Origin of the sequence: Pseudomonas sp. NPDC089407 (genome assembly GCF_044900445.1) — a bacterium.
Lineage (GTDB): Bacteria > Pseudomonadota > Gammaproteobacteria > Pseudomonadales > Pseudomonadaceae > Aquipseudomonas.
Genome location: NZ_JBJDNB010000035.1, coordinates 1 through 57,671 on the forward strand (window position 1 = coordinate 1; position 57,671 = coordinate 57,671).

General features: G+C 64.1%; 44 protein-coding genes and 3 pseudogenes (1 of these 47 running past the window's edge). 15 read left to right on the forward strand and 32 right to left on the reverse strand.

Annotated features, from left to right (window positions below):
* Nucleotides 1-174: 174 nt before the first annotated feature.
* The 8 genes from ppa to ACI2KG_RS23100 form a co-directional block, all read right to left on the reverse strand.
* The gene (ppa, locus tag ACI2KG_RS23065) at nt 175-702 is read right to left on the reverse strand and encodes an inorganic diphosphatase (RefSeq protein WP_016484715.1); all 528 of its coding nucleotides are present in this window, start codon (nt 700-702) and stop codon (nt 175-177) included.
* 93 nt (nt 703-795) lie between these two features.
* Nucleotides 796-1,611: a zinc-dependent peptidase gene (locus ACI2KG_RS23070; RefSeq protein WP_404663414.1), complete on the reverse strand. Its 816-nt coding sequence runs from the start codon at nt 1,609-1,611 to the stop codon at nt 796-798.
* An 8-nt stretch (nt 1,612-1,619) separates the two neighbouring features.
* The gene (locus ACI2KG_RS23075) at nt 1,620-2,267 is read right to left on the reverse strand and encodes a DedA family protein (protein ID WP_019472362.1); all 648 of its coding nucleotides are present in this window, start codon (nt 2,265-2,267) and stop codon (nt 1,620-1,622) included.
* A 231-nt stretch (nt 2,268-2,498) separates the two neighbouring features.
* Nucleotides 2,499-2,957 (reverse strand): GNAT family N-acetyltransferase, encoded by a 459-nt coding sequence (locus tag ACI2KG_RS23080; protein ID WP_404663415.1) that lies wholly within the window; start codon nt 2,955-2,957, stop codon nt 2,499-2,501.
* Nucleotides 2,958-3,066: 109 nt separating this feature from the next.
* Nucleotides 3,067-3,885 carry an ethanolamine ammonia-lyase subunit EutC gene (gene eutC, locus ACI2KG_RS23085; protein WP_404663416.1) on the reverse strand — a complete coding sequence of 273 codons (819 nt, stop codon included), beginning with the start codon at nt 3,883-3,885 and terminating at the stop codon, nt 3,067-3,069.
* 7 nt (nt 3,886-3,892) lie between these two features.
* On the reverse strand, nt 3,893-5,287 hold the full coding sequence (locus tag ACI2KG_RS23090) for an ethanolamine ammonia-lyase subunit EutB (RefSeq protein ID WP_404663417.1): 1,395 nt from the start codon (nt 5,285-5,287) through the stop codon (nt 3,893-3,895).
* A 46-nt stretch (nt 5,288-5,333) separates the two neighbouring features.
* Nucleotides 5,334-6,782, reverse strand: coding sequence for an ethanolamine permease (eat, locus tag ACI2KG_RS23095; protein WP_404663418.1), 1,449 nt, complete (start codon nt 6,780-6,782; stop codon nt 5,334-5,336).
* A 198-nt stretch (nt 6,783-6,980) separates the two neighbouring features.
* Nucleotides 6,981-8,501 carry an aldehyde dehydrogenase family protein gene (locus tag ACI2KG_RS23100; protein WP_400619533.1) on the reverse strand — a complete coding sequence of 507 codons (1,521 nt, stop codon included), beginning with the start codon at nt 8,499-8,501 and terminating at the stop codon, nt 6,981-6,983.
* Nucleotides 8,502-8,756: 255 nt separating this feature from the next.
* On the opposite strand from ACI2KG_RS23100, the gene ACI2KG_RS23105 reads away from it, so the two are divergent.
* The 4 genes from ACI2KG_RS23105 (at nt 8,757) to ACI2KG_RS23120 (ending at nt 13,077) form a co-directional block, all read left to right on the forward strand.
* Nucleotides 8,757-10,751, forward strand: coding sequence for a sigma-54-dependent Fis family transcriptional regulator (locus ACI2KG_RS23105; protein ID WP_404663419.1), 1,995 nt, complete (start codon nt 8,757-8,759; stop codon nt 10,749-10,751).
* Between the two features lie 66 nt (nt 10,752-10,817).
* Nucleotides 10,818-12,167 carry a UDP-N-acetylmuramate:L-alanyl-gamma-D-glutamyl-meso-diaminopimelate ligase gene (mpl, locus tag ACI2KG_RS23110; RefSeq protein WP_404663420.1) on the forward strand — a complete coding sequence of 450 codons (1,350 nt, stop codon included), beginning with the start codon at nt 10,818-10,820 and terminating at the stop codon, nt 12,165-12,167.
* On the forward strand, nt 12,164-12,793 hold the full coding sequence (gene ubiX / locus ACI2KG_RS23115) for a flavin prenyltransferase UbiX (RefSeq protein ID WP_013970698.1): 630 nt from the start codon (nt 12,164-12,166) through the stop codon (nt 12,791-12,793). Before mpl ends, ubiX begins: the two co-directional genes overlap by 4 nt.
* Entirely contained in the window at nt 12,790-13,077 is a 288-nt protein-coding gene (locus tag ACI2KG_RS23120; RefSeq protein WP_201207872.1) for a YceK/YidQ family lipoprotein, read from the forward strand. The genes ubiX and ACI2KG_RS23120 overlap by 4 nt, the downstream gene beginning before the upstream one ends.
* 151 nt (nt 13,078-13,228) lie before the next feature.
* Here ACI2KG_RS23120 and ACI2KG_RS23125 read toward each other — a convergent pair whose 3' ends face one another.
* From ACI2KG_RS23125 to ACI2KG_RS23150, 6 genes are all read right to left on the reverse strand, one after another.
* Nucleotides 13,229-13,876 carry an oxidoreductase gene (locus ACI2KG_RS23125; RefSeq protein WP_400619518.1) on the reverse strand — a complete coding sequence of 216 codons (648 nt, stop codon included), beginning with the start codon at nt 13,874-13,876 and terminating at the stop codon, nt 13,229-13,231.
* 27 nt (nt 13,877-13,903) lie between these two features.
* Entirely contained in the window at nt 13,904-15,637 is a 1,734-nt protein-coding gene (locus ACI2KG_RS23130; protein ID WP_404663421.1) for a C13 family peptidase, read from the reverse strand.
* Nucleotides 15,638-16,325: 688 nt separating this feature from the next.
* Nucleotides 16,326-17,432, reverse strand: a complete 1,107-nt coding sequence (locus ACI2KG_RS23135; RefSeq protein WP_404663422.1) for an acetoin dehydrogenase dihydrolipoyllysine-residue acetyltransferase subunit — start codon at nt 17,430-17,432, stop codon at nt 16,326-16,328.
* Nucleotides 17,429-18,451, reverse strand: a complete 1,023-nt coding sequence (locus ACI2KG_RS23140; RefSeq protein ID WP_404663423.1) for an alpha-ketoacid dehydrogenase subunit beta — start codon at nt 18,449-18,451, stop codon at nt 17,429-17,431. The genes ACI2KG_RS23135 and ACI2KG_RS23140 overlap by 4 nt, the downstream gene beginning before the upstream one ends.
* Nucleotides 18,452-18,484: 33 nt before the next feature.
* Nucleotides 18,485-19,462, reverse strand: a complete 978-nt coding sequence (locus tag ACI2KG_RS23145) for a thiamine pyrophosphate-dependent dehydrogenase E1 component subunit alpha (RefSeq protein ID WP_400619507.1) — start codon at nt 19,460-19,462, stop codon at nt 18,485-18,487.
* 22 nt (nt 19,463-19,484) lie between these two features.
* Nucleotides 19,485-20,540 carry an ATP-NAD kinase family protein gene (locus tag ACI2KG_RS23150; protein ID WP_404663424.1) on the reverse strand — a complete coding sequence of 352 codons (1,056 nt, stop codon included), beginning with the start codon at nt 20,538-20,540 and terminating at the stop codon, nt 19,485-19,487.
* Nucleotides 20,541-20,823: 283 nt separating this feature from the next.
* Here ACI2KG_RS23150 and ACI2KG_RS23155 point away from each other — a divergent pair, with 283 nt between their 5' ends.
* Entirely contained in the window at nt 20,824-22,677 is a 1,854-nt protein-coding gene (locus ACI2KG_RS23155) for a sigma-54-dependent Fis family transcriptional regulator (RefSeq protein ID WP_404663425.1), read from the forward strand.
* A gap of 207 nt (nt 22,678-22,884) precedes the next feature.
* Here ACI2KG_RS23155 and accC read toward each other — a convergent pair whose 3' ends face one another.
* The 6 genes from accC to ACI2KG_RS23185 all read right to left on the reverse strand — a co-directional run bounded on the left by accC (nt 22,885) and on the right by ACI2KG_RS23185 (nt 31,115).
* The gene (gene accC, locus ACI2KG_RS23160; protein WP_404663426.1) at nt 22,885-24,240 is read right to left on the reverse strand and encodes an acetyl-CoA carboxylase biotin carboxylase subunit; all 1,356 of its coding nucleotides are present in this window, start codon (nt 24,238-24,240) and stop codon (nt 22,885-22,887) included.
* Nucleotides 24,241-24,257: 17 nt separating this feature from the next.
* Nucleotides 24,258-24,719, reverse strand: a complete 462-nt coding sequence (accB, locus tag ACI2KG_RS23165; RefSeq protein ID WP_404663427.1) for an acetyl-CoA carboxylase biotin carboxyl carrier protein — start codon at nt 24,717-24,719, stop codon at nt 24,258-24,260.
* 100 nt (nt 24,720-24,819) lie between these two features.
* On the reverse strand, nt 24,820-25,275 hold the full coding sequence (aroQ, locus tag ACI2KG_RS23170) for a type II 3-dehydroquinate dehydratase (RefSeq protein ID WP_003255330.1): 456 nt from the start codon (nt 25,273-25,275) through the stop codon (nt 24,820-24,822).
* A gap of 179 nt (nt 25,276-25,454) precedes the next feature.
* Nucleotides 25,455-27,227, reverse strand: coding sequence for a protein-disulfide reductase DsbD (locus ACI2KG_RS23175; RefSeq protein WP_404663428.1), 1,773 nt, complete (start codon nt 27,225-27,227; stop codon nt 25,455-25,457).
* 412 nt (nt 27,228-27,639) lie between these two features.
* Nucleotides 27,640-29,601, reverse strand: a complete 1,962-nt coding sequence (locus ACI2KG_RS23180; RefSeq protein WP_404663429.1) for a methyl-accepting chemotaxis protein — start codon at nt 29,599-29,601, stop codon at nt 27,640-27,642.
* A 158-nt stretch (nt 29,602-29,759) separates the two neighbouring features.
* Complete coding sequence (locus tag ACI2KG_RS23185; RefSeq protein ID WP_400619493.1) at nt 29,760-31,115, reverse strand: diguanylate cyclase; 1,356 nt, start codon at nt 31,113-31,115, stop codon at nt 29,760-29,762.
* A gap of 248 nt (nt 31,116-31,363) precedes the next feature.
* Here ACI2KG_RS23185 and ACI2KG_RS23190 point away from each other — a divergent pair, with 248 nt between their 5' ends.
* The 5 genes and pseudogenes from ACI2KG_RS23190 to ACI2KG_RS23210 all read left to right on the forward strand — a co-directional run bounded on the left by ACI2KG_RS23190 (nt 31,364) and on the right by ACI2KG_RS23210 (nt 36,392).
* Nucleotides 31,364-32,431 carry a DUF2333 family protein gene (locus ACI2KG_RS23190; protein ID WP_400619490.1) on the forward strand — a complete coding sequence of 356 codons (1,068 nt, stop codon included), beginning with the start codon at nt 31,364-31,366 and terminating at the stop codon, nt 32,429-32,431.
* A gap of 2 nt (nt 32,432-32,433) precedes the next feature.
* Nucleotides 32,434-32,970, forward strand: coding sequence for an NUDIX hydrolase (locus tag ACI2KG_RS23195; protein WP_404663430.1), 537 nt, complete (start codon nt 32,434-32,436; stop codon nt 32,968-32,970).
* A 317-nt stretch (nt 32,971-33,287) separates the two neighbouring features.
* A complete protein-coding gene (locus tag ACI2KG_RS23200; protein WP_404663431.1) occupies nt 33,288-33,659 on the forward strand; it encodes a translation initiation factor Sui1 in 372 nt (123 codons plus the stop codon).
* Between the two features lie 153 nt (nt 33,660-33,812).
* Nucleotides 33,813-35,726: an arginine decarboxylase gene (gene speA, locus ACI2KG_RS23205; protein WP_201201814.1), complete on the forward strand. Its 1,914-nt coding sequence runs from the start codon at nt 33,813-33,815 to the stop codon at nt 35,724-35,726.
* Nucleotides 35,727-35,936: 210 nt separating this feature from the next.
* Nucleotides 35,937-36,392, forward strand: a pseudogene (locus ACI2KG_RS23210) (REP-associated tyrosine transposase).
* Between the two features lie 119 nt (nt 36,393-36,511).
* On the opposite strand, the gene ACI2KG_RS23215 reads toward ACI2KG_RS23210, so the two are convergent.
* Complete coding sequence (locus tag ACI2KG_RS23215; protein WP_404663432.1) at nt 36,512-37,849, reverse strand: MATE family efflux transporter; 1,338 nt, start codon at nt 37,847-37,849, stop codon at nt 36,512-36,514.
* Nucleotides 37,850-38,099: 250 nt separating this feature from the next.
* On the opposite strand from ACI2KG_RS23215, the gene ACI2KG_RS23220 reads away from it, so the two are divergent.
* Complete coding sequence (locus tag ACI2KG_RS23220; protein WP_404663433.1) at nt 38,100-43,001, forward strand: alpha-2-macroglobulin family protein; 4,902 nt, start codon at nt 38,100-38,102, stop codon at nt 42,999-43,001.
* A gap of 157 nt (nt 43,002-43,158) precedes the next feature.
* Here the strand turns inward: ACI2KG_RS23220 and ACI2KG_RS23225 are convergent, their stop codons facing one another.
* Entirely contained in the window at nt 43,159-43,452 is a 294-nt protein-coding gene (locus ACI2KG_RS23225) for a hypothetical protein (RefSeq protein WP_201207759.1), read from the reverse strand.
* A 77-nt stretch (nt 43,453-43,529) separates the two neighbouring features.
* Between ACI2KG_RS23225 and pbpC the strand changes: the two genes are divergently transcribed.
* Both pbpC and ACI2KG_RS23235 read left to right on the forward strand, forming a co-directional pair.
* Nucleotides 43,530-45,884: a peptidoglycan glycosyltransferase PbpC gene (pbpC, locus tag ACI2KG_RS23230; RefSeq protein ID WP_404663434.1), complete on the forward strand. Its 2,355-nt coding sequence runs from the start codon at nt 43,530-43,532 to the stop codon at nt 45,882-45,884.
* A gap of 92 nt (nt 45,885-45,976) precedes the next feature.
* Nucleotides 45,977-47,623 carry a ShlB/FhaC/HecB family hemolysin secretion/activation protein gene (locus ACI2KG_RS23235; protein WP_404663435.1) on the forward strand — a complete coding sequence of 549 codons (1,647 nt, stop codon included), beginning with the start codon at nt 45,977-45,979 and terminating at the stop codon, nt 47,621-47,623.
* Between the two features lie 120 nt (nt 47,624-47,743).
* Here ACI2KG_RS23235 and ACI2KG_RS23240 read toward each other — a convergent pair whose 3' ends face one another.
* From ACI2KG_RS23240 to ACI2KG_RS23275, 8 genes are all read right to left on the reverse strand, one after another.
* The gene (locus tag ACI2KG_RS23240; RefSeq protein ID WP_404663436.1) at nt 47,744-48,520 is read right to left on the reverse strand and encodes a response regulator transcription factor; all 777 of its coding nucleotides are present in this window, start codon (nt 48,518-48,520) and stop codon (nt 47,744-47,746) included.
* A 120-nt stretch (nt 48,521-48,640) separates the two neighbouring features.
* A complete protein-coding gene (locus ACI2KG_RS23245; protein WP_404663437.1) occupies nt 48,641-49,111 on the reverse strand; it encodes an A24 family peptidase in 471 nt (156 codons plus the stop codon).
* A 291-nt stretch (nt 49,112-49,402) separates the two neighbouring features.
* A complete protein-coding gene (locus tag ACI2KG_RS23250) occupies nt 49,403-49,972 on the reverse strand; it encodes a DUF4136 domain-containing protein (RefSeq protein WP_341797476.1) in 570 nt (189 codons plus the stop codon).
* Nucleotides 49,973-49,991: 19 nt separating this feature from the next.
* Entirely contained in the window at nt 49,992-50,627 is a 636-nt protein-coding gene (locus ACI2KG_RS23255) for a DUF4136 domain-containing protein (protein WP_404663438.1), read from the reverse strand.
* A 21-nt stretch (nt 50,628-50,648) separates the two neighbouring features.
* Nucleotides 50,649-51,398: a methyltransferase domain-containing protein gene (locus ACI2KG_RS23260; protein ID WP_404663439.1), complete on the reverse strand. Its 750-nt coding sequence runs from the start codon at nt 51,396-51,398 to the stop codon at nt 50,649-50,651.
* Nucleotides 51,395-51,700 carry a MazG-like family protein gene (locus tag ACI2KG_RS23265; RefSeq protein ID WP_404663440.1) on the reverse strand — a complete coding sequence of 102 codons (306 nt, stop codon included), beginning with the start codon at nt 51,698-51,700 and terminating at the stop codon, nt 51,395-51,397. The genes ACI2KG_RS23260 and ACI2KG_RS23265 overlap by 4 nt, the downstream gene beginning before the upstream one ends.
* A 138-nt stretch (nt 51,701-51,838) precedes the next feature.
* On the reverse strand, nt 51,839-52,690 hold the full coding sequence (locus ACI2KG_RS23270; protein ID WP_404663441.1) for a MaoC family dehydratase: 852 nt from the start codon (nt 52,688-52,690) through the stop codon (nt 51,839-51,841).
* A gap of 2 nt (nt 52,691-52,692) precedes the next feature.
* Entirely contained in the window at nt 52,693-54,045 is a 1,353-nt protein-coding gene (locus tag ACI2KG_RS23275) for a 3-oxoacyl-ACP reductase (protein ID WP_404663442.1), read from the reverse strand.
* Between the two features lie 118 nt (nt 54,046-54,163).
* Between ACI2KG_RS23275 and ACI2KG_RS23280 the strand changes: the two are divergent.
* Both ACI2KG_RS23280 and ACI2KG_RS23285 read left to right on the forward strand, forming a co-directional pair.
* Nucleotides 54,164-55,436, forward strand: a pseudogene (locus ACI2KG_RS23280) (acetyl-CoA C-acetyltransferase).
* A 180-nt stretch (nt 55,437-55,616) separates the two neighbouring features.
* On the forward strand, nt 55,617-56,396 hold the full coding sequence (locus tag ACI2KG_RS23285; RefSeq protein ID WP_404663443.1) for an AraC family transcriptional regulator: 780 nt from the start codon (nt 55,617-55,619) through the stop codon (nt 56,394-56,396).
* A gap of 112 nt (nt 56,397-56,508) precedes the next feature.
* Here ACI2KG_RS23285 and ACI2KG_RS23290 read toward each other — a convergent pair whose 3' ends face one another.
* Together ACI2KG_RS23290 and ACI2KG_RS23295 are read right to left on the reverse strand one after the other, a co-directional pair.
* Nucleotides 56,509-57,276, reverse strand: coding sequence for a methyl-accepting chemotaxis protein (locus ACI2KG_RS23290; protein WP_404663456.1), 768 nt, complete (start codon nt 57,274-57,276; stop codon nt 56,509-56,511).
* Between the two features lie 90 nt (nt 57,277-57,366).
* Nucleotides 57,367-57,671, reverse strand: a pseudogene (locus ACI2KG_RS23295) (sensor histidine kinase) (its annotated part continues 781 nt past the right edge of the window); the annotation flags it as partial.

A 57,671-nucleotide genomic window follows, 5' to 3' on the forward strand; every position in this document is an offset into this window, starting at 1 on the left:
CCGGGTTGCCTTCTTCGCGGGACAAGCCCGCTCCCACAATGGCCATTGTTCTCTGCGAGACAGCGCAGCCCGGAAGGGCTGGGTGATCTCCCACAAGCGCAGTCCGGAGGACGGCAGGTCTTTTGCTCAGGCATAAAAAAACCCCGCAGAGCGGGGTTTTTTCTGCAACCGGTATCAGCCTTTGTAGGCAGCAACCGATTTGGTGATCGCGGCACGGGCGGCGTCAGCGCCATCCCAGCCTTCGATCTTGACCCACTTGCCCTTCTCGAGATCTTTGTAGTTGGCAAAGAAGTGCTCGATCTGCTGGATCAGCAGGGCTGGCAGGTCGGTGTATTCCTTCACATCGACGTACAGCTGCGACAGCTTGTCGTGAGGAACAGCGATGACCTTGGCGTCGCCGCCGCCGTCGTCGGTCATGTTCAGTACGCCAACCGGACGGGCGCGGATAACCGAGCCTGGGGCTACCGGGTATGGGGTAACGACCAGCACGTCCAGCGGATCACCGTCGTCAGCCAGGGTGTTCGGGATGAAGCCGTAGTTGGCTGGGTAGAACATTGGGGTAGCCATGAAACGGTCGACGAACAGGGTGTCGCTGTCCTTGTCGATCTCGTATTTGATCGGCGCGTGGTTGGCCGGGATCTCGATGGCGACGTAGATGTCGTTCGGCAGGTCTTTGCCCGCCGGAATCTTGCTGTAGCTCATTGGGCAGTGCCCCCGTGTTTGACCAAAAAAGTGGCGGCGATTATAGGCACATTCTGCCGGGGCATGCCACGCCTGGCCTGATGTGCGGCCCCGTCAGGCGTGGCTTTCGCGGTACTCGGGCTGTTCGGCCTGTAGCCGGCACAGGCGCGCCAGCGGGTCTTGCCGGTAGAACAGCGACAACTGGCGGTAGACTAACGGATAAGCCTGTTGCAGCAGGTCGGGGGCACTAAAGAAGTATTCGCTGGTAACCGCAAAGAACTCTGCCGGGTTTTCTGCAGCATACGGGTCGATGGCGGTTTCGGCGTCGGGGTTGGCGTCCAGCTGGCGGTTGAGGTCGTCGTAGGCCTGCTGCATGGCGGTTGCCCATTCGTCCACCGGCATGCCGCTGTGCAGCGGTGGCAGGCCGTTGGCATCGCCATTGAGCATGTCGAGCTTGTGCGCCAGCTCATGGATGACCAGGTTGTAGGCTTCCCAGCCGCCACTGGCCAGCACGCCATTCCAGGCCAGGATGATCGGCCCTTGCTGCCAGGCTTCACCACTGTGTTCACCGTCCCACACGTGCTCCACGCCACTGGCATCGCGGTGGCGCTGCGGGCTCTTGAAGTCGTCGGGGTACAAGATGATTTCGTGGAAACCCTGGTACCAGTTCAGCGCACCCAAATGCAGCAGGGGTAGCTGCGCCTGGGCAGCGAGCAACAGCCGCTGCTCGTCGTCCGGTTCGACGCCGGGCAGGCAGGTGAGGTGCTTGTCGAGCAAAAAAAGGATGCAGGCTTCGCGCAGCCAGTGGTCTTCTTCGTCACTGATGCCGTCCAGCATTGGCAGGCGCTCGCGTACGGCCTGCCATTGCTGTGGCGTGATCGGATAACGCGCCAGGGTGCGCTTGCGCCGCCAGGCGCTGAATGACCACATGGAGGCGGTCAGTGAGCCTTGGCCGCACGGCCCAGGCGGCCACGCAGCAGGCCGAGGATCATCGGTACCAGCGACAGCACGATGATACCCACCACCATCAGCGACAGGTGCTGCTTGATGAAGGGCACGTTGCCGAAGAAGTAACCAAGGGTGACCAGGCCACCGACCCACAGCAGGGAACCGGCGACGCTGAAGCCGAGAAAGCGCGGGTAATGCATATGCGCGATACCGGCGACGAACGGCGCGAAGGTACGCAGGATGGGCAGGAATCGCGCCAGGGTCACGGTCTTGCCGCCGTGGCGTTCATAGAATTCGTGGGTGCGTTGCAGGTAGTCGCGGCGGAAGATTTTCGAATTGGGGTTGTTGAACAGGCGCTCGCCGGCCGTTCGCCCGATCACGTAATTGGTGCTGTCGCCCAGGATAGCGGCCGCCATCAGCAGGCCAGCCAGCAAGACCGGGTCCATGCCACCGCCAGCAGCCACGGCACCGGCGATGAACAGCAGCGAATCGCCCGGCAGGAACGGCATCACCACCAGCCCGGTTTCACAGAAGATCACGGTGAACAGGATGGCGTAGATCCAGGGACCGTAATTGGTGACCAGCAGATCGAGGTAGGCATCGAGATGCAGGATAAGGTCCAGCGGGTTGAAATCCATGTACAGCACCTGTGTTCTGGGGCGTAGGCTCGGTTACCGGGGGATGGGTAAATTTTCACACATGACAGGAGGGGCATTATACGGCTAAGTGAAGAACATGCCCGGGGAGTTTGTAGCGGGGGGTTACGATGCAGGTGTATGCCTGTGCCGGCCTCTTCGCGGGCACGCCCGCTCCCAGAGATCTCTCTAGCCCTGTGGGAGCGGGTGTGCCCGCGAAGAGGCCGGTACAGGTCAGTCCTGGCTGATTGGCAGGATGTAGCTCTTGAACTCGGTATCTTCACGAAACCCAATGGATTCGTAGGTCATGTGCGCAACCTCATTGTCCGCACTGGTCGAAACCCGCATGCGCACGGCGTTGGTTTCCTTGGCCATTTTCTTCGCTTCGCGCATCAGGTGGTCGGCTACCAGCATGCGCCGCGAGTCTTCGGCCACATAGATATCGTTGAGGATCCATACCCGCTTCAGCGACAGCGACGAATAGCTCGGGTACAGCTGGCAGAAGCCCATCAACTTGGAATCGTCATCATCCGGCAGTGCCAGGTAGATCACCGATTCATCCCGTTTCAGGCGCTTTTCCAGAAAGCTGCGTGAACTGTCGGGGTAGGGCAGCTGCCCATAGAACTCACGGTATTTGACGAACAACGGCGTGAGCAGGTCGAGGTGTTCCAGGGTTGCCTTGATGATGCGCATGTGCGGCCCTCAGAGTCCATTTGGGGAAACAGCGGAATGCCAGCAGCTTTCAAGGGCATGCTGCCCCAATGCACGGAGCAAGTGCAATCCGCCTTCCGTGACATGTTCTTTAACCTTTGCCGAGCAGAAAGTTACCTTTCTGGCTGGCGCTGCCTTCATTCTCCAAGCTATGGACCTCGGCTTCGTCCTTCAGATTCACCCCGGACAGCTGGCGCCTGCAGGCTTCGCGCATCAAGTACAGCAGCCGGTGCGCCGCCATGCCGTAGCTCAAGCCCTCCAGGCGGATGTTGGAAATACAGTTGCGATAGGCATCGGTCAGGCCGACCTTGGGTGCGTAGGTGAAATACAGGCCCAGGCTGTCTGGCGAGCTGAGGCCGGGGCGTTCGCCGATCAGCATCACGGTCATGCGGGCGCCCAGCAGTTCGCCAACTTCGTCGGCCACTGCCACGCGGCCTTGCTGCACCAGCACGACCGGGGCGCTGGTCCAGCCGTCGGCGGCAGCCTGTTCTTCGAAACGGTTCAGGAATGGCAGGGTGTGGCGGTGCACGGCCAGTGCCGACAGGCCGTCGGCAACGACGATGGCCAAATCGACGCCGCCGGGGTTGGCCTGGGCGTGCTCGCGCAAGGTGGCGATCGAGTCTTCGTTCAGGCGCCGCCCCAGGTCTGGCCGTTGCAGGTACTGGTGGCGGTCGCTGGCGGCGCTGTGCAGCACCAGGCTTTCGCGCCCGCGGTCACTCAGTTGGGTAGCCAGGCCAGCGTGGTCGAAGGCCAGGTGCACGGCGTCACGGGCCTGGGCATGGGCGAACTGAAAGTCCAGTTGCGCTCCGGTCGGCAGGCTGGTGCCGGTGCGGCCCAGGGCGATGCGCGCCGGGGTCAGGTTGCGCAGGGCCAGCCAAGGGTTGTCGGGGGTAGGCGTGCGATGGTCCATGGTCATCCTATGCAAGCTGTGCCAAGGCCTGGCGGAAGGCCGGCGGCAGGTTGTCACCGAAGCGCACCCGGCCATCGGCCTGGGTGAAGATGCCGGTGTGGGCCAGCCATGCCTCGAACTCCGGCCCGGGCTTCAGGCCCAGGGTCTGGCGCGCGTACAGCGCGTCATGGAACGAGGTGGTCTGGTAGTTGAGCATGATGTCGTCGGAGCCGGGGATGCCCATGATGAAGTTGATCCCGGCCACCCCCAGCAGGGTCAGCAGGGTGTCCATGTCGTCCTGGTCGGCTTCGGCGTGGTTGGTGTAGCAGATGTCGCAGCCCATCGGCACGCCCAGCAGTTTGCCGCAGAAGTGGTCTTCGAGGCCGGCGCGGATGATCTGCTTGCCGTTGTACAGGTATTCCGGGCCAATGAAACCGACCACGGTGTTGACCAGGAATGGCTTGAAATGGCGGGCCACGGCATAGGCGCGGGTTTCGCAGGTCTGCTGGTCGACACCATGGTGGGCGTTGGCCGACAGCGCGCTGCCCTGGCCGGTTTCGAAGTACATCAGGTTTTGCCCAAGGGTGCCGCGCTTGAGCGACAGGCCGGCTTCGTAGCCTTCCTGCAGTACGTTCAGGTTGATGCCGAAGCCGGCGTTGGCCGCCTCGGTGCCGGCGATGGACTGGAACACCAGGTCCAGCGGCACGCCACGGTTGATCGCCTCGATCGAGGTGGTGACGTGGGTCAGCACGCAGGACTGGGTGGGGATGTCGTAGCGCTGGATGATCGCGTCGAGCATTTCCAGCAGGGCGCAGATCGAGGCGATGCTGTCGGTGGCCGGGTTGATGCCGATCATGGCGTCGCCGTTGCCATACAACAGGCCGTCGAGAATGCTGGCGGCAATGCCGGCCGGCTCATCGGTCGGGTGGTTGGGCTGCAACCGGGTCGACAGGCGCCCGCGCAGGCCCATGGTGCCGCGAAAGCGCGTGACCACGCGGATTTTCTGCGCCACCAGCACCAGGTCCTGCACGCGCATGATCTTCGATACCGCCGCTGCCATTTCCGGCGTCAGCCCGGGCGCCAGGGCGCGCAGGCTGTCTTCATCGGCTTGCTCGCTGAGCAGCCAGTCGCGCAGGCCGCCGACGGTCAGGTGGCTGACCGGGGCGAAGGCCTGAGCATCATGGGTGTCGATGATCAGCCGGGTCACTTCATCGGTTTCGTAGGGGATCAGGGCTTCGCTGAGAAAATGCGTCAGCGGGATATTGGCCAACGCCATTTGCGCGGCGACCCGTTCGCCGTCGTTGCTGGCCGCAACGCCTGCCAGGTAGTCACCCGAACGCGCCGGGCTGGCCTTGGCCATCACGTCCTTGAGGCTGTCGAAGCGGTAGACCAGGTGGCCGACCGTGTGTACGAAACTTGCCATACAGAATCTCCAGAGCCGCGGGTTACCCCGCGGCGGGTGTCGGCGATCAGTGCAGGGCCTCTTCGGCCTTCTGGATCGCGGCGAATTCCTCTTCCGGTGTGCCCGCGACCAGGTGGTGGCGGCTGTAGAAAGCAAAGTAGGCAATTAATACCGCATAGATCACTGCGGCGCCAATCACCACGCGCGGGTCGACCAGGAAACCGGCGACCACGGCGATGCAAGCCAGCACCAGGGCCAGGCCGGAAGTGAAGATGCCGCCAGGGGTGCGATACGGGCGCTCCATCTTCGGCCGGCGGATGCGCAGGGTGATGTGCGCGGCCATCATCAGCACGTACGACAGGGTGGCGCCGAACACCGCTACCAGAATCAGCAGGTCGCCCTGGCCGGTCAGCGACAGGGCAAAGCCGATGATGCCGGGGATGACCAGGGCCAGCACCGGGGCCTTGCTCTTGTTGGTTTCCGACAGCTTGCGTGGCAAGTAGCCGGCACGGGACAGGGCGAAGATCTGCCGGGAATAGGCGTAGATGATCGAGAAGAAGCTGGCGATCAGCCCGGCCAGACCGACCAGGTTGACGAAGCCGCCCATCCAGGTAGAGCCGCCGTAGGCCTTGGCCAGTGCTTCGACCAGCGGGTTGCCGGAGGCTTTCAGCGCTTCCGAGCCGGCGCCGCCGGGGCCGACCACCAAAATCAGCAGGGCGAATGCCACCAGCACCAGCATGGCGCCGATCAGGCCGCGTGGCAGGTCACGCTTGGGGTTCTTGGTTTCTTCGGCGGCCAGCGGCACGCCTTCGACCGCCAGGAAGAACCAGATGGCATAGGGGATGGCCGCCCATACGCCGACATAGCCGAATGGCAGGAAGCTGCTGGCGCCGGCGGCGTCCGTTTTGGCGATGTCGAACAGGTTGGCTGCATCAAAATGGGGCACCATTGCCACCAGGAACACGCCCAGGGCAATGGCGGCGATGGCGGTGATGATGAACATCAGCTTCAGTGCTTCACCCACGCCGAAAATGTGGATGCCGATGAACACCACGTAGAACGCCAGGTAGATCATCCAGCCACCGATGCCGAACAACGACTGGCAGTAGGCGCCGATGAAGGTGGCGATGGCCGCGGGGGCGATGGCATATTCGATGAGGATTGCCGTGCCTGTCAGGAAGCCGCCCCACGGGCCGAAGGCGCTGCGGGCAAAGCCGTAGCCGCCGCCCGCGGTAGGGATCATCGACGACAGTTCGGCCAGCGAGAAGCACATGCACAGGTACATGGTGGCCATCAGCAAGGTGGCAAGGAACATGCCGCCCCAGCCACCCTGGGCCAGGCCGAAGTTCCAGCCGGCGTAATCGCCGGAGATGACATAGGCCACCCCCAGGCCGACCAGCAGCACCCAGCCGGCGGCGCCTTTTTTCAGTTCACGTTGCTGGAAATAGTCCGAGCCGACCTTTTCGAAGTCGACGGAAGAGCCTGCCGGCGAGCCGGCGGAATGATCGCTTGGCATAGTTTCACCTGTTGTTTTTCTTGGTGGCCGGAGGGTTCCGGGCCGATGGTGATGGGTACTGCAGGAAGCGAGCCAGAGCGGCTGCAAGCTGCAAGCTTCAAGCTTCAAGCTTCAAGCTTCAAGCTTCAAGAGAAAAGCCAGTCGGTGCATGCCCCGCTTTTTCTTGCAGCTTGCAGCTTGCAGCTTGCAGCTACTTGCTTAGAAGAAGCCCAACGGATTGATGTCGTAGCTCACCAGCAGGTTCTTGGTCTGCTGATAATGGTCGAGCATCATCTTGTGCGTCTCACGCCCAACCCCGGACTTCTTGTAGCCACCGAATGCGGCATGTGCCGGGTACAGGTGGTAGCAGTTGGTCCACACGCGGCCAGCCTTGATCCCGCGGCCCATGCGGTAGGCCCGGTTGATGTCGCGGGTCCACACGCCGGCACCCAGGCCGAACTCGGTGTCGTTGGCAATCGCCAGCGCTTCGGCTTCATCTTTGAAGGTGGTTACGCTTACCACCGGGCCAAAGATTTCTTCCTGGAACACGCGCATGCGGTTGTTGCCTTTGAGCAGGGTTGGCTGGATGTAGTAACCGGTGGCCAGCGAACCTTCCAGTTTCTCCACCTTGCCGCCGGTCAGCAGCTCGGCGCCTTCCTCCTGGGCGATGTCGAGGTACGACAGGATCTTCTCGAACTGCTGCTGCGAGGCCTGGGCGCCGACCATGGTGTCGGTGTCCAGCGGGTCGCCGCGCTTGATCTGCAGCACCTTCTTCATCACCACTTCCATGAACTGCGGGTAGATCGACTCCTGTACCAGCGCCCGTGACGGGCAGGTGCACACTTCGCCCTGGTTGAAGAACGCCAGCACCATGCCTTCGGCGGCCTTCTCGATGAAGCTCGGCTCGGCCTGCATGATGTCTTCGAAGTACACGTTCGGCGACTTGCCGCCCAGTTCGACGGTGGACGGGATGATGTTTTCGGCCGCGCATTTCATGATGTGCGAGCCCACCGGGGTGGAGCCGGTGAAGGCGATTTTGGCGATGCGCTTGCTGGTAGCCAGCGCTTCACCGGCCTCGCGGCCATAGCCTTGCACCACGTTGAGCACGCCTTTTGGCAGCAGGTCGCCGATCACTTCCAGCAGCACGGTGATGCCCAGCGGGGTCTGCTCGGCCGGCTTGAGCACCACGCAGTTGCCGGCAGCCAGGGCCGGGGCGAGCTTCCAGGCGGCCATCAGGATCGGGAAGTTCCACGGGATGATCTGCCCGACCACGCCCAACGGCTCGTGGATGTGGTAGGCCACGGTGCCTTCGTTGATCTCCGCAGCGCCGCCCTCTTGGGCGCGAATGCAGCCAGCAAAGTAGCGGAAGTGGTCGACCGCCAGCGGAATGTCGGCATTCAGGGTTTCGCGGATCGGCTTGCCATTGTCCCAGGTTTCGGTAATGGCCAGCAGTTCGAGGTTCTGCTCGATACGGTCGGCAATCTTCAGCAGCACATTGGAGCGGTCCTGTACCGAGGTGCGGCCCCAGGCGTCGGCAGCGGCGTGGGCGGCGTCGAGCGCGTTATCGATGTCTTCGGCAGTGGAGCGGGGGAATTCAGCGATCAGCTTGCCATTCACCGGGGAGGTATTTTCGAAATACTGGCCTTTTACCGGAGGAACGAACTCACCACCGATGTAGTTGCCGTAGCGGCTCTTGAAGGAAACCTTCGCGCCTTCGGTACCCGGATGTGCGTAACGCATGGTGTGTCTCCTGGCTATTGTGTTTGTTAGGGAGTTGAAAAGCGTAGAGCAAAGGTTGGGCCAGCGTTGGCAGTACCAGGCAAATCAATGACTTGGGTCATTACGGCAGGCTTGGCCAAGCGCCGCTGTGCCAGCGCCGGTACGCATGGGGGTGACACTTTGTGCCATTTGCGACACGTCACCGGTGCGTGCATTGCAAAGCCTTCGCGGGTGGAGGATGCTGGCAGGACTCTCTATCTGCGGAGAACTACAACAATGCAGAGCAATCATCTCAGTCGCCACGCGCGGCAGGTGCACGACGTTGCCCACGGCGGCCCCGGGGAGGGCGGCAGTGACCCGTCCATTGCCCGCTCCTGGCTGCGCTGCCTGGAGGATTACCACCTCGACCCTGCAGTGATCGAGGCCCCGGTGGTGCTTGAACACGGGCGCCTGCTGGAAAGCCGCGAGCGCCTGCGCCAGGTGCTGCAGATTGCCGACCCTGAAATGAACAGCCTGCACCAGCAGCTTTCCGGGGCGGGCCACGCGGTACTGCTGACGGACGCCCGCGGGGTGATCCTCAACTGCGTCAGCGCCCCCGGCGAGCGGCGCAGCTTCGAGCATGCCGGGCTGTGGCTGGGCGCCGACTGGAGCGAGGCGCGCGAGGGCACCAACGGCATCGGCACCTGCCTGGTCGAGCGCCAAGCGCTGACCATTCACCAGAACGAGCACTTCCGTGGTCGCCACACCGGCCTGACCTGCTCGGCCAGCCCGGTATTCGACCCGCATGGCGAGTTGCTGGCCGTGCTGGATGTGTCTTCGGCCCGGCCCGACGTATCGCGGCAAAGCCAGTTCCACACCATGGCGCTGGTCAACCTGTCGGCAAAAATGATCGAAAGCTGCTACTTCCTGCGCCATTTCGAGCAGCAATGGCTGCTGCGTTTTCACCTGCAGGCCGAGTCGGTCGGCCTGTTCAGCGAAGGTCTGCTGGCCTTCGACGGCGACGGGCGTATCTGTGCGGCCAACCAGAGCGCGCTCAATTTGCTCGGCACCGTGCGCGGCGGCGTGTTGGGCAAACCGCTGGAACGCTTCTTTGCTTGTAGCCATGACGAACTGTTCCGTCGCGCCACGCCAGGCGGCAGCACGGCATGGCCGCTGCGTACCCTGGACGGTCGCCAGGTGTTCGCCAGCCTGCGCGGCCAGGCGCGGGTGCCGGTGTGGTCGGTACCCATCGCCCAGCCGCAGCCGCAGCCGATGCGTGAAGTGGAGCCACTGGTGTGCCTGCTTGACCCGGCCCTGCAAAACGATTTCCGCCGCAGTGTGCGGGTGTTCGAGCGTGATGTGCCCCTGCTGCTGCGCGGCGAGACCGGTAGCGGCAAGGAGGCCTTCGCGCAGGCTGTGCATCAGGCCAGTGAACGTCGCGCCAAACCGTTCGTCGCTATCAACTGTGCCTCGATCCCGGAAAGCCTGATCGAGAGCGAGCTGTTCGGTTACCGCGGCGGCAGCTTTACCGGTGCACGCAAGGAAGGCATGCGCGGCAAGTTGTTGCAGGCCGACGGCGGCACCTTGCTGCTGGACGAGATCGGCGACATGCCATTGGCCCTGCAAACCCGCCTGCTGCGGGTGCTGGAAGAGCGCCAGGTGGTGCCGATCGGCGGCGAGCCGCAAGCAGTGGATGTGCGCATTGTCAGCGCCACCCACCGCGACCTGCTGGAGCGGGTGGAGCAGGGCAGTTTCCGCGAAGACCTGTATTACCGCCTCAATGGCCTGGAAGTGGCGTTGCCGGCGGTACGCGAGCGCAGTGACAAGGCGCAGTTGCTGGACTTTTTGCTGCGCCAGGAGGCGCAGGGGCACCTGATCGACATCGAACCCCAGGCGCGCCAGGCACTGCTCGACTTTACCTGGCCGGGCAACGTGCGGCAGATGCGCAATGTGCTGCGTACGCTGGTGGCGCTTTGCGAAGATGCCCGCATCACCTTCCCGGATCTCCCCGCTATCATCCGCAACAACCCCGTCCCTGTAGGAGCGGCCTTGTGTCGCGAAAGGGCCGCAGAGCGGCCCCAGTGCCTCAGCCGCGCAGCCCAGATTGCCGGGGCTGCTGCGCAGCCCGATCGCGACGCAAGGCCGCTCCTGCAGGATGCCGAGCGTGATGCCTTGCTGGCCATTTTGCAGGCAAAACACTGGCACCTCACCCGCGTCGCCGAGCACTTAGGCATCAGCCGCAATACCTTGTATCGAAAACTGCGCAAACACGGCATCACCAGGGGCGACTAAGCGAAACAGCGGGTGCGATTTATTGCGCCCTGGGCTACCCTGCCTCGATGTTTTGCGAGGTCGACCATGCATATTCACATTCTCGGTATTTGCGGCACTTTCATGGGCTCGCTGGCGGTGCTGGCCAAGGAACTTGGCCATCGCGTCACCGGCTCGGACGCCAACGTCTACCCACCGATGAGCACCCAGCTCGAGGCCCAGGGTATCGAACTGACCCAAGGCTATGACCCGGCCCAGTTGGAGCCGGCACCCGACCTGGTGGTGATCGGCAACGCCATGTCGCGCGGCAACCCCGCGGTTGAATACGTGCTGAACAAAGGCCTGCCCTATGTCTCCGGCCCGCAGTGGCTGGCCGACCATGTGCTGCAAGGCCGCTGGGTGCTGGCCGTTGCCGGTACCCACGGCAAAACCACTACCAGCAGCATGCTGGCCTGGGTGCTGGAGCACGCGGGCATGAGCCCGGGCTTCCTGATTGGCGGCGTACCGCAGAACTTCTCGGTGTCGGCGCGTCTGGGCGACACACCGTTCTTTGTGGTCGAAGCCGACGAATACGACAGTGCCTTCTTCGACAAGCGCTCGAAGTTCGTCCACTACCACCCGCGCACCGCGATCCTCAACAACCTTGAGTTCGATCACGCAGACATTTTCCCGGACCTGGCCTCGATCGAGCGGCAGTTTCACCACTTGGTGCGCACCATTCCCAGCGAAGGCCTGGTCATCCACCCTACCACCGAACAAGCGCTGGAGCGGGTCATCGGCATGGGCTGCTGGACCCCGGTGCAAACCACCGGTGAAGGCGGCCAGTGGCAGGCCCGCTTGCTCAGCCCCGACGGCTCCCGTTTCGAAGTGCTGTTCGACGGCGAAGCGCAAGGCGTGGTCGACTGGGCCCTGACCGGCCAGCACAACGTCGCCAACGCCCTGGCTACCCTGGCAGCAGCGCGTCACGTGGGTGTAGTGCCGGCCATGGGCATCGCTGGCCTCAGCGCTTTCAAAAGCGTCAAGCGGCGCATGGAGAAGGTTGCCGAAGTACAGGGCGTGACCATCTATGACGACTTCGCTCACCACCCGACCGCCATCGCCACCACCCTCGACGGCCTGCGCAAGCGCGTTGGCGAGGCGCCGGTGATTGCGGTGATCGAGCCCCGTTCCAACTCGATGAAGCTCGGTGCGCACCGTGACGGCCTGCCAGAAAGCGTCAACGACGCCGACCAGGTGATCTGGTATGCGCCAGCCAACCTCGGCTGGGACCTGGCCGCCACGGCTGCGCAATGCAAGGTGCCGAGTGTGGTGGCCGACAGCCTTGAGGCGATCATCGAGCGGATCAAGGGCCAGGCCCGCCCAGGCACCCACGTGGTGATCATGAGCAACGGCGGCTTCGGTGGCCTGCACGGCAAACTGGCCGAGGCGCTGAAGTGAGCGGGCCGGAACGCATCACCCTGGCCATGACGGGCGCCTCGGGCGCCCAGTATGGCCTGCGCCTGCTCGATTGCCTGGTGCGCGAGGACCGCGAGGTGCACTTCCTGATCTCCAAGGCCGCGCAACTGGTGATGGCCACCGAGACCGACGTGGTGCTGCCGGCCAAGCCACAGGCAATGCAGGCTTTTCTTACTGAATACACCGGCGCTGCCGATGGGCAGATCCGCGTGTATGGCAAGGAAGACTGGATGTCGCCGGTCGCCTCTGGCTCCGGTGCCCCGGCGGCGATGGTGGTGGTGCCTTGTTCTACCGGCACCTTGTCGGCGATTGCCACCGGTGCCTGCAACAACCTCATCGAGCGCGCTGCCGACGTCACCCTCAAGGAGCGTCGCCAATTGATTCTGGTGCCACGCGAAGCACCGTTCTCCACCATTCACCTGGAGAACATGCTCAAGTTATCGCAGATGGGCGCAGTGATCCTGCCGGCGGCACCGGGCTTTTATCACCAGCCACAGACAATCGACGACCTGGTCGACTTTGTCGTGGCGCGCATTCTCAACCTGCTGAACATTCCTCAGGACATGCTGCCGCGTTGGGGCGAGCACCACTTCGGGGTGGATGATTGAAGCGAACGTTGGCCGGCTTGCTGGCGCTGGGCTTGCTGAGTGGCTGCGCCACGGTGCGCACGCTGGATGCCAACAAACCGGGGGCGCCGGTGGTGTATGCCGGCACCCGCCTGGATTTGTATGTGATCAATGGGGGTTGCTGCCCGCGGGATCGGTATGGGGCTGAAGCGCCGGCCTATCCGGGGCTGGACCTGCCAGGGAGCATGTTGCTCGACACCTTGTTGTTGCCGTTGTCGTTGCTGACTGCCGCTGGTGTTGGTTTCCAGGCCACAGGGGGCCTCTAGAGAGCGCCGCAGTTCCCTGTAGGAGCGGCCGTGTGTCGCGAAAGGGCCGCAAAGCGGCCCCAGCAAGGGTTGTGCTAAAGCTGAAATCCGGGGGCCGCTGCGCGTCCCTTTCGCGACGCAACGCCGCTCCTACAACAGCAACATGCAGCGTTTAGGGAGTCTTGCCCAACCTGCGCAACTCATCCGACTCCACAACCCGCACCCCGTCCTCTTCCTCCAGCGCCAATCGCCACAGCGCCCGCGCTAGCGTACACGCCTCGATCCCGCGGTACTTACCCGGTATCAATTTGGAAAACGGCGAAATCAACTGTTCACCCAGCCGTGGCTCAATCCGCTCACCCAGCAGCAACGACGGCCGCACGATGGTTAGTTGCGGCCAGTCCTGCGCCTTGAGCGCCTCTTCCATCTCGCCCTTGACCCGGTTGTAGAAAATCGACGACTTCGGGTCGGCGCCCAACGCGCTGACCACCAGCAAATGCCGCGCGCCCATTTCACGGGCACGCTTGCTGAAGGCGACCACCATGTCCAGATCCACCGCGCGGAAGGCTGACTCCGAACCGGCCTGCTTCAACGTGGTGCCCAAACAGCAGTAGGCGATATCCACCCGTCCGGCCAGCTGCGGCAGGAACACGGCCGGGTCACCGACCGGGTTTTCCAGGTGCGGGTGCTCGGCCAGCGGCCGGCGGGTAGGGGCCAGCACGCGGGTAATGGTGGGCTCGTTGAGCAAGCGATCGAGCAGGTGTTCACCGGTGAGGCCGGTAGCACCGGCAAGCAGGACATGCTGAGGCGTCAAATACATGATGTCTCTCCCTTGTTACACACAAGTCTAGTGGTTGGCAGGCGTTTCTGCCTGTGCCCCCACCTTGGCCTGCGTGGCGTTTCGCAATGCTTCTTCGGCCTGTTGCCGGCGCAGGTGCTGCCAGTGTTCAAGCACCGCGGGTGGCGCCCACAACTGCGGCTCGGAGGCCTCGAAACCTTCCCTTTGTTCTCTTTCGGCAACGCTGGTGCGTGCCAGTTCAAACGCCTGTTTCAGGTCGTCGGTCTGGTTCAGGGCTTCGGCGAACAGGGCGTCGCCAAAGTAGGTGAAGTCGGCTTCTTCCGAGCAGCCGAAGGACACACGGTCGGCCCGGGCGGCGGTCATGATCAGCGTGCGCTCATCCTTGAGCGGGGCGATGTAGCCCCCTGAATAGCAGGCGGAGATGACGATTACCTTGTCGCGGTCTTTCAATGGCGCAAGTGCGGTGGCCAGTTCGTCGGCGGACAAGTCGGCCAGTTGCAGGCGCGGCTGGTCGAGCACCAGTTGGTGGTCAGCGCTGCCATGGCTGGTGAAGTAGATGAACACCAGGTCTTCGGGGCCGCTGCGCTCGGCCAGGGTGCGGGCGGCGCGGGTCAGGTTCTCGCGAGTCGCCATGGGGCGGCTGGCCATGTGGTCGCGGTGGTTGACCAGGGTCACCTGGCCATGGGCGCCAAAGCGCACCTTGAGCATGTTGCTGACGTAGTCGGCTTCACGCAGGAATACGCTTTGCTGGCCATCGCCGGCCACCACCAGGCTGTACAGCTGGATCGGTGGCGCCGAGCGCGGCACCCGGGCCAGCGCCTCTTCCAGCAACCGGCCCTGGTTTAGCAGGGCCAGGTCCAGCGGGTCGGGCAGCAGCTTGCCTTTCTGGTCGCGCACGCGCACACCGTTGGCCCACATGCCGCTTTCGACCTTGCCGCTGGGCAGGATCAAGCGGCCCTTGCCGTGGTAGGCATCGTTGAGGAAACCGCCGATGTATTTGCTGCCGTCGGCCAGCTGCAAGCTGCCCTCGCCCGACAGGCGCCAGTCGGCGAAGGTGCCCTTGTAGTGGCTGCCATCGCTGCCCAGCAGCTCGCCTTCGCCGATCAGTGAGCCATCCTTGAATTCGCCGATCCACACATCGCCATCGGCATTTTCGTAGCGGCCACGGCCCTCCAGGCGGTTGTCCTTGAATTCGCCGATGTACTGCTCGCCGTCGACGCTGTCGTAGGTGCCGCTGCCCTGCAACTGGCCGTTGAGGAAGTGGCCACTGAACTGGTTGCCGCTGGCATCGCTGCGCACCCCGGCGCCGTTGGGCTTGCCCTTGGCAAACAGGCCCTGGTAGCGGCTGCCGTCGGCCAGTTCCAGCTCGCCGGCGCCATCGTACTGGTCGTCCTTGAACTGGCCGCGGTAGGTCTGGTCGGCCTGCCTGAGGGTGCCTTCGCCGTCGCGGCGACCATGCTTGAAGGTGCCGCCATAATGGCTGCCCGGGGTAGTCAGGTCACCCAGCCCCTGGAACAGCCCCTCGGCGAACTGGCCCCGATACACCTCACCGTTCTGGCCATGCCATTCGCCCTGGCCGTGCCACTGGCCGTCCTTGAAGCTGCCCGCGTACCAGCTGCCGTTGGGGTAGTCGATGCGGCCATCGCCTTGCAGCAGGCCATCGACCACCTCACCCCGGTAGCGCCCTCCGTCAGGCAGGCGCGCATCCGGCGGCAGTAGCGATTCGCCATCGCCACAGGCGGCGAGCAGCAGGACCAGGGTAATGGGGAGCAATGGATGCATGGCGAGGACCGGGCAATAGGTCTGCCGAGTATGACGCAGAATGGGATCCCGAAACAGCAAGCGCATATGCGGACGCATACCCCTGTAGGAGCGGCCTTGTGTCGCGATGGGGCGCGCAGCGGCCCTACGATTTCGGCTTCGCTGCAGATATCGCCGGGGCCGCTTCGCGCCCCATCGCGACACAAGGCCGCTCCTACAGGATTTGTGCAGCCCTTGGGCCTAGTGCGATACCTGTGAGAGCTGCTGGCACCGATCGCGTGATGGCGGTGAGGGGCATGTCGGGGGATTGGGTGGGGGCTGACAGGTGCATGCCTTGAGTTGGTCTGTGCCAGCAGGTGCATGCCTTGAATTGGTCTGCGCCTGTGAGATCGAGCGCCGCCCGCGCGGCGCTTCGCGGGGCAAGCCCGCTCCCACATCTGTTTCGGGCCAATCAGTCCTGTAAGGTCACCTCTGTCCGCCTTGTTTGTTCCATTCGATATCGGGGGTGGGCAACTGCTTTTCATCCATCTCCAGCCATGCGCCAAGGCTGCAACCCACCTGGCACAGAAATAATTGGCCCGAAACAGATGTGGGAGCGGGCTTGCCCCGCGAAGCGCCGCGCGGGCGGCGCTCGATCTCACAGGCGCTGAATAACTCAAGGCATGCACTTCTATGCCCCAATGCGCCTCCAAGACATACACCTCAACCCTCAACACCCTCGCAAAAACTCCACCATCCTCCGATTCACCTCTTCAGCCGCCTCCATCTGCACCATGTGCCCAGCCTCCGCCAGCACCAGCACTTCAGCCTCCAGCCCTTCGGCATGGCTGGCCGGGATGATCGCGTCCTTGCCGCCCCACACCACCAGGGCCGGGTGTTGCCCCAGCACTCCGCGCAAGTCGTGGCGCTGCCGGTCACCGTCGGCCAGCGCCGCCGCCAGCTGTTGCAAGGCCTGATCCACACCTTCCAGGCGCTTGAACTTGAGCATGTCTTCCAGCATCTGCCGGGTGACCAGCGCCGGGTCGGCAAACAGCTGCACCATCTGCGGTTTCAGGGCATTGCGGTTGGCGGCGCTGACGAAGCCTTGCAGGTACTGCCCGTTGATCGCCTCGCCCAGGCCGGCACTGGCCACCAGGCTCAGGCTGGCCACCCGCTGCGGCGCCAGGCGTGCCACATTCAGGCTGACTGCGCCACCCATGGAATGGCCGGCCAGGTGCGCCCTGGCGATGTCCAGGTGATCGAGCAGCGCCAGCACGGTTTCGCTCAGTTCATCCAGATCGCCGCGCTGCAGGGCCTTGGCCGATTCGCCATGCCCCGGCAGATCAAGGGCGATCACCCGCCGTTCGGCCGCCAGCGCCGGGTGGTTGAACAGCCAGTTGTTAAGATCGCCACCAAAGCCGTGCACCAGCACCAGCGGCGTGCCGCCTTCGCCCAGCTCGAACCAGCGCAGCAGCCGACCGCCCACTTCTGCCTTTTGCGGGGCCGGGCCCTGGGCCTGGTCGGCGCCACCTTCGGCGACAAACTCGGCCTGGAAGCGCTGCACCACGGCATCGATCTCGGACTCTTCGGCTTCACCCTCGACGACCACCGCCAGCAGCGCGCCCACCGGCAGGGTTTCGTCGGGCTTGGCCACCTGGCGGCGCAACACGCCGCTGAACGGCGCTTCGACGCTGCTGCTGATCTTGTCGGTCTCGACGTCCAGCACCTCGTCGCCTTTGTTGATCTCGTCACCTTCCTGCTTCAACCAGGTGTCTACCCGGCCTTCAGTCATCGACAGGCCCCACTTGGGCATGGTCAGGGTATGGATCTGGCTCATGCGGCACTCCTTGCGGCTTCGATCACCTTGCGCACGGCAGCCTCGATCTTCGCCGCGTCGGGGATGTACAGGTCTTCCAGGGCGTCGGAAAACGGCACCGGGGTGTGCGGCGCGGTAACCATTTCGATCGGGCCCTTGAGCGCGCCAAAGGCTTTTTGCGCCACCAGAGCGCTGATGTCGGTGGCCATCGAACAACGCGGGTTGGCTTCGTCGATCACCACCAGGCGGCCGGTCTTTTCCACGCTTTCAAGGATGCTGTCTTCGTCCAGCGGGCTGGTGGTGCGCAGGTCCAGCACTTCGCAGTCGATGCCCTGGCGGGCCAGGTTGTTGGCAGCCTCCAGCGCCACGTGCACCATGCGCCCGTAGGTCACCAGGGTCACGTCGTCGCCATCACGCAGGAAATTGGCTTCGCCGAATGGCACGGTGTACACCTCTTCCGGCACTTCACCCTGCATGCTGTACAGCAGCTTGTGCTCGCAGAAGATCACCGGGTCATTGTCGCGGATCGCCTGGATCAACAGGCCCTTGGCGTCGTACGGCGAAGAGGGGCAGACCACCTTCAGGCCCGGGATGTGCGTCCACAGCGAAGTGAGCATCTGCGAGTGCTGCGCGGCCGCGCGCAGGCCGGCGCCGTACATGGTGCGCATCACCAGCGGGGTGACCGCCTTGCCGCCGAACATGTAGCGGAACTTGGCCGCCTGGTTGAGTATCTGGTCCAGGCAGCAGCCGGCAAAGTCGACGAACATCAGCTCGCACACCGGGCGCAGGCCCTGGGTGGCGGCACCGACTGCAGCGCCGACATAGCCGATTTCCGACAGTGGCGCGTCGAGTACGCGGCCCGGGAACTGGTGATACAGGCCCTTGGTCACGCCCAGTACGCCACCCCAGGCGTCATCCTCGCCGGGGGCACCGGCACCGCCGGCAATGTCTTCGCCAATGATGAAAACGCTGTCGTCGCGGCGCATTTCCTGGGCCAGGGCTTCATTGATGGCCTGCTGGTAGCTGATCTTTCTTGCCATGGTGGTTCTCCTGTTGTTCTTGTAATCCGCGGCTCAGGGGTAGCTGACGTAGACGTCGGTGAGCAGGTCGGCGGGCTGTGGCTTGGGATCGGATTTGGCGCGGCGCACGGCGTCTTCGATCAAGTCTTCGACGCGGGCATCGACGGCGTCCAGTTGCTCGGCCGTGAGCAGGCCGGCGCGGGTGGTCTTGTTGCGGAACTGCATCAGGCAGTCACGTGACTCGCGCAGGTTTTTCACTTCATCGGGGGCGCGGTAGGTTTGCGCATCGCCTTCGAAGTGGCCGTAGTAGCGGCTGAGCTTGACCTCGACCAGTGACGGCCCTTGCCCGGAACGGGCGCGCTCGATGGCGGCGCCGGCTGCCTCGTACACGGCAAAGAAATCGAAGCCGTCGATGGTCACCCCGGGCATGCCGAAGCCGGCAGCACGGTCGGCAATGTGGTCACAGGCCACCGACCAGTTGGAGGCGGTGGCTTCGGCGTAGCCGTTGTTCTCGGCGACAAAGATGCACGGCAGGTTCATGATCGACGCCATGTTCATGGCCTCGAACACCGCGCCTTCGTTGGAGGCGCCGTCGCCGAAGAAGGCCACCGACACATCGTCGCGGCCCTTGAGCTTGGCCGCCAGCGCCGCCCCGGCCACCAGTGGTGCGCCGGCACCGACAATGCCGTTGGCACCGAGCATGCCTTTTTCCAGGTCGGCAATGTGCATCGAGCCGCCCTTGCCACCACACACGCCGGTCTTCTTGCCGTAGATCTCGGCCATCATGCCGTACACGTCCACGCCCTTGGCGATGCAATGGCCATGGCCGCGGTGGGTCGAGGCGATGCAGTCGCTGTCGCGCAGGTGGGCCATGACCCCGGCAGCGGAAGCCTCTTCACCGGCATACAGGTGGACAAAGCCGGGGATTTCGCCGGTGGCGAATTCCACGTGCAGGCGTTCTTCGAAGGCGCGAATGGTGCGCATCACTTCATAGGCATGCAGCAGTTGTTCGGTACTGAGCTGATTGGACATCTTGTTGTTCTCCAGGGTTGTCTCAACACGGGTTTGCAGGGTGCAGCCGGTGGCCGCGTGGTACGGCCAGCAGGTGATGACGGGCGGCGTGCGCCAGCACAGCCTCGACGTCCACGCTGAGCGGGCCTTGGTGGTCGAGGGTGATGGTGGGGGTATCGCGTTCGGCGAATTCGATTTCACGTTCGCCATCCAGGGCCAGGGTGCCGCTGAAAAGGCTCAGGCGATGGGCAACGCCGGGCGTCAGCGTGCCGCTGGCGGTGATGCCGCAGGCTTGCAGCAGGCCGGGTGCCAGCGGTGCGAGCAAGGCCTGTTCGGCGCCGGGGTTAAGGCGTATCCAGGCGCCGTGCGGGTCTTGGCGCGATACCGGGCACCACAGGCCGCACAGCGCCGACAGGCCGATGGCATGCGGCTCGGCGAAACAGGCGAAGACTTCGCAGAGGTCTTCGCTACGGCTAAGTGCCCGGGCACCGACGAAGCGCTGGGGTGACACCGCCACTTCCACCAGGGCCCATTCGGCCAGTTGTTGTTCAGGCACTTTGACCAGCAGGCGCTTGTTGCGGCGCAGGCCGATGCTGGCCGGTACCTGGCCACTGGCGAGCAAGCCGCCGGCAAGGCCTGCGCTGGTGGCTTCGCGCAGTTCGGGGAAGGCATTGTTGGTGCCGGTGGACAGGGTCAGCAGCGGCACGTCACCGGCTTCTGCGGCGACTGCCTTGTGGGTGCCATCGCCACCGAGCACGGCGATCATCGCCACGCCGCGTTCGACCATGCGCCGGGTGGCCAGGCGGGTATCGGCCACGGTCTGGGTCAGCGGCAGGTCGAGTATCTCGATGGCCGGCCAGTGCTGGTCACGCGCCCCCGGGCCCTGGCTGGCCTTGAGCACGGCGGCGGCGATACCGGTCATGTCGCTGGGCAGCAGCACCCGGCCGATGCCGGTGGCGCCGAAGGCCGCCAGCAGGCGCTGGATCGCCGAGGCCTTGTCGGTACTCGAATACAGCCCGGCGTTGGCGGTCAGGCGGCGCAGGTCGCGGCCGGAGGCAGGGTTGGCAATAATCCCGACAATCGGGGCGGGTAGCGGCATGGCGCACCTCGTATTGTTGTTTGCCAAGGCAGGAGCAAGCGCGGTGCCAGCTTTTATCGCAAGGGTTGAAATGGCCGGAACAGAGCGCTTTGGCGCCGCTTGAGCGTGCCCGTTCAGCGATGGCGGTGAGACGCCGGGTGCCAGCGCGGCGCCGCCTTGGCCGAGACGCTGAGACGCTGCGTCTCAAGCCAGCCGGTAATCACACAGTGCTTGTCGGGGCATGCCGGGAAGCGCTTAATGGCCGCACAACGACAAAAACAGCAACGAGAACCGGAGGGCCTGAATGCTTGCCGCGAACTCCCGAGCCCATGTCGACTGCGTCAGCAGGGTGCTGAAGAATGCCGACCGCCTGCCGCAGGCGCCGGTGCCACCGCTGATCCTCGATTCATGGCGCCGATCCATGGAGCTGTACCGCCTCGACCCCGGGTCCCAGCAGGGGCCGCGCATCCTGTCCCAAAGCCTGCTCAACGAATGCCGCGAACGCGCCGAGCTGTTTCTGCGCATTGCCAGCGATGCCGTGGCGCGCCTGCACGAGCGAGTGCGTGGCGCCGACTACTGCGTGCTGTTGACCGACGCTCAGGGGCGCACCATCGATTACCGGGTCGAGTCGGCCATCCGCAACGACTGCCGCAAGGCCGGGCTGTACCTGGGTACCTGCTGGTCGGAGGGCGAAGAGGGCACCTGTGGCGTGGCGGCGGTGCTGACCAGCAAGGCGCCGGTCACGGTGCACAAGCGCGACCACTTCCGCGCCGCGTTCATTGGCCTGACCTGCACCGCAGCGCCAGTGTTCGACCCGCTGGGCGAGTTGCTGGGCGTGGTCGATGTATCCGCCTTGCAGTCGCCGGACGACCGCCGTAGCCAGCACCTGATTCGCCAGCTGGTCGAACAGACCGCCCGCGAAATCGAAAACGCCTTCTTCATGCACAGTGCCCAAGGCCATTGGGTGATGCGCGCCCACGGCACACCGGGTTATGTGGAAAGCCAGCCCGACTACCTGCTGGCCTGGGATGCCGATGGCCGCCTGCTGGCGATCAACAGCCTGGCGCGACAACGGCTGGTGCAGCGCCTGGGGCGTTTGCCCGAGCACATTGGCGAACTGTTCGACATCGACCAGTTGCGCCGGGTAAGCGTGTCGTCGGCTCAGCGCTTGCCGGGGTTGGGCGGGTTGTATGGCCGGGTCAGCGCACCGCAGCAACGCCAGCGGGCGCAGCCCGTGCGCCAGCCCGAGGACGCCCGCATCGAGCAGCACCTGCGGTTGGCCACGCGGGTCAAGGACTGCAACCTGGCGGTGTTGGTGCTGGGCGAAACCGGGGCCGGCAAGGAGGTATTCGCCCGTCAGTTGCACCAGCAGAGCCAGCGCCGCGATGGCCCGTTTGTCACGCTGAACTGTGCGGCCATTCCGGAAAGCCTGATCGAGAGCGAGCTGTTTGGCTACGTGGCCGGGGCTTTTACCGGGGCTTCCAGCAAAGGCATGCAAGGGCTGTTGCAGCAAGCCGATGGTGGCACGCTGTTTCTCGACGAGATCGGCGACATGCCGCTGAAACTGCAAACCCGGTTGCTGCGGGTGCTGGCCGAGGGCGAGGTGGCGCCATTGGGCGCGGCGCGGCGGGAGCGGGTGGATATCCAGGTGATCTGCGCCACCCACCGTGATTTGGCGGCGATGGTGGAGGCAGGGTGTTTTCGCGAAGATTTGTACTTCCGCCTGGCCAATGCCCGCTTCGAACTGCCACCGCTGCGTGAGCGTGAGGACCGTTTGGGGCTGATTGACCAGTTGCTGGTTGAAGAGGCTGAGGCCTGCGGAGTAGATGTGGTCTTGGCGGATGATGCCTTGCAGGCGCTGCTGGTTTATCGCTGGCCGGGGAATCTGCGCCAGCTGCGGCAGGTGTTGCGCTATGCCTGCGCGGTGAGTGAGGGCGGGCAGGTGCGGGTGCAGGATTTGCCGCAGGAGGTACGGGGAGAGGTGGTTGGCACCGCTGAAAGCGCGGTGTCCTGCCCGGCACGGCAGCTGTTGCTGGATGCGCTGATCCGCCATCGCTGGAAGCCGGCGGATGCGGCCCGGGCGCTGGGTATTTCGCGGGCGACCTTGTATCGGCGGGTGCATGAACACAGCATCGATATGCCGCGGATGAAAGGATAAGCCTCGCCGCGGTCCCTGTAGGAGCGGCCTTGCGTCGCGAAAAGGCCGCAAAGCGGCCCCGGCGATATCTGCGGCGAAGCTGAAATTGTGGGGCCGCTGCGCGCCCCATCGCGACACAAGGCCGCTCCTACAATGAATTGCGAGGTTCTGGCAGGCAATAAAAAACCCCGGCACATGGCCGGGGTTCTGATTCATTACACTACACGATCACTCCTGGCTGGCCAGTTTGTGCTCGAGGTAGTGAATGTTGACGCCGCCTTTGCAGAAACCTTCATCACGCACCAGGTCGCGGTGCAGTGGGATGTTGGTCTTGATGCCGTCGACGACGATCTCGTCCAGGGCATTGCGCATGCGTGCCATGGCTTCGTCGCGGTCCTTGCCGTAGGTGATCAGCTTGCCGATCAGCGAGTCGTAGTTCGGCGGAACCGAATAACCGCTGTACAGGTGCGAATCGACGCGCACGCCGTTGCCACCCGGGGCGTGGAAGTGCTTGACCTTGCCTGGGCTCGGGATGAACTTCTTCGGGTCTTCGGCGTTGATCCGGCACTCCAGCGAGTGGCCGCGGATCACTACGTCTTCCTGGCGGAACGACAGCTTGTTGCCAGCGGCGATGCTCAGCATCTCCTTGACAATGTCGATGCCAGTGACCATCTCCGAAACCGGGTGCTCAACCTGCACACGGGTGTTCATCTCGATGAAGTAGAAGCGGCCGTTTTCGTACAGGAACTCGAAAGTACCGGCACCACGGTAGCCGATCTCGATGCACGCATCGACGCAGCGCTTGTACACTTCCTGACGGGCTTTTTCATCGATGCCCGGGGCTGGCGCTTCTTCCAGCACCTTCTGGTGACGACGCTGCAGCGAGCAGTCACGGTCACCCAGGTGGATGGCGTTACCCTGGCCGTCGGACAGTACCTGCACTTCCACGTGACGTGGGTTGGTCAGGAACTTCTCCAGGTAGACCATCGGGTTGCCGAAGGCAGCACCGGCTTCGGTACGGGTGAGCTTGGCCGAGGCAATCAGGTCCTCTTCCTTGTGCACCACGCGCATGCCGCGACCACCACCGCCACCGGCGGCCTTGATGATCACCGGGTAGCCGACGTCACGGGCAATCGCCAGGGCGACTTCTTCGTCTTCCGGCAGCGGGCCATCGGAGCCCGGTACGGTCGGTACGCCCGACTTGATCATCGCGTCCTTGGCCGAAACCTTGTCGCCCATCAGGCGAATGGTGTCGGCTTTCGGGCCGATGAAGGCGAAGCCGGATTTTTCCACCTGCTCGGCGAAGTCGGCGTTTTCCGCCAGGAAGCCGTAACCCGGGTGAATCGCGGTGGCGCCGGTAACTTCGGCGGCAGCGATGATCGCCGGGATCTTCAGGTACGAATCCTTGGATGGCGCGGGGCCGATGCAGACCGACTCGTCTGCCAGGCCCAGGTGCATCAGTTCACGGTCAGCTGTGGAGTGCACGGCGACGGTCTTGATGCCCAGCTCTTTGCAGGCACGCAGGATCCGCAGGGCAATTTCCCCACGGTTGGCAATCAGGACTTTTTCGAGCTTCCCAGACATCGTTGGCTCTCCGCGATTCAAACGATGGTGAACAGCGGCTGGTCGAACTCAACCGGCTGGCCGTCTTCCACCAGGATGGCGTCGATCACACCGCCGAACTCGGCTTCGATGTGGTTCATCATCTTCATGGCTTCGACGATGCACAGGGTGTCGCCTTTCTTCACGCTCTGGCCAACTTCAGCGAAGTTCGGCGAGGTCGGCGAAGGCTTGCGGTAGAAGGTGCCAACCATTGGCGAGCGAACCACATTGCCTTTCAGGGCCGGGGCAGCAGCAGCGGCTTCGGCGGCTGGAGCAGCAGCGGCAACCGGGGCAGCAACCGGAGCAGCGGCCATCGGCGCCGGTGCGTAGAACTGCTGGGCAGCTGGGGTCTTGCTGTGACGGCTGATACGGACCGACTCTTCGCCTTCCTTGATCTCCAGTTCGTCGATGCCAGACTCTTCCAGCAGCTCGATCAGTTTCTTGACTTTACGGATATCCATTAATCATCAACTCCCAAAGGTTCGGTCAGGGGGCGAAATACAAAAAAACGTATCTGAAACGTTTCTCTCGAACCCCGGCCCACTTAGGCCAGGGTTTTCATCATTTGGGCTGTGCGTTGGCAGCCAGTTGTTCCAGTGCGGACTCCAGGGCCAGGCGATAACCGCTGGCGCCCAGACCGCAAATTACCCCTACGGCAACATCGGAAAAGTAGGAGTGGTGACGGAACGGTTCGCGTTTGTGCACGTTGGACAGGTGCACTTCGATGAATGGGATGCTCACCGCAAGCAATGCGTCACGTAATGCGACGCTTGTGTGGGTGAAAGCCGCCGGATTGATCAGGATGAAGTCCACACCCTCGTTGCGTGCCGCGTGAATGCGGTCGATCAGTTCGTATTCGGCATTGCTCTGCAGGTACTGCAGATGGTGGCCTGCGGCGCGGGCACGTTGCTCCAGGTCCTGGTTGATCTGGGCCAGGGTCACGGCGCCGTAGTGGCCTGGCTCGCGGGTACCGAGCAGGTTGAGGTTTGGGCCGTGGAGCACCAGTAGCGTTGCCATCTGCGGATTCCTTGGATTTGTAGGGCAATTCGACACAGCGCGGCGAGTGTGCCGTAAAGCGACGGCAAGTGTCCAGTTCCCGGCAATAGCCAGCACGTTGTCCGAGGTTCGCGCGAAGTATGTGACCAAATAATTAAATCTGGTCACCGATTTGAGGAATTTTCCCGGTACGCGGGAAGTTATAGACCGAGTTTGCCGCGCACGCGTGTCAGAATTTGCGCAAATTCACCGGCGTTTATCTCGCCAATCACCCGATCAGCGGTAATTTCGCTGCCGTTCGCGGCAAAGAACAACAGGGCAGGTGGGCCGAACAACTGATAGCGATCGAGTAGCTTGCGTTGCTCGGCATTGCTCTCGGTAATGTCGAAACGCAGCAGCTTGAAGGCCGCCAGTTGCGGTTGCACCTGGGGCGCATTGAGTACGTCGTGTTCGATCACCTTGCAGCTGATGCACCAGTCGGCGTACCAGTCCAGCAACACCGGCTGGCCAGCCGCCTTGGCTTGGGCCAGGGCGGCGTCCAGCGCCTCAGGTGTGGTGATGGTTTGCCAGGTATCCGCCTTTGCCGCCGTGCCGCTGCCGCTGGCCGCAACCGTTGCCACCGGCAGTGGCCGCAGCGGGTCGCCCTGGCCGCTGAGGGCGCCGTACCAACAGGCCAGCGCGTACACCAGCAAAGCCAGGCCGAGCAGTTGCGCCAAGCGCTGGCGCGCAGTCTTGACCCCGAATTCCAGGGCGCCGAGGAACAGGGCCACGCCAGCGGCGAGGAAACCGACCAGCAGCAACGTCACCTGGCCCGGCAGCACACGGCTGAGCAAGCCGATAGCCAGCCCCAGCAGCAGCACGCCGATGGCGTTCTTTACCGTATTCATCCAAGGGCCGCTTTTGGGTAGCCAGGCCGCGCCACCGGTGGCTACCAGCAGCAACGGTGCGCCCATGCCCAAGCCCAGGGCGAACAGCTTGAGCGCACCGCCCAAGGCATCGCCGCTGGCACTGATATACAGCAGGGCACCGGCCAGCGGCGCCGATACGCAGGGTGAAACCAACAGGCTGGAGAGCACCCCAAGCACTGCCGCACCCAACAGTGAACCGCCCTTGGTGTGGTTGGCAACGTTGTTCAGGCGGTTGTTCAGCGCTTGCGGCAGCTTCAGGTCGAACAGGCCGAACATGGCCAGGGCAAACACCACGAAGAACAGCGCGAAGGGCACCAGCACCCAGGCCGATTGCAGGCGCGCCTGCAGGTTCAGGCCGGCGCCAAACAGCCCCATCAGTGCGCCGAGTGCCGCGAAGCTGGCGGCCATTGGCAGCACGTAGGCCAGCGACAGCGCCAGCCCGCGCAGGCCGCCAACCTGGCCGCGCAGTACCACGCCGGAGAGGATCGGCAGCATGGGCAGCACGCAGGGGGTGAAGGTCAGGCCGACCCCGGCGAGGAAGAACAGCAGCAGCGATTTCCAGTTCCAGGCGTGTTCGGTTGTACCCGGCGTGTTTGCGCCGCCTTCGCCATCGATGCTCAGGCGTGCGGTTTCTGGTGGGTAGCACAGGCCTTTGTCGGCACAACCCTGGTAGCCCACCAGCAGGGTAAAGGCGCGCGGGTCTTTGCGTGGCAGCTCGATGTCGAGCACGCCGTGGTACACCTCGACGTCGCCGAAGAATTCATCGTGCTTGGCCTCGCCCTTGGGAACGTTCGGCGTGCCCAGGGCGATGTCGGCCGGTTCCGTACGGAACTGGAAACGGTGGCGATAGAGGTAGTAGCCATCGGTGGCGATGAACCGCAACTTGATGGTTTGCGCATCGGCCTGGATCAGGTTGAGCTTGAAGGCCTCGTGTACCGGCAGGAAGTCGGCGTTGTTGGCCAGCGAAGCGGCGCCGAGGGTGGCGCTGGGGCGGTTGTCGAGCAGGCCCGTGGCAAAGGCAGGGCTGGCCAGCAGCAGGAACAGCAGGAAAAACAGGCGGCGCATGGCGGACTCGCGAGGTGGAACTTGGTGGGCATGATAGCGGAGTTGGTAGGGGTTGGGGCCGGCGTTCGTCATGACATGTTCAGGGCCTGGGAGGTGCTCGCCATGACAGGTGCAGCGCCTGGGAAATCGAGCGCCGCCCGCGCGGCGCTTCGCGGGGCAAGCCCGCTCCCACATCTGTTTCGGGCCAATTATTCCTGTGCATCTGGCGCGCGCACCCTGTGTGCATGGCTGGAGATTGATGAAAAGCAGGTGCGCAGCCGATATCGAATGGAACAAACAAGGCGGCCAGCGGTGAAATCACAGAAGTGATTGTCCCGAAACAGATGTGGGAGCGGGCTTGCCCCGCGAAGCGCCGCGCGGGCGGCGCTCGATCTCCCAGGCGCTGCACCTGTCACGGCGAACTCCTCCCCAATCAAACCCTGAACGCCCGCACCGCCCGGTTCAACTCCCCCCCCAACCCCAGCAACTGCTCCCCCTGCTCACGCCCCTCACCAATGCGCTGCAAATTATCCTCACCCAGCTCATGAATCCGTTCGCTGTGATCCCGAATCTCACTCACCGCGCCGCTCTGCTGCGCCGTGACATCGGCAATCCGCACGGCAGTATCCGAGATGGTCCGAATGGCACAGACAATCTCGTCCAACGCGCCATCCGCCGCCTGCGCCCGGCTGGCCGTGGCTTCGGCATGCTCCAGCTGTGCACGCATGCCGGCCACCGAGCCTTTGGCTGCCTGTTGCAAGCGGTCGATCAGGACCTGAATCTCGCCAGTGGCCCCAGTGGTACGCTGTGCCAGCGAACGCACTTCATCAGCCACCACGGCAAAGCCACGGCCCATCTCGCCAGCCCGGGCCGCTTCGATTGCGGCGTTCAACGCCAGCAGGTTGGTCTGTTCGGCAATCGAGCGGATCACTGTCAGCACCCCGCCGATGGTGGCCGACTCTTCCGCCAGTTGCTCGATCATGCGCGCATTGCCCTGCACTTCATCGACCAGTTCACGCAAGCCCGACAGGCTCTGGCCAATCACTGCCTGGCCTTGTTCCACTGCGCGCCCGGCATCACGGCTGGCGTCGGCGGCGGCGCTGGCATCGCCGGCCACTTGCTGGATGGTCGCTTCCAACTCGCCTAACGCATCGCGGATCTGCCCGGTATCGCCGGCCTGGCGTTCGGCACCGTCATGCAGGGCGGCGCTCATGCCGGCCAGGGCGTGGCTGCTGCCGGCGACCTGTTCGGCGTTGTGGCGAATAGTGCCAACCAGTTCGACCAGGTACTGGCGCAGGCGATTGAGCGACTCCTGGATATCATGCAGTTCGCGGTTGGTCTTGCCCAGGGCGATCACTTGGGCGAAGTCGCCTTCCGCCCAGCGCGACAGTGCCGGGGCCAGGCCGGTCAGGGTACGCGCCAGACGCCGCTGCAAGGTATCGATCAACAGGGCGATGAGCAGGATCAGCCCGATCATCAGGCCTTGGATGATGCGCACTTCGGCGGCAATTTGTGCATGCTGACCGCGCACTTCCGGTTCCAGCGCAGCAATGGCTTGCTGTACGGCTTCCAGGCGCTGGCCGGTACTGGCGGCCAGGGCCGCGCGGCGCTCGATCTGTTCGCGGGTGCGCTGCAGTTCGGCCGGGTAGCGGCCCAGCAGGCTTTGCAGCTCACGCTTGAGGCCCACGGCAAGGTCTTCTTGCTGGGCGCGGGCCTGGGTTTCCAGGCCCATCATGGCGGCGAAGTCGTCGGCGCCGGATTCGGCAGCACGGGTTACGCCAAGCAAGGGCAGGGCGTCGATGGCCTGGGCCTGGGCGCGGATCAGTTGCAACTCGCGCTCCACTTCGTCAGCAAGCTCCGGGCGACCGCTGCTGACCAGCTTGTCGCGGGCCAGTGACAACCGGCCCAGGTGCACGCTGGCGTCGAGCAGGGGTAGCACATAGCGGTTGGCCTCGGCATTACCGCTGTCGCGGGCGTAGCCGGCCAGTTGCTCGAAGTTGGCCCCCAACTCCCGTTCCGCTTGCAGCAGCAGGGCTTGCGGGTCGCCAGCCAGCTTGCCGGCGGCCAGCAGTTCATTGGCGGTGAAGGCTTGCAGGCTGTCCAGGCTGGGGCGCAGCTTGTCGGCCAGCCCGACGGGCCAGGCGGCCAGGGCCGCCTGCAGATGCTGGTTGGCCTCCATGGCGGCGGCATGGCGCAAGGCATCCCCACTGCCCAGGTACGCCTGGATGTTGCGCGCTGTCTGGTTCTGGAACTGCTGGGACAGGCCCAGGTAGCGTTCCATCATCTGGTAGGGGCGCTCCAGGGCCCGTTGCGACCACCACAGGGTAGCGCCCAGGGCGAGGCACACGGTCACCAGCAACAGGGTGTTGAAATTGGTCAGCCACTTCAGGCGCATAGCCGCGAACTTCCTGCGGAGGGGAGTGGGGGTAGGCGCCTGAAGTTATTGCGATTTTGTGACCGGGTGATGACGTCGGAGGGTTGGTGCCAGAAAAAAAGTGGCACAGTGCCGGTATCTGGGTTGCTTGTGCTGCCTCTTCGCGGGCGATAACAATCTCAGGGCTCTACGCGCACCACACAATTACGCCCGGCATGCTTGGCCCGGTACAACGCTTCATCCGCCGCACTGGCCATGGTCAATGCATCCAGCCCGTCATCCAGTTGCACCACCCCGGCACTGAAGGTGCACTGTAAATCTCGCGGTTGCGCCGGGTAGAGAATCTCGGCAAAGCGCCGACGAATGTCGTCCAGCACCTTGTGCGCTGCCTCCAGCGCGGTATTGGGCATGACGATGGCGAATTCCTCGCCGCCATAGCGGCCAATGAAGTCGGTCTTGCGTAAACGCTGCTTGAGAAACAGCGCCAGGCTCTTGATCACCCGGTCGCCCATGGGGTGGCCGTGGCGGTCGTTGATCTTCTTGAAATGGTCGATGTCGAGCATGGCAAAACTCAACGGCTGTTGCTCACGGCGGGCGCGGAAGCTGCAGTCTTCCAGCAGTTGCAGGATGTGGGTGTGGTTGTACAGGCCGGTCAGGCTGTCGCGCACCATGCGCGCCTTCAGGTGGCGGGCGCGGGCGGCGCGGTTGCGTACGGTGGTGACCAGGTGGCGTGAGCGAAACGGCTTGGTCAGGAAATCATCGCCGCCTTCGCTCATGGCATCCAGCTGCTTGTCCAGGTCGTCTTCGGCAGACAAGTAGATGATCGGCACGCTCACGTAGCGGTCACTGTGGCGGATCACCTTGGCCAGTTCCGGGCCGGTGCAGGCCGGCATGTACAGGTCGAGGATGATCAGGTCGGGCTGGAAATCGGCCAGTTCGGCCATGGTGCGGATCGGGTCGGTCAAGCTGCGGGTGACCATGCCGGCACTGGCCAGCACGCGTTCGGTGTACAGGGCCTGCGTTCGCGAGTCGTCGATGATCAGCACGCGCAAAGGGTCGTGCTGGGCGGCATTGGTCAGCAGTTCGACCTTTTCCAGCAGGCTGGAAGCTTCCAGGCTGCCGGTGAGGAAGTCCTGGCCGCCAGCGCGCACGGCGGCCAGGCGGGTTGGGGTGTCGGCTTCGTGGTGGCTGAAGAACAGCAGCGGAATGTGCTGCGTCAGGCCCTGCTGCACCCGGGCGGCCAGCAGCAGACCCTGGCCGGCGCCGGTGAAGTCGACATCCATGATGATCGCCGAGGGCGGATACTCGCTGATAGACGCCAGAAACGCTGTGGCACTGGGCAGTGCCTGCACGATCATGCCAAAGAACTCCAACTGCTGGGCCAGGCGCTGGGCGCGCCCGTGATCCTGCAACAGGATGTACACCGGCCTGCGCAGGGGTAGCAGTACCTGGTCCAGTGGGTCGTCCTTGCGCAGGCCGCTACGCGACAGATGCGGGTCGGGGCACTGCGGGCTTGGCTCGACGGCTTGGCTCATGTCCTGGCTACTTATAGGTTGGGATATGCAGGGGCAATGATGGCTCTATGCTAGCAGCTCTTTCACACAGCATGAGTGCCCTGCATCAACAATGCGTTCTGAACGAATATTCAGTTGCTGACTGAATGGTCGCTTATGCGTAAGGCGGTGTCTGCTTTATAGTGCTGCCACGCGGGCTTGCCGTGGCACCCTGGCGCAGGCCTGTGGTCCAAGCCCTGAACCGTCGTGACTGATTAAGGACAAAAGCCATGCTGGACTGGAAAAACCGCGAGGCCAAAGCCGAGCCCCGCGAGCGTGTCGATGGCCGCGGTGCTGCCGCTCGTAGTTACCTTGGCGGCCTTTGGAGCCGTGCCCTGGGGACCCTGATCGGGTTGTACCTGCTGGTGTGTATCGGCCTGGGCTGGTACTGGAGCCAGGAGCCTGCGCTGTTCCCGGTGCAGCAGAACGCCCAAACTGCCGCCGAGCACAATGGCCAGCAGATGGTCGTAGGCTACACCACCATCGAAACCCTCAAGACCGTGGCCGGCACCCTGCTGAACAAGCCAGGTGGCTATATTTCCAACGACCGCTTCCCGCCAGGGCTGTGGATGGACAACATGCCAAGTTGGGAATACGGCGTGCTGGTGCAGGTGCGTGACTTGTCCCGTGCCCTGCGCAAGGACTTCGCCCGTTCGCAGTCGCAGTCCACCGAAGACGCCGACCTGGCCAAGGCCGAGCCGCGCTTCAACTTCGACAACAAGAGCTGGATCCTGCCATCGAGCGAGTCGGAATTCGAGGAGGGCATCAAGTCGTTGACCCGCTACCAGACCCGTCTGGCCGCCGGTGACAAGGGCGCGATCTTCTACACCCGCGCCGACAACCTGAACAACTGGCTGGGTGACGTTGCCACCCGCCTGGGTTCGCTGTCGCAGCGCCTGTCGGCCAGCGTTGGCCGGGTCAAGCTCAATTCCAACCTGAAGACCGAGTCGGTAGTTGCCGGCCAGGCGCCGCAGGTGGATGAAGAGCTGGTGGAAACCCCATGGCTGCAGATCGACAACGTGTTCTACGAAGCCCGTGGTCAGGCCTGGGCGCTGTCGCACCTGCTGCGCGCCATCGAGGTGGACTTTGCCGACGTGCTGGCGAAGAAGAACGCCACGGTCAGTGTGCGCCAGATCATTCGTGAGCTGGAGGCCTCGCAAGAACCGCTGTGGAGCCCGATGGTACTGAACGGCAGCGGCTTTGGCATGTGGGCCAACCACTCGCTGGTCATGGCCAACTACATTTCCCGGGCCAACGCTGCAGTTATCGACCTGCGTCAGCTGTTGTCGCAGGGTTGATGATGGCTATCAGCCAGAGCGAGGCCGCCCACCGGGCGGCTTCCGACCGCGAGCTGGTCACTTGGGTGGACGAAGCCGACCAGGTGCTGGGCGCCTTGCCCCGGGCCGAGTTGCGCGAACGCGGCCTGATTGGCCGTTGCACGTTCATCCTGTTGTTCAACAGTGCCGGTGAGTTGTGTGTGCACCGGCGAACGTTGAGCAAGGCGCTGTACCCGGGGTACTGGGATGTGGCGGCGGGGGGCATGGTCGCGGCCGGGGAGGCGTATGCCGAGTCGGCGGCGCGCGAGTTGGCCGAGGAACTGGGAATTGAAGGCGCCGAGTTGCGCTTTCATGAGCGGTTCTACTTTGACCAGCCGGATAACCGCTTGTGGTGTGCGGTGTACTCGGCGGTGTCGGATGCGCCGCTGCGGTTGCAGCCGGAAGAGGTGATTGAGGCGCGGTTTATTGGGTTGGAGCAGGCTGAGCAGGAAAGCTTGACGAAGCCGTATTGCCCGGACTCGTTGGCGGCGTTGCAGCGCTACAAAGTTAGCCTGGGATGACGTAGGGGACCGCTTTGCGGTCCTTTCGCGACGCAAGGCCGCTCCTACAGGGGCCTGCGCACGCCGATCAATGTAGGAGCGGCCTTGTGTCGCGATCGGGCTGCGCAGCAGCCCCAATACGCGAAGGGTCGCAAAACATTCGCAAAATGCCGCAATCCTGTACTTAGCAACAGCCAGATTTATCGTTACACTGCGCGCCCTTTTCGGGCTGCCGCAATTCTTGCAGCAGTAGCGCCGCCCCTGCCAGAGTGGGGCTTCGCGGTCGGCCTCATCCCCAAGGCACGACCATTTTTTGTCCTCAGCACCGAGGAACAAAAGTGGCCAAGAAAGCTTCTTCATTCTCCGCCCTTGGCGGTCTCGTTTACTCCACCGACGCCGGTCGGCACTGCCCCGACTGTGGCCAGCCGGTGGATGCCTGTGCCTGCAAGCAGCAGGTTATCCCCGAAGGCGATGGCATTGCCCGTGTGCGCCGTGAAAGCAAGGGCCGTGGCGGCAAGACCGTGACGACTGTCACCGGTGTGCCGCTGCCGCTCGACCAGCTCAAAGAGCTGGCCACCACCCTCAAGCGCCGTTGCGGTACCGGCGGCGCGCTGAAGGATGGGGTCATCGAAATCCAGGGCGACCATGTCGAGCTGCTGATCGCCGAGCTGATCAAGCAAGGCTTCAAGGCGAAAAAGTCCGGCGGCTGATTCACCCGCGCGCTTTTTTGCCCCGTGCTTTCTAAACTCGTTGCCGTGACCAGGGTCTATTCGCTGGGCACGGACGAATCGTCATTTTTGGCTTTTACACTGCGCCCGCCTCCTTGCGGGGCAGTGTCTTCGACTTATCTATAGGGGACTTGAATGTCCGTACGACGCACACGCAAAGACGATGGTAGCCAATGGACCGTGGCCGACAGCCGCAGTGTTTATGGCATCCGCCATTGGGGCGCTGGTTATTTCGCCATCAATGAAGCCGGGCGCGTCGAAGTGCGCCCCAACGGCCCCGACAGCGCGCCGATCGACCTGTATGAGCAGGTCGACGAGCTGCGCCAGAGCGGCCTGTCGCTGCCCTTGCTGGTGCGCTTCCCCGACATTCTGCAGGACCGCGTACGTCAGCTGACCGGCGCGTTCGACGCCAACATCGCGCGTCTGGAATACCAGAGCCAGTACACCGCGCTGTACCCGATCAAGGTCAACCAGCAAGAAGCGGTGGTGGAAAACATCATCGCCACGCAAAACGTGTCGATCGGCCTGGAAGCTGGCTCCAAGCCTGAGCTGCTGGCCGTGCTGGCGCTGGCCCCGAAAGGTGGCACCATCGTCTGCAACGGCTACAAAGACCGCGAGTTCATTCGCCTGGCGCTGATGGGCCAGAAACTCGGCCACAACGTGTTCATCGTCATCGAGAAAGAGTCGGAAGTGGCCCTGGTGATCGAAGAGGCCGCCGAGCTGAAGGTGAAGCCGCAGGTTGGCCTGCGCGTGCGTCTGTCGTCGCTGGCGTCGAGCAAATGGGCCGACACCGGTGGCGAGAAGTCCAAGTTCGGCTTGTCTGCCGCCCAGCTGCTTTCCGTGGTGCAGCGCTTCCGCGATGCTGGCCTGGACCAGGGCATTCGCCTGCTGCACTTCCACATGGGCTCGCAGATCGCCAACCTGGCCGACTACCAGCACGGCTTCAAGGAAGCCATCCGTTACTACGGCGAGCTGCGTGCGCTGGGCCTGCCGGTCGACCACATCGATGTGGGTGGTGGACTGGGCGTGGACTACGACGGTACCCACTCGCGCAATGCCAGCTCGATCAACTACGACATGGACGACTACGCCGGCGTGGTGGTGGGCATGCTCAAGGAATTCTGCGACGCGCAGGGCCTGCCGCACCCGCACATCTTTTCAGAGAGCGGCCGTTCGCTGACTGCGCACCACGCCATGCTGGTGATCCAGGTAACCGACGTCGAAAGGCACAACGACGACGTGCCGACCATCGAGAACAAGGAAGCCCTGCCCGAGACCGTGCAGTGGCTGGTGGACCTGCTTGGCCCGACCGATATCGAAATGGTCACCGAAACCTACTGGCGCGCCACCCATTACATGGGTGACGTGGCCGCGCAGTATGCCGATGGCAAACTCACCTTGGGCGAGAAGGCCCTGGCCGAGCAGTGCTACTTTGCCGTGTGCCGCCGCCTGCACAACTCGCTGAAAGCCCGCCAGCGTTCGCACCGCCAAGTGCTGGATGAGCTGAACGACAAGCTGGCCGACAAGTACATCTGCAACTTCTCGGTATTCCAGAGCCTGCCGGACACCTGGGCCATCGGCCAGGTACTGCCGATCATCCCGCTGCACCGCCTGGATGAAGAGCCGATGCGCCGTGCGGTGCTACAGGACCTGACCTGCGACTCTGACGGCAAGATCAACCAGTACGTCGACGAGCAGAGCATCGAGACCAGCATGCCGGTGCATGCGGTGAAGGAAGGCGAGGACTACCTGCTGGGCGTGTTTCTGGTCGGTGCCTACCAGGAAATCCTCGGTGACATGCACAACCTGTTCGGTGATACCGACTCGGTGAACATCTACCAGAACGCCGATGGCAGCGTGTACCACGCCGGCATCGAGACCCACGACACCATCGAAGACATGCTGCGCTACGTGCACCTGTCGCCCGAGGAATTGATGACCCATTACCGCGACAAGGTCGCCAGCGCCAAGATTACTGCGCGCGAGCGGACGCAGTATCTGGATGCGTTGCGGCTTGGGTTGACCCGGTCTTCGTACTTGTCTTCCTGATTAACGGGGCCGCTTTGCGGCCCATCGCGACGCGAGGCCGCTCCTACAGATGACCGCGATGCAACATGGGATCGCGATCTGTTGTAGGAGCGGCCTTGTGTCGCGATCTGAGGGCGCAGCCCTCACCACGTCATACCCGGTAATGATCCGCCCACGCCACCTCTCGTCACGACAGTTATCCTGAGAATGCAACGTTCAAAGGAAGTCGACATGGATCGTCACGGCAATCATCGCTTGCGCCAGGGGCGCTATTCAGAGCCAGGACGGCTCTACCTGCTAACCACTATTACCCGCCAGCGCCTACCCCTGTTCCAGAATCTCTGGTTTGCACGAGCGGCCATCCATCAATTGCGCCTGAGTGAACAAGAAGGGAATTGCCGCTCTCTTGCCTGGGTCTTGATGCCAGACCACCTGCATTGGCTGATCGAGCTTGGGCCGACCAGCCTGGACAAACTAATGTGTGCCTTCAAGTCGCGAAGCAGTTGCGCGCTTTATCGTAAAGGTGCGGAGCGAAAGCACATCTGGTAGCCAGGCTTTTATGACCGGGCATTGCGCAAGGACGAGGATGTCAGGGCTGCTGCCCGCTACATCATCGCCAACCCCATTCGGGCCGGCCTGGTGCGGCGGGCTGGCGAGTATCCACATTGGGATTGTGTTTGGCTGTGAGATCGCAGGTGAGGGCTTTGCCCTCATTTCGCGACACAAGGCCGCTCCTACACAGACCTGCATACGCCGATCAATGTAGGAGCGGCCTTGCGTCGCGATGGGCCGCAAAGCGGCCCCGATCAGCCAACCCACAGACCCCTCTGCTGCAACCGCCACCCCACCCACCCCAACGTCACCGCCCGCAACCCCATGAACCCCAGGAACGCCAACCACAACCCATGGTTGCCCAACCCACTCATGGCCACCGCCACCGGCAGTGCAATCAGCACCGAAACCAGCATCGCATTACGCATCTCCCGCGCCCGCGTGGCACCAATGAACAACCCATCCAGCAAGTAACTCCACACCGCAATCAACGGCAGCAACGCCAGGTACGGCAAGTACGGGTAAGCCGCCGCCCGCACACTGTCGATATCAGTCTGCAAGTCGATGAACAGGTGCCCACCCACCAGGAACAACCCGGCAAACCCCACGCTGGTAATCAGCGACCAGCCACAGGCCACTACCAGCGAGCGGCGCAGGGTATCGCGGTCACGGGCACCGATGGCATGGCCGCACAGCGCCTCCACCGCATGCGCAAGCCCATCGAGCGCATAGGCGGTCAGCAGCAGGCCATTGAGCAGCAGGGCGTTAGCCGCCACCGTGGCTTCGCCCAGGCGTGCGCCTTGCACGGTAATCAGCAGAAACACCAGCTGCAGCGCCAGGCTGCGCAGGAAGATATCGCGGTTCACCGCCAGCAGCGGCCGCCAGGCCTGCCAGCGCTTGAGCGCCGACCACACGACTTGCCCCGGGTAGGCGCGCAGGGCCGGGCGGGTCAGGGCCAGGCCGAGCAGGGCGGCACTCCACTCGGCAATTACCGAAGCCCGTGCCGAACCTAGCACACCCCAGTCCAGGCCCAGCACGAACCACAGGTTCAAGGCGATGTTCAGCAGGTTGGTGGTCAGCAGGATGGCCAGCGGCGCCCGGGCATTCTGTGTGCCGAGGAACCAGCCGACCAGGGCGTAGCTGGCCAATGCTGCAGGCAGGCCAAGCAGGCGGGTATGGAAGAAGTCTTCGGTGGATTGCTGCAGGGCGGCACTGGGTTGCATCGCGTGCAGCGCCAGTTGGCTGAAGGGAATGGCCAGCAGGCCGATCAACAAGGCGAAGCCGACGGCCAGCAGCAGCCCTTGCACCAGCACCTGGCGCAACGCTGCGCCGTCGCCGCGGCCCGCAGCCTGGGCGGCGAAGCCGGTGGAGCCCATGCGCAGGAAGCCCATCAGGCCGACCATGAAGGTGAACAACGTGGCGCCCACGGCCACGGCGCCCAGTTGGTGGGCGTGGGGCAGGTGGCCGATGACGGTGCTGTCGACCAGGGCTACCAGCGGCACGGAGATATTGGAGAGGATCATCGGCGCGGCCAGGGCCCAGACCTTGCGGTGGGTAGGGCGGTGGCGCCAGTCGGTGGTCAGTGCAGTCATTTTAGTCCTTGGAAACCTGGGGCTGCTGCGCAGCCCTATCGCGACACAAGGCCGCTCCTACATGAGAACGCGGTCCCTGTAGGAGCGGCCTTGCGTCGCGAAAGGGGGCGCAAAGCGCCCCCCTGCTTTTCTGAATGCCGACAGTGTAACGGCCAAGCAACCAATTGGCGCGACCAGGGTCTGAGCTGGCGCGCCACATTGCGCTATAGTTGCTGCCCTCAAGTACCCGCTGCCAAAGAGTTCCTACTCCATGTTCAACAAAGGATTGTTGCTGGCCTGCGCGCTGGCCTTGCTCAGTGCCTGTGACTCTTCCACGCCGGACAAGCCGGCGCCGGCCGAGAAACCGGCAGCCACCGCGCCCGCCGAGGCTCCCGCTGCCAAACGCGAAGACCCTGCCGTGCTCGCCAAGCGCTACGAGGGCCGCGAGCTGACAGTGCTCGATGTCTCCGAAGTGCAACTCGACGGCGCCGCGACGCTGTCGGTCAGCTTCTCGGCACCGCTGGATGCCAAACAGGACTTCGCCAGCAAGGTGCACCTGGTCGACACGGTCAAAGGCAAACTCGACGGCGCCTGGGAACTCTCCGACAACCAGATGGAGCTGCGCCTGCGCCACCTGGAACCGCAGCGCAAGCTCCTGCTGACTGTCGACAAGGGCCTGCTGGCAGTCAACGGCAAGCAACTCGACAGCGAGTCGATCACCCGCCTGGAAACCCGCGACATGCAGCCGACCATCGGCTTTGCCAGCCGTGGTTCGCTGCTGCCCACGCGCTTGGCCGAAGGCCTGCCGGTGATTGCCCTGAACGTTGACAAGGTCGATGTCGAGTTCTTCCGGGTCAAGCCGGAGATGCTCTCGAGCTTCCTGGCCAGTTGGGGACGCAACAGCAGCCTGTACTACTACCAGTCCAAGGAAACCCTGGACATGGCAGAGCTGGTCTACAGCGGCCGCTTCGACCTCAACCCGGCGCGCAACACCCGCGAGACCGTACTGCTGCCGATTGCCGGCATCAAGCCGCTGCAGGACCCGGGCGTATACCTGGCGGTGATGCGCGCCTCGGGCACCTACGACTACTCGCAGCCGGCAACCCTGTTCACCCTCAGCGACATCGGCGTGTCTGCCCACCGCTACCGCGACCGCCTCGACGTGTTCGCCCAGGCGCTGGAGGGCGGCAAGGCGATGAACGGCGTCAACCTGGAAATCCACGACGACAAGGGCAAGCTGTTGGCCCAGGGCACAACCGATGGCAAGGGCCACGCTCAACTGCCGATCACGCCCAAGGCCGACACCCTGATCGCCACCCAAGGCGTGCATACCACGCTGCTGCGGCTGAACACCGCGGCGCTGGACCTGGCCGAGTTCGACATCACCGGGCCACAGGCCAACCCGTTGCAGTTCTTCATCTTCGGCCCGCGTGACCTGTATCGCCCGGGTGAGACCGTGCTGCTCAATGGCCTGCTGCGTGACCAGGACGGCAAACCGGTCAAGGCCCAGCCGGTAAGCGTGGAAGTCCGCCGCCCCGATGAGCAGGTCAGCCGCAAGTTCGTTTGGGAAGCCGACGCCAATGGCCTGTACCAATACCCGTTGCAGTTGGCCACCGAGGCCCCGACCGGTCGCTGGCAGCTGTTGCTCGACCTCGGCGGCGGGCGCAAGCAGGTTTATGAATTCCTCGTCGAAGACTTCTTGCCCGAGCGCCTGGCGCTGGAGCTGAAGGGCAGCAGCAAGCCGCTGGCACCAGATGAAGATGCACGCATCCAGGTCAATGGCCGTTACCTGTACGGCGCCCCGGCTGCCGGCAACCGCCTGAGCGGCCAGGCCTATGTGCGCCCGCTGCGTGAGGCCGTGCCGGCGTTGCCGGGCTACCAGTTTGGCTCGGTCACCGAAACCGAACTGAACCAGGACCTGGAGCTGGACGAAGTCACCCTCGACCAAGCCGGCAAGGCCGTGGTCGATATCGAAAGCCGCTGGGCCGAAGCCCGCTCGCCGCTGCAACTGACTGTGCAGGCCAGCTTGCAGGAATCCGGTGGCCGACCCATTACCCGGCGCCTGGAACAACCGGTCTGGCCAGCCGAGCGCCTGCCGGGCCTGCGCGGCCTGTTCGATGGCGAGGAAACGGATAGCGACGGCCCCGTGGAGTTCGAGTTCCTGGTCGCCGACCGCGACGGCAACAAACTGGCGGCCAACGACCTTAAGGTGCGGCTGGTGCGCGAGCGCCGCGACTACTACTGGAACTACTCGCAGAGCGACGGCTGGAGCTACGCCTACAATGAGAAGTTCCTCACCCAGAACGAAGAGACCGTCAGCGTCAAGGCTGGCTCCACCGCCAAACTGAGCTTCCAGGTTGAGTGGGGCCCGTACCGCGTCGAGGTCGAAGACCCGCAGACCGGCCTGGTGTCCAGCGAGCGCTTCTGGGCCGGTTACCGCGCCCAGGACAACGCTGAAGGCGGCGCGGTACGCCCGGACCAGGTCAAGCTGGCGCTGGACAAGCCGTCCTATGCCGACGGCGCCACGGCCAAGGTTACCGTTACCCCGCCTGCCGCCGGCAGCGGCTACCTGATGATCGAGTCCAGCGATGGCCCGCTGTGGTGGCAGGAAATCGATGTGCCCGCCGAGGGCAAGACCTTCGACGTGCCGCTGGACAAGGCCTGGGCCCGCCACGACCTGTACATCAGTGCGCTGGTGATCCGCCCCGGTGAGCGCAAGGCCAATGCCACGCCCAAGCGTTCGGTAGGTGTGCTGCACCTGCCGTTGGACCGTGCCGAGCGCAAGCTGGCCGTGAGCCTGCAAGCGCCCGAGAAGATGCGCCCGAAACAGCCGTTGACCGTGAAGGTGAAAGCCGCCAATGCCGATGGCAGCGTGCCCAGGCAGGTGCACGTGCTGTTGTCGGCCGTGGATGTAGGCATCCTCAACATTACCGATTTCAAGACCCCCGACCCGTTTGCCAGCCTGTTCGGGCGCAAGGCCTACGGTGCCGACCAACTGGACATTTATGGCCAGTTGATCGAAGCCGGGCAGGGCCGCCTGGCCAGCCTGGCGTTTGGTGGTGACGCGGCCATGGCCAAAGGTGGCAAACGCCCCAATACCACGGTGACTATCGTTGCCCAGCAGAGCCTGCCGGTAACCCTGGATGACAAGGGCGAGGGCCAGGTGACAATCGATATCCCCGACTTCAACGGTGAGCTGCGGCTGATGGCCCAGGCCTGGACCGAGGAACACTTCGGCATGGCCGAAGGCAAGACCGTGGTGGCCGCGCCGTTGATTGCCGAGCTGTCGGCGCCGCGCTTCCTGGCCGGTGGCGACCGCACCAGCCTGGCGCTGGACCTGGCCAACCTGTCGGGCCGTGCCCAGCAATTGAATGTTGAAATCAGCAGCGAAGGACAACTGAGCCTGGCCGCCAGTGCCGTGCAGACCGTTGCCCTGGCCGAAGGCCAGCGCTCGACGCTGATGATCCCGGTCCAGGCCCAAGGTGGCCTGGGGCAGGGCAAGGTGCATGTACGGGTTACCGGCCTGCAACTGCCGAACGAGCCGGCCACCGCGTTCGAGCGGGAGTGGACACTGGGCGTGCGCCCGGCCTACCCGGCGATGCTCAAGCACTACCGCGTGGCCTTGAAGGACCAGCCATGGACCCTGCCCGAAGCTGACCTGGCTGCCTTCGAGCCGGCTGGCCTGGAAGCCAGCCTGGCCTTGTCGAGCCGGCCGCCGCTGAACCTGGCCGAGCAGATTAGCGCCCTTGAAGCCTACCCTTACGGTTGCCTGGAGCAGACCACCAGCGGCCTGTACCCGTCGCTGTACGCCGATGCCGACAGCCTCAAGCGCCTGGGCATCAAGGGCGAGTCGGCGGACGTGCGCAAACGCAAGATCGAGATGGGCATCGAGCACCTGCTGGGCATGCAGCGCTACAACGGCAGCTTTGGCCTGTGGAGTTCGGACAGCGAAGAAGAATACTGGCTGACCGCCTACGTCACCGACTTCCTGCTGCGTGCCCGCGACCAAGGTTACGGGGTGCCTGCCGAAGCACTGAAAAAGGCCAGCGAGCGCCTGCTGCGCTACCTGCAAGAGCGCAACCTGATCGAAGTCGACTACAGCGAAAACGCCGACCACACGCGCTTTGCCGTGCAGGCCTATGCGGCCCTGGTGCTGTCGCGCAGCCAGCAGGCGCCGCTGGGCGCCCTGCGTGGTCTGTTCGACCGCCGCGCCGACGCACGCTCTGGCTTGCCACTGGTGCAACTGGCGGTGGCACTGGACAAGATGGGCGACAAGCCGCGAGCCGAGCAAGCCTTGCAGGCGGGCCTGGGCATCAGCCGTGGCAAAGGCTGGATGGCTGACTACGGCAGCACCCTGCGTGACCAGGCGCTGATCCTGGCGCTGTTGCAGGAAAGCAACCTGGCCAGCAGCCAGGTCGACCAACGCCTGTTCGCCCTGTCGGATGAACTGGCGGCCAACCGCTGGCTGTCGACCCAGGAGCGTAACGCATTGTTCCTCGCCGGCCGTGGCCTGCTGGGCAAGCCGGAAGGCAAGTGGCAAGCACGCCTGGACAGTGCGGGCGAAGTGCGTGAGTTCAACAATGCCGAGTCTGGCATGAAGCTCGAAGGCCCGTTACTGGCCTCACCGCTGACTGTGCAGAACGAAGGCAGCGAGACGCTTTACCAGCAGCTGACCTTGTCCGGATACCCGCGCCAGGCGCCAGCAGCCAGTGGCAATGGCATGCAGATTCGCCGCGAGTACCTGGGCATGAATGGCCAGCCGCTGGACCTGCACAACTTGCGCAGTGGCGACCTGGTGCTGGTGCACCTGGCGCTCAAGGCCGAAGACCGCGTGCCGGACGCGCTGGTGGTGGACTTGCTGCCGGCGGGCCTGGAGCTGGAAAACCAGAACCTGGCGCAAAGTGCCGCCAGCCTGGACAACGCCAGCAGTGCGGTGAAAGAGTGGCGCGAGTCGATGCAGAACGCCAGTGTGGTGCACCAGGAATACCGTGATGACCGTTATGTCGCCGCGCTCAAGCTCGACGGTTATGGCACCACGCACCTGCTGTACCTGGCGCGGGCGGTGACCCCGGGCACCTACCGCGTGCCGCCGCCGCAGGTCGAGTCGATGTACCGGCCGAACCTGCAGGCTGTGGGCGATGGGCAAGGCGAGATGACCGTAAAGGCCCGCTGACCCACGCGGTTTGTTGTAGGAGCGGCCTTGTGTCGCGATCGGGCCGCACAGCGGCCCCAAGTTTTCAGCTCCGCCGCTGGAAATGCTGGGGCCGCCTTGCGGCCCGATCGCGACACAAGGCCGCTCCTACATGAACTGCGCAAGGCCGTTTGAGAACTCAGTGAATCACCCAGCTCATCACCCACAACCCCAGCACCAGCCAGATGATCCCTAGGATGATTGACGCCCGCATGAACGCGCGGATTGCCGAGTACAGCAGCATCAGGCCGATGATCAGGGCCAGGATGCTCAGCAGCGAGGTGTCCATGCCCAAGGTGCGGGCCAGGCCATCGATAAAATTGCCACCGGCATTGGCCAACAGGTTGAACAGCCCGCTCAATGCGTCGACGATGAAGCGGATCACAGCCCCCAGTGCCTGGCCCAGCCACTCGAAAAAACCTTCTACATGCATAGTTGCTTCCTGATGTACGAATCGGCGAGGTTGCCGTCCCAAAGCCTTTGGCCATTACCTGGCCAGGTCGGTTCCCGATGCCAAGCTTAGCGCGGCCACGCAGCCGTGCGGGCAAGTTGTTGCGCACCACAGTGCTTGGCTTGCTGGTGCTGTGCGGGCTGTTGTGGCTGGCGGACCGCATCTGGCCGCTGCCCATGCCGGGCGATGATCTGGCCCGGGTAGTGCTGGCCGAGGACGGCACGCCGTTGTGGCGCTTTGCCGATGCCGATGGCGTGTGGCGCTACCCGGTCAGCCCCGATGAGGTGTCGCCGCTGTACCTGCAAGCGTTGCTGACCTACGAGGACCGCTGGTTCTACCGCCACCCCGGGGTCAACCCGCTGGCCCTGGCGCGCGCGGCCTGGCTGAACCTGCGCGGCGGGCGCGTGGTGTCGGGCGGCAGCACGTTGTCGATGCAGGTGGCCCGCCTGCTCGACCCGCATGACCGCACGCTGGCGGGCAAACTGCGCCAGCTTTGGCGCACCCTGCAGCTGGAGTGGCATCTGTCCAAGCGCGAGATCCTGCAAATCTACCTGGACCGCGCGCCTTTCGGCGGCACGCTGCAGGGCGTAGCAGCCGCCAGCTGGGCGTACCTGGGCAAGTCGCCGCTGCACCTGACCCCCGCCGAAGCGGCGCTGCTGGCGGTATTGCCCCAGGCACCCAGCCGCCTGCGCCCGGACCGCCACCCCGAGCGTGCCCAGCGTGCCCGCGACAAGGTGTTGCAGCGCTTGGCCGAGTATCAGGTCTGGCCGGCACGGCAAATTCGTGAAGCCGCCGAGGAGCCGCTGGTGCTGGCGCCCCGTCAGGAGCCGGCGCTGGCGCCACTGCTGGCCCGACGCCTGAACAGCGTTAACAGCCCGCCACTGATCCGCACCACGCTCGATGCGGCACTGCAACGGCGCCTCGAAGACTTGCTGCTGGGCTGGCGCGCAAGGCTGCCGGAGCGCACCTCCGCGGCCATTCTGGTCGTCGAGGCGCAAACCATGGCGGTGCGTGCCTATCTGGGCTCGATCGACCTGGCCGACGCGCGGCGCTTTGGCCATGTCGACATGGTGCGTTCGCTGCGCTCGCCGGGTTCCATCCTCAAGCCGTTCCTGTACGGCATGGCGTTGGACGATGGCCTGATCCATTCCGAATCGCTGCTGCAAGATGTGCCGCGTCGCTATGGTGACTACCGCCCCGGCAACTTCTCCATGGGCTTCAGCGGGCCGGTGTCGGCCAGCTCGGCGCTGGCGCTGTCACTCAACCTGCCGGCGGTGCAGTTGCTGGAGGCCTACGGCCCGAAACGCTTTGCCGCGCAACTGCGCATGGCGGGCATGCCACTGATATTGCCGCCACTGGCCGAGCCCAACCTGTCGTTGATTCTGGGGGGCGCCGGCAGCCGCCTGGAAGAGCTGGTTGGCGGCTATGCGGCCTTTGCACGGGGTGGCAACAGTGCACGGGTACGTTTGCAGCCGCAGGACCCACTGGTAGAGCGGCGCCTGTTGTCGCCGGGCGCGGCATGGATCATCCGGCGCATCCTCAGTGGCCAGGCGCGACCCGACCGCGACCCGCATGCCGAGCTGGTGCAGCGCCCGCAGCTGGCCTGGAAGACCGGCACCAGTTATGGCTTTCGCGATGCCTGGTCGATCGGCGTGGGCCCGCGCTACCTGATCGGCGTATGGATCGGCCGCCCCGACGGCACACCGGTACCCGGGCAGTTCGGCCTGGCTTCGGCAGCGCCGTTGATGCTGCAGGTGCATGACCTGCTCAGTAACCGCGACAGCCAGCGTGGCATCAGCGTGCCGGTGGAGCGGGTGCCGTGGAACGTTGGCGTGGCAGCGATCTGTTGGCCGCTCGGCCAGCCACTGAACAAGCAAGACCCCAACTGCCGACGTCAGCGCTTTGCCTGGACCCTGGACGGCACCACACCCCCCACCTTGCAGGCTGCCGACCAGCCGCTGGGCCTGGGTTTGCGCGAGCGAGTGTGGGTAAACCGGCAGGGGCTGCGTGTGGAGGGTAGCTGCCCGGGCGCAACGGTCCGTGATGTTGCCCTGTGGCCGGCGCCACTGGAACCTTGGCTGCCACGTGTCGAGCGACGTGCAGCGCGCTTGCCGGCCATCGACCCGGGCTGCGCGCCGCAGGTACCCGCCAGCGCACCACCGCTGTCTATTGTTGGCGTGCGCCCAGGCGACAACCTGCGGCGCCCGGCTACCAGCAGTGAGCCTTTGCAGTTGCATGTTTCGGCGCTGGGTGGCGGTGGGCGACGCTGGTGGTTCCTGAACGGCCAGCCGCTGGGCGAAACCCAGGGGCAGGACAGCCTGCTGCTGCGTTTGCCGCAGGTCGGGCAGGCCGAACTCAGCGCACTGGACGAAAGCGGCGAGACGGCGCGGGTGGCATTCCAGGTCAGCGAGTAGGCGTTCGACGGCAGCCGGGCCAGCACCTACGCTTGCCAGTAACGGGTGTGGCCGGCCGATGCCGCGCAACCCATGGGAACATGGAGCGCCCTATGCGTCCTCTGGCCGTGCCCCTGCTGTTGTTGCCCTGGGCGCTTGCGGCCCAGGCCGGGCCGTTGCCGGGCTTTTTCGACAGCCATGAGTATGAACGGCGCCTGCCCGGCGACAACTTGCCCATAGACACCTATCGCCCGCTTGATCCCAGCCTGCGGTTGGCCGGCGCGAGCCTCGATGCCTCCGGTGGGTTGCCCGCCCAGACCCGGCTGGTGCTGCACAAGGTGCGCTTCGAGGGTGGCACGGTATTCCCTCTGAGCGACCTGCGCCAGCACTACCAACCACTGATCGGGCGTGAAACCACGCTGGGCGAACTGCAGCAGTACACTGACCGCCTGAGCCAACGCTACCGGCAGGAGGGCTACCTGCTGTCTTATGCCTACCTGCCGGTCCAAGATATGGCCGACGGCACGGCCAATGTGGTGCTGGTCGAAGGGTACATCCGTGATTACCGTGTAGACGGCGATATCGGCCCGGCCGGCGAGTATCTGCAGCAGTTGCTGGCGCGTCTTGGGGCCGAGCGGCCACTGACCCGCGAAACGCTGGAGCACTATCTGGGCCTGGCCGCACGTATGCCTGGTTTGGCGATAGACGCCGAACTGAGTACCGCACAAGCGGCTGAGGGGGCTGCCCAACTGACCCTTCATGTGCGGCGCAAGCCGTTCAGCACGGCTGTCACTGTGGCCGATGCCAACCGCGACGATGTGCAGGCGTTGTTCACGGCTAGCAGCAATGCCGAGACCCGCTACGGCGAACAGCTCACCGCCAGCGGGCTGCTGCCACCGGGTGATGACCAGGTGAAATACCAGCGGCTGGACTACAGCCAGTACCTGGACGCCGCTGCTAGCCAACTGTTGCTGTCGGCCTCGCGCTACCGCAGCGAGCCTGGCACGCGCATACGCCTGGACGATGGCCGTGACATCACCCGCAAGCGCGACAGCGAGCGCTATGCGATCGGCCTGCGCCAGCCGGTGATCGTCAAGGCGGATGAGTGGTTGGCGGTGCAGGGGCACGTGTATGCGGTCAGTGAGCACGACGAGGACTTGCCCTCGAATCAGGATTACGACACCTACGTACGTGCGCTGTCGTTCGAAGGGGAATGGCGCAAGGTCGAGCCGGGGCGTTTGCGCATCGTCAGTGCCGGGGTCTATCAGGGCCTGGAGTACCTGGGGGCGCGCAGCGATGCCGACTACGACCTGGACTTCTTGCGTCTGCGGCTTTCGGGTTTACAGAGCGACGCGCTGGCGGACAACTGGCAGGGCGTGGTGTCTGGGGCGTTGTACTGGAGTGATGACCGGCTGCCCGACAGCGAACGGGCGGGCTTTGGCGGGCAGCACTTCGGGCGAGGCTACCCGCGTGACCAGGCGGACGGGGACAAGGGCTGGGGTGTGGCTTACGAGGTGAATTACAGCGTGCGTGGCCGCTGGCTGGTGCAACCCTATGCGGTGGTGGATGCGGCGCAGGCCTGGCATAACCGTGGGCCGGTGCAGGATGCCCACCTGGCTTCGGCGGCGCTGGGTGTGCGGGTGGCGGATGAGCGCTGGTTCAATGTGGCGCTGGAGCTCGCCAAACCGCTGGCGGATGTGGCATTGGACAGCCTGGACCGTGGGCCTCGGCTTACCTTGAGTATTGGTCTTCAAATGTAGGGTGGCGCTTTGCGCCCCAATCGCGACACAAGGCCGCTCCTACAGGATGTACGCGGTCCCCTGTAGGAGCGGCCTTGTGTCGCGATCGGGCTGCAAAGCAGCCCCAAAATGGCCAACCCTTCAGTGCGTGGTAAATCGCTGATGCACCGGCGACGAGCTGGGCGTCAGCGCCAGTGCCAGCTGGGTCCGGTTGTGCATATGCGTCAAGCGCAACACCTGCGATACATACAGTTTCACGGTGTTCTCGGTAATCCCCAGTTCACAGGCAATCTGGTAATTGGTCTTGCCCTTGCTCACCAGGCGAGCCACCTCCAACTGCCGAGGTGACAGCTTCTCGAACGCCGCCGGCAGCTCACTCTCGCTTTCCTCCACATCGGTGGCACGACGATGCATGCCCTGCCCACGGGCTTTTTCCAGGTCCTGGTACAACTCGTCCACTGAATCGGCAAGATCCTGCAAGCGCTGGTTCAACCCACCCAGGTCACGGAAGTTGCGCTGGCGCTCCAGCAAGGCTTCTTCCTGTCGGCGTACGCCATCGAGCAGTTCCTCAAGGTCCATCGGCTTTTGGTAATAGTCGGCAAAGCCCTCGCGCAGCGCGCGGATCACGTCCTGTTTCTCGGCACGCCCGGTCAACATGATGGCCTCGAACAGGCGCTGGCTACCGTTGACCTCTTTCAAGGCGCGCACCAGTTCAATGCCGTCCCGCTCCGGCATGTGCAGGTCGCAGATGACCAGACCAATGGCCGGGTCTGCCATGTAGCGCTCGATGGCTTCGTCAGTCGAGTGGGCGGGTACGCAGGCATAGCCCTTGTTTTCGAGGAATTCACACAGTTGTTCGACGATGACCGTTTGGTCATCCACCACCAACACCTTCACTTCACTCACTGGTCTCGACACGATCAACTCCCTGTTCGTATGCGGCCCTGCTCCCGGGCCAGACGCTCTGGCAGTATTAAAAGTAGACCCACGAAGCGGATATGTACAAGGTCTGTACAAGGCATCGGACCACAGGAAGGGTTATTGGATCCATACGGCGGTCAGAAGAAAGCCCGCGAGCACATAGGGTACGAACGCCTGCTTGTCGCCCATTTCTTCGGTCAGGGCCTGCAAACGCTTCTTTACCTTGGGGTTGAGCAGCAGCCACAGGCGCCGGCGGGTAAGCAGCCAGGCCAGCACACTGAAACCGGCCCCGATGAACGTGCCAAGTACGTATTGCGGGCTGGTGGCCAAGGCCAGTGCGCCCATCAGCTTGACGTCATCGGCACCGAAGCGGCCGAGCATGTAGCCGGGCAGGGTCAGCAGCATGACAATGGCCAGCGCCCATCCGGCATCGCTGGCATCGGCGCCGATCCAGCTGTGGCCGGTGGCGAACAGCCAGACCAGGGCACAGGTGGCCACGCCCAAGGTGAGCATGTCGGAGATCTGGCGTTGGCGCACATCCTGTTCGGAGCACAAGGCAAGCCACAGCAGGAGAACAATGCTTTGCATTGGCAGGTCGCCTTTCCCAAAAGTTGAACACTTCTACCCGGTCAGTCAGGTTTCCTTAACTGAAGATAGACGCGAACGTGCGAGGGAGTAGGGCTTGCAACGGAAAAAGGCGTACTCGGAATGGATTCTGTCGTAGCTGACACAGGTTTTATGCGATCCCTTGTAGGAGCGGCCTTGTGTCGCGATGGGCCGCAAAGCGGCCCCGGCGATTTATGCTTCAACACTGAACTACGGGGGCCGCTTTGCGGCCCATCGCGACACAAGGCCGCTCCTACAAAAACGCGTTACAACTTATTTCTTGCTGCCCGGCGGGTAATTGGCCAGTACCTTGGAGACGGTGTTGTGAATGGCGCTGTTGCGCTCCTCGGGGCTTGGCGGGTAGTTGTTCATGATCTGCTCGGCACTGCCGCGCCATACCAGCTTGCCATCACGCCCATCGAACATGTCGACCTGAATGGTGGCGACCTTGTAGTCGACACTGCGGGTTTCGTTGTACATCGGGCCACCCCAATAGCCGCCCCAATAGCCACCCCAGCCACCGCCGTAATTGGTGGTGATCTGCTGCTGGCGCTGTTCGACGATCAGGTAGGTGCGTACGGTCAGGTCAGGCCGCGCGCCGCCTTGTACCGGCCGCAGGCCGCGCTGGTCGAGCTGGTCGGCGACCGCCTGGCGAATGCGCTGTTCGGTGAGGTCGCTCTTGATCCGTGGGTCGTCCGGGCGGTACTGCAGGCCCGGTTCTTGCCACGCCCAGCTGCGATAGGCGGCAAAATCGCGGCTGGCGTCGAAATCCTGCTGGACGTTATTGCTGGAACAGGCCGCCAGCAATAATGCGAATGACAGTAGAACGAGACGGCGCAACATGATGGTTCTCCGTTAGCTGTTAACTGGGAGGATAGCCGCTGAGCGCCTTGTGCACAGAATCGCGCACGGCACTTTCGCGTTCGCGCGGCGAGTCCTTGTCGCTGCCGCTTTCGGCGCTGGCGCTCCATACCGGCTGGCCGCTGCGGGCGTCGTACAGGTCGATGCGCACTACCATCACCTCCACCTCGTAGGTGCGCACGATGGGCACGCTGGCATAGCCGCCGTAGCCGTTGCGGTAACCGCCATAGCCAACGCTGCCGTAGGGGTAGGGGCCGTAGTAGGGGTCGTAGCTGTCGTAGTCACGCACCTGGCGCAGGCGCTTTTCCAGGCGCATGTCGGCGCTCACCAGCAAGTCCCCGGGGCCTCCGCGGGCGGGGCGCAGGCCATGTTGGTCGAGTGCGCCGCTGACGGCATCGGCCAGCTGTGCAGGGTCGGCATTGGCCGAGCCGCTGGGCAACCGGTTATCGCGCCAGCTCCAGCTGCGGTAGTGCCCGTAGTCGCGGGCGGGCGCCGGGTAGGCACTGGCGTCGAAGGTGTTGGCCGCCTGGGCAGGGGCCGGTGGCAGTGGCCGGCTGCTGGCCACATACGGGTTGCTGCCCTGGCAGCCAGCCAAGGCAAATGGCAACAGGGCCAGGCACAACAGACGGTACGGCATGTATTCCTCCCGGCGGGCGGGTCAACGGGGGCGGCAAACCCAGTGCAGGTAACGGCCAAGCCCGGCGAAGCCGGGGTGGCGGCGGTAGGCCAGTTCCATTTCCAGCAGGTCGAGCAACTCGGCCTTGCCCTGGAATTCCTTGGGCATGTAGTCGTGGAACACCCGCACGCCGCTTTCGCTTTCTACCTGCCACATAGGTTCAAGTTGCGCCTTGAGTTCGCGTGGATCAAGCGGTTTTTGCGGGGTAAGGCTCTGCTTTTCACCTTCCAGGCGGTTGCTGCGCAACTTGCGGAAATGGCCCTTGAGCAGGTTGCGGTAGACCAGCGCATCGCGGTTGTAGAAGGCCAGCGACAACCAGCCACCGGAGGCGGTGAGTTGGTGCAGCACGGGCAGGATGCTCTCGGGTTCGGCCAGCCATTCGAGCACGGCGTGGCACAGCACCAAGTCGTAGGGCTCGGTCAGTTGGCCGAGCAGGTCTTGCCAGGGGGCCTGGATGAACGTGGCCGTTTGGCCGGCTTCGGCAAAGCGTGCCCGTGCGCCGTCGAGCATGGGGGCGGCGGGTTCGGCCAGGGTCAGCTGGTGGCCGCGCTGGGCCAGCCACAGGGCCATGTGGCCCAAGCCAGCGCCGATGTCGAGGATGCGCAACGGGCGGTCGGGCAGTGCTTCGGCCAAGTCCGCCTGCAGGACGGCCAGGCGGATTGCACCCTTGGCGCCGCCGTAGATCTTCTCGGCAAAACGCGTGGCCAGCTCATCGAAATGACGGTCGTTCATCGGGCGAAGCGCCTTTCGGTGTCGGCCAGCTTGGCCCGCACCACCTGGTCCATGTCCAGGCCCAGTTCGCTGCACAGCAGCAACAGGTAAAGCACCACATCACCGACTTCCTGGCCAGCGTGGGCCAGTTTGTCGGCGGGTAGCTGACGCGATTGTTCTTCGCTCAGCCACTGGAAGATTTCTACCAGTTCGGCCATTTCGACGCTGGCGGCCATGGCCAGGTTCTTCGGGCTGTGGAAGCCGCGCCAGTCATTGTTGTCACGTATCTGGTGCAGGCGTTGGGTGAGTTCTTGCAGGTTCATCGGGGGTCTCCTAATGCTGCATAGCTTCTGCCCAGGCCCGATGCAAAGCAAGGGGGGCCGCTTTGCGGCCCAATCGCCGGCAAGCCAGCTCCCACAGGGATCGCGCCCTGTGGGAGCTGGCTTGCCGGCGATGAGGCCCTAAAGCCGATCCCAGCGCCCGAGCATATGCAGCACTTCCCCATGCCCATCCAGCCGCAGCACCCCCGCAGGCCCCGCTTCACTGGCACTGAGCACCACCTCCGACGGCAACCTTACTGGCTTGCGAAAATCCACCTCAAAGGCATAACCACTGTGCGGCAGGTGCCCGCGCAACGCTGCCAGGGCCATGGCCTTGGTCCACATGCCATGGGCAATGGCCGTGGGGAAGCCAAACAACTGTGCGCTCACAGCGCTGAGGTGGATCGGGTTGTAGTCCCCGCACACCTTGGCATAACGCCGGCCGATGTCACTGTCGGCGTACCAGCGGGTGGCCTCTGGCAAAATTTCAGGCTCGTCGTCAGCACGTTCACCGGGCTCGCCCTCCAGCTTCAGCCCACGCACCAGCATGCGGCTGGTTTCGCGCCAGAGCAGGCCGATACCGTCTTCGGCCTCGGTCACCAGGTCGAAGGTACCCCCCTTGGCATGTGGCTGCAGGTTGTGTGCGTACACCGCCAAGCGCAGCCCTTCGACAGCGCCCAGCGGTCGCAGTACCTCGATGCGGTTGTACAGGTGCACCAGGCCCAGCAGCGGGAAGGGGAAGTCGTGGGCCGTCATCAACTGCAACTGCAGGGTGAACGCCATGACATGGGGGTAAGTGCCCGGTAAACGTCCATCGTCCGGGAAGTGGCAAAGCTTGCGGTAGGCGGCCAGGTTATCCGGCTGAACCCGGATGAAGCAGCGCAGGCCTGCGTCCGGCAAGCGGTCACCGCTTATCTTGCGCTTGCTGGCCGCACGCAGGTACAGGCTGGCCCGGTCCGCCGGGCTGTGCAGGTCGTGCCATGGTCGACTCATGTTCAGGCCCCCATCAATGCCTGACCGCAGACCCGCAGTACCTGGCCATTGACTGCCCCGGAGCCTGGTTGGCTGAGCCAGGCGATAGCTTCGGCGACATCTTGCGGGCGACCGCCCTGGCCCAGCGAACTTAAGCGCCGCCCGGCCTCGCGCAGGCCCATGGGCATGGCTGCGGTCATGTGGGTTTCGATAAAACCGGGTGCCACGGCATTGATGTTGCCACCGCGTTCGGCCAAGCGCGGCGCCCAGGCCTGCGCCAGGCCGATCAGCCCGGCCTTGCTCGCGGCATAGTTGGCCTGCCCGCGGTTGCCGGCGATGCCGCTGACCGAGGCCAACAGGGTGATGCGTGCGTTTTCGCTCAGTGCGCCGCCGTCATACAGCGCCTGGGTCAGCACCTGCGGCGCCTTGAGGTTCACCGCCAGCACCGCGTCCCAGTATTCCGGCGTCATGTTGGCCAGGGTCTTGTCTCGTGTGATGCCAGCGTTGTGCACGACGATGTCGATGCCGTCGGGCAGGGCAGCCAGCAATTGTGTGGCTGCGTCGCTGGCGCAGATATCCAGCGGCAGCGCTTTACCGCCTAGCCGGGCCGCGAGTGCGTCGAGGTCCTGGCTGGCCTGTGGCACGTCCAGCAGCAGCACATCGGCACCGTCACGTGCCAACGTTTCCGCGATGGCTGCGCCGATACCGCGTGCAGCGCCGGTGACCAGTGCGCGGCGGCCGCCCAGCGGGCGGGTCCAGTCATCGACCTGGCTGGCGCATGCTTGCAGGCGCAGTACCTGGCCGGAGATAAACGCACTCTTGGGCGAGAGGAAGAAGCGCAGGGCACCTTCCAGTTCGTCTTCTGCGCCTTGGCCGACATACAGTAGCTGGGCGGTTGCGCCATTGCGCAGTTCCTTGGCCAGCGAGCGGCTGAAGCCCTCAAGGGCACGCTGAGCGATGCTGGCCAGTGGGTTGTCGAGGCTTTCCGGCGCACGGCCCAACACCACGACATGGGCGCAAGGGGCAAGGCTGCGCAGCAGCGGCTGGAAAAATTCGCGCAACTGCTTCAAGGCATCGCTGTCGGAAAGATGACTGGCATCGAACACTGCTGCCTTGATCTTCGGCCCAAGGCCGGCCACCCAGGCTTCGGCCTGCAGGTTGTCGGTATTGAAACGGTAGACCTCGTCGGTCAGGCGCTGTGCGATGGCTTCTACCTGGCCCGCCAGTGGCCCGCCGCCCAGTACCAGTGCCCCTTCCACCGGGCGCAGGCGGCCTGCCTGCCAGCGCTCCAGCGGCGCCGGGTGTGGCAGGCCAAGGGCATCCACGAGGCGGCGGCCGAGGTGGGTGTTGGCAAAGCCGAGGTAGCGATCGCTCATGAGTGGGTCTCCGCAAAGGCAAGCTTGAAAGTGTGGACCAACTTTGTGGCAAGGTCGTTCGCCCTGGGTAAAAACACCTAGGCTGTACGGTTCAAATTGTTTCAGGAGGAACAAGCACATGCGTTCACTTCGCCGGGTTGCGATCCTGGGCGGCAACCGAATCCCTTTCGCCCGCTCCAACGGTGCCTACGCCACGGCCAGCAACCAGGCGATGCTGACCGTGACCCTTGAAGGGCTGATCGAGCGCTATCGCCTGCATGGGCTGCGCCTGGGCGAGGTGGTGGCGGGCGCAGTGCTCAAGCATTCGCGTGACATGAACCTGACCCGTGAATGCGTGCTGGGTTCGCGCCTGGCGCCGCAGACCCCCGCCTACGACATCCAGCAGGCCTGCGGCACGGGCCTTGAGGCGGCGCTGCTGGTGGCCAACAAAATTGCCCTGGGGCAGATCGACAGTGGTATTGCCGGCGGTGTCGACACCACCTCCGACGCGCCGATTGCGGTCAACGAAGGCCTGCGTAACATCCTGCTGCAGGCCAATCGTGGCAAAAGCCTGGGTGAGCGGCTCAAGCCCTTCCTGCAACTGCGCCCGCACCATTTGAAACCCGAATTGCCCCGCAACGGTGAGCCGCGCACCGGGCTATCGATGGGCGAGCATTGCGAGCGCATGGCCCAGGCCTGGCACATAGGCCGCACCGAGCAGGATGAACTGGCGTTGCACAGCCACCGGAAGCTGGCTGCTGCGTATGGGTTGGCAGGACGACCTGCTGACACCGTTCTTGTCGCTGACCCGCGACAACAACCTGCGCCCGGACCTGACCCTTGAGCAGTTGGCCAAACTCAAACCCGCTTTCGATAAAAGCGGCCTGGGTACGCTGACTGCAGGCAACTCTACGCCGCTGACCGATGGTGCTTCGCTGGTGCTGCTGGGCAGTGAGGAATGGGCGGCACAGCAAGGGCTACCGGTGTTGGCCTATCTGGTCGATGGCGAAACGGCAGCGGTGGACTTCGTTACCGGCCGCGAAGGGCTGTTGATGGCGCCGGTGTACGCCGTGCCGCGTTTGCTGGCGCGCAACGGCCTGACGTTGCAGGATTTTGACTACTACGAAATTCATGAAGCCTTCGCTGCCCAGGTGCTGTGCACGCTCAAGGCCTGGGAGGATGCTGATTATTGCCGGGATAAGTTGGGGCTGGACGCACCGCTTGGGGCGATTGACCGCAGCAAGCTCAACGTCAAGGGCAGCTCGCTGGCGGCCGGGCACCCATTTGCAGCGACTGGGGGGCGGATACTGGCCAACCTGACGAAGTTGCTGGCGACGGCGGGGAAGGGGCGGGGGCTGATTTCAATCTGTGCGGCGGGTGGGCAGGGGGTGACTGTCATCGTTGAGCGTTGATTGCCTGTTAGATCTGTGTGGCCTTCTTCGCGGGTGAACCCGCTCCTACAGGGACTGCGCTGTCCTGGAGGTCGGCGCTTCACTTGTAGGAGCGGGTTTACCCGCGACTAAGGCCACACAGATCTCACAGGCTTACCCCCAGCTGTTAGGCTTGTCTGCTCAGAACTACAAGAAACCGCCATGCCGATCATCGGACAGCCCCGTCCCATCCCTGAACTGGACCACCTGCCCAGGCCCCTGTATGCCCGCGCCGAAAGCCTCGGCGCCGGGTCTTGGACCACCCGCCACCAGCATGACTGGGTGCAGTTCTCCTACGCCATCAGCGGCGTACTCGGTGTGTACACCGACGAAGGCAGTTACTTCGCACCACCGCAGTGGGGGGTGTGGATCCCGGCTGATGCCGAACACGAGGTGGTCACTTCGATGCAGGCCGAGATGCGCAGCCTGTATGTGCGCCGTGACGCCTGCCCGTGGGCTGCAGAGCAATGCCGGGTGTTGGAAGTGACCCCGCTGGCGCGTGAGTTGATCAAGCAGTTCTGCCTGTTTCCAGCTGACTACCCGGAGGGCGACAGCGCCGAGGCGCGCTTGGTGGCGGTGTTGCTCGATCAGTTGCGCACCTTGCCGGAGGTCGGCTTTTCGCTGCCGTTGCCCCGCCACCCAAGGTTGCTGGCGCTGTGCAATGGTTTGATCGCCGCACCGGACCAGCCGCAGACCTTGCAGCAATGGGCGCGGGAGCTGGGGTGTTCGGAAAAGACGCTGATGCGGCTGTTCCAGCGTGAAACGGGGTTGAGCTTTCGCAACTGGCGCCAGCGCATGCGGCTGTTGTCGTCGCTGGCGTTGCTGGAGGCGGGGGAGAATGTGACCGAAGCGGCGTTAGGGTGTGGGTACGACTCCACGTCGGCGTACATTGCGGCGTTCAAGCAGCTGTTTGGAGCGACGCCTGGGGAGTTGAAGTTTTAGGGGTGGGTTGCCTGTGCCGGCCTCTTCGCGGCTGAAGCCGCTCCTACAAGGTAACGCGAACCCCTGTAGGAGCGGCTTTAGCCGCGAAGAGGCCGGCACAGGTTATACATCATCAGGTACGGAACCTGCGCACCAGCGCATCCAGCTCATTGGACAACCCGGCCAGGCTCTCCGAGTCCACGCGCGCCGCCTGTGCCAGTTCGGCCACCAGCTGCGCATCGCCGTGAATCTGGCTGATGTGGCGGTTGATGTCCTCGGCCACTTGGTGCTGCTCCTCCGCCGCCGTTGCAATCTGCGTGTTCATGTCGCGAATCACATCCACCGACTCACGGATCTGCCCAAAACTGTCTCGCGCCAAGCCGATGCGGCTCACCGACTGCTGCGAAACCTCCAGGCTGGCATGCATTTGCTCGGCCACTTCGGCCGTGCGGCTGGCCAGGTTGCCCAGCAAACCATCGATCTCTGCAGTCGAGTCCGCAGTACGCTTGGCCAGCGCACGCACTTCGTCGGCCACTACGGCAAAGCCACGGCCCTGTTCACCGGCGCGAGCCGCTTCGATGGCAGCGTTCAATGCCAGCAGGTTGGTCTGCTCGGCAATCGAGCGGATAGTGCCGAGGATCGACTGGATGGCGTTGCTGTCACGTTCCAGCTGCTGGATCGACTGCGCCGACTGCTCGATCTCATGGCTGAGGCGGTCGACACTGTGTACTGCGGCATCGATCTGCTGCTGGCCTTCGCGGGCCTGTTGCTGGCCGCTGTCGGCGGATTGCGCCGCCTGGCTGCAGGAACGGGCGACCTCGTTGGCGGTGGCAACCATTTCGTGGAAGGCAGTGGACACCATGTCCACGGCTTCGCGTTGACGGCCAGCGGCCTCGGCCATGTCGCTGGACACGCGGGTCGAGCTGGTCGAGGTGCTGAGGATCTTGCCGGCGGCCGCACCAATGTGATGGATCAGGCTGCGAATGGCCCCAAGGAACTGGTTGAACCAGCTGGCCAGTTGCGCCGTTTCGTCACGGCCACGGATTTCCAGGTTGCGCGTCAGGTCGCCCTCACCCTGGGCAATGTCTTCCAGGCCATGGGTGACGCTGTTGATCGGGCGCACGATCAGCTTGGCGAATGCCGCGCCGACCACGGCGAACAGCGCCGCCAGCACCACGGCGATGATGCCGATCAGCCAGGTCAGCCGGGTGGTGGTCTGCATCACTTCGCTTTGTTCGATCAGGCCGATCAGGGTCCAGCCCAGCTGTTCATCGGGGTAGATGTTGGCCATGTAGC

Bases quoted from the DNA above. Each gene is read 5' to 3' on its own strand.
- ACI2KG_RS23225 (WP_201207759.1), bottom strand. From the start codon at position 43,452: ATGCATGTAGAAGGTTTTTTCGAGTGGCTGGGCCAGGCACTGGGGGCT.
- ACI2KG_RS23185 (WP_400619493.1), bottom strand. From the start codon at position 31,115: ATGAGCCAAGCCGTCGAGCCAAGCCCGCAGTGCCCCGACCCGCATCTG.
- mpl (WP_404663420.1), top strand. From the start codon at position 10,818: ATGCATATTCACATTCTCGGTATTTGCGGCACTTTCATGGGCTCGCTG.
- ACI2KG_RS23080 (WP_404663415.1), bottom strand. From the start codon at position 2,957: ATGCGCATCATCAAGGCAACCCTGGAACACCTCGACCTGCTCACGCCG.
- speA (WP_201201814.1), top strand. From the start codon at position 33,813: ATGTCCGTACGACGCACACGCAAAGACGATGGTAGCCAATGGACCGTG.
- ACI2KG_RS23275 (WP_404663442.1), bottom strand. From the start codon at position 54,045: ATGAGCGATCGCTACCTCGGCTTTGCCAACACCCACCTCGGCCGCCGC.
- ACI2KG_RS23135 (WP_404663422.1), bottom strand. From the start codon at position 17,432: ATGAGCCAGATCCATACCCTGACCATGCCCAAGTGGGGCCTGTCGATG.
- ACI2KG_RS23215 (WP_404663432.1), bottom strand. From the start codon at position 37,849: ATGACTGCACTGACCACCGACTGGCGCCACCGCCCTACCCACCGCAAG.
- ACI2KG_RS23255 (WP_404663438.1), bottom strand. From the start codon at position 50,627: ATGCCGTACCGTCTGTTGTGCCTGGCCCTGTTGCCATTTGCCTTGGCT.
- accB (WP_404663427.1), bottom strand. From the start codon at position 24,719: ATGGATATCCGTAAAGTCAAGAAACTGATCGAGCTGCTGGAAGAGTCT.
- ACI2KG_RS23100 (WP_400619533.1), bottom strand. From the start codon at position 8,501: ATGCGTTACGCACATCCGGGTACCGAAGGCGCGAAGGTTTCCTTCAAG.
- ACI2KG_RS23125 (WP_400619518.1), bottom strand. From the start codon at position 13,876: ATGTATTTGACGCCTCAGCATGTCCTGCTTGCCGGTGCTACCGGCCTC.
- ACI2KG_RS23195 (WP_404663430.1), top strand. From the start codon at position 32,434: ATGGCTATCAGCCAGAGCGAGGCCGCCCACCGGGCGGCTTCCGACCGC.
- ACI2KG_RS23075 (WP_019472362.1), bottom strand. From the start codon at position 2,267: ATGGATTTCAACCCGCTGGACCTTATCCTGCATCTCGATGCCTACCTC.
- ACI2KG_RS23270 (WP_404663441.1), bottom strand. From the start codon at position 52,690: ATGAGTCGACCATGGCACGACCTGCACAGCCCGGCGGACCGGGCCAGC.
- pbpC (WP_404663434.1), top strand. From the start codon at position 43,530: ATGCCAAGCTTAGCGCGGCCACGCAGCCGTGCGGGCAAGTTGTTGCGC.
- ACI2KG_RS23070 (WP_404663414.1), bottom strand. From the start codon at position 1,611: ATGTGGTCATTCAGCGCCTGGCGGCGCAAGCGCACCCTGGCGCGTTAT.
- eat (WP_404663418.1), bottom strand. From the start codon at position 6,782: ATGCCAAGCGATCATTCCGCCGGCTCGCCGGCAGGCTCTTCCGTCGAC.
- ACI2KG_RS23105 (WP_404663419.1), top strand. From the start codon at position 8,757: ATGCAGAGCAATCATCTCAGTCGCCACGCGCGGCAGGTGCACGACGTT.
- ACI2KG_RS23290 (WP_404663456.1), bottom strand. From the start codon at position 57,276: ATGGCCGAGGCCGCTGGCCGTCAACGCGAAGCCGTGGACATGGTGTCC.
- ACI2KG_RS23265 (WP_404663440.1), bottom strand. From the start codon at position 51,700: ATGAACCTGCAAGAACTCACCCAACGCCTGCACCAGATACGTGACAAC.
- ACI2KG_RS23190 (WP_400619490.1), top strand. From the start codon at position 31,364: ATGCTGGACTGGAAAAACCGCGAGGCCAAAGCCGAGCCCCGCGAGCGT.
- ACI2KG_RS23155 (WP_404663425.1), top strand. From the start codon at position 20,824: ATGCTTGCCGCGAACTCCCGAGCCCATGTCGACTGCGTCAGCAGGGTG.
- ACI2KG_RS23090 (WP_404663417.1), bottom strand. From the start codon at position 5,287: ATGGCAAGTTTCGTACACACGGTCGGCCACCTGGTCTACCGCTTCGAC.
- ACI2KG_RS23140 (WP_404663423.1), bottom strand. From the start codon at position 18,451: ATGGCAAGAAAGATCAGCTACCAGCAGGCCATCAATGAAGCCCTGGCC.
- ACI2KG_RS23245 (WP_404663437.1), bottom strand. From the start codon at position 49,111: ATGCAAAGCATTGTTCTCCTGCTGTGGCTTGCCTTGTGCTCCGAACAG.
- aroQ (WP_003255330.1), bottom strand. From the start codon at position 25,275: ATGGCAACGCTACTGGTGCTCCACGGCCCAAACCTCAACCTGCTCGGT.
- ACI2KG_RS23150 (WP_404663424.1), bottom strand. From the start codon at position 20,540: ATGCCGCTACCCGCCCCGATTGTCGGGATTATTGCCAACCCTGCCTCC.
- ACI2KG_RS23130 (WP_404663421.1), bottom strand. From the start codon at position 15,637: ATGCATCCATTGCTCCCCATTACCCTGGTCCTGCTGCTCGCCGCCTGT.
- ACI2KG_RS23285 (WP_404663443.1), top strand. From the start codon at position 55,617: ATGCCGATCATCGGACAGCCCCGTCCCATCCCTGAACTGGACCACCTG.
- accC (WP_404663426.1), bottom strand. From the start codon at position 24,240: ATGTCTGGGAAGCTCGAAAAAGTCCTGATTGCCAACCGTGGGGAAATT.
- ACI2KG_RS23235 (WP_404663435.1), top strand. From the start codon at position 45,977: ATGCGTCCTCTGGCCGTGCCCCTGCTGTTGTTGCCCTGGGCGCTTGCG.
- ACI2KG_RS23250 (WP_341797476.1), bottom strand. From the start codon at position 49,972: ATGTTGCGCCGTCTCGTTCTACTGTCATTCGCATTATTGCTGGCGGCC.
- ACI2KG_RS23260 (WP_404663439.1), bottom strand. From the start codon at position 51,398: ATGAACGACCGTCATTTCGATGAGCTGGCCACGCGTTTTGCCGAGAAG.
- ACI2KG_RS23145 (WP_400619507.1), bottom strand. From the start codon at position 19,462: ATGTCCAATCAGCTCAGTACCGAACAACTGCTGCATGCCTATGAAGTG.
- ACI2KG_RS23220 (WP_404663433.1), top strand. From the start codon at position 38,100: ATGTTCAACAAAGGATTGTTGCTGGCCTGCGCGCTGGCCTTGCTCAGT.
- ACI2KG_RS23175 (WP_404663428.1), bottom strand. From the start codon at position 27,227: ATGCGCCGCCTGTTTTTCCTGCTGTTCCTGCTGCTGGCCAGCCCTGCC.
- eutC (WP_404663416.1), bottom strand. From the start codon at position 3,885: ATGGACCATCGCACGCCTACCCCCGACAACCCTTGGCTGGCCCTGCGC.
- ACI2KG_RS23180 (WP_404663429.1), bottom strand. From the start codon at position 29,601: ATGCGCCTGAAGTGGCTGACCAATTTCAACACCCTGTTGCTGGTGACC.
- ppa (WP_016484715.1), bottom strand. From the start codon at position 702: ATGAGCTACAGCAAGATTCCGGCGGGCAAAGACCTGCCGAACGACATC.